The sequence below is a fragment of the Sphingomonas sp. TX0543 genome (assembly GCF_048565505.1).
In the GTDB taxonomy this organism is placed as follows: domain Bacteria; phylum Pseudomonadota; class Alphaproteobacteria; order Sphingomonadales; family Sphingomonadaceae; genus Sphingomonas.
Map to the genome: position 1 here is coordinate 222,847 of NZ_JBLZUS010000002.1, position 54,398 is coordinate 277,244.

Here is a 54,398-nt window from a genome sequence, read left to right on the forward strand (position 1 = left end):
CCGGCGCGATCATCCTCCGCCACGTCACGCGCGATATTGGCGAGCTGAAAGGCGAGGCCGAGGTCGCACGCCCGGTCAAGCGTGTCGTCATCCCCGGGCGGCACGCCCATCACCGCCGCCATCATGCACCCCACGGCGCCCGCGACATGATAGCAATATTGGAAGAGATCGTCCTCGCCGCGCGGCCGCCAGTCCTCGGCATCGAGCCGGAAGCCCGCGACCAGATCATGCGCGAAACGCGGCGGCATCGCGGTTTCCGCCGCGACGACGCCCAACGCGTCGAATGCCGCATCGCCCGTCACCTCGCCGGCGAGCGCGGCGTCGGTCAGCCGTTCGACCATCGCCACCTGCGCCAGCGGATCGGCAACCCGCGTCATCTCATGCCCGTGATCCTGCCCGTCGATCAGATCGTCGCAGCGCCGACACCACGAATAAAGCAGCCACGCCCGCTCGCGCGTGGGCGGATCGAACAGGCGGCTTGCCAGCGCGAAGCTTTTCGAGCCGCGCACGATCGATTCGCGCGCCGTCGCGACGAGCGCGTCGCGGTCTGGCGCTGCGCGGCTCAGAGGTCCGCCGCCTTCATCCGCACGATCGGCTGGGTCGGCACGTGCGCCGCCATGCGATCGAGCAGTTCGTCCAGGGTTTCCGCCACGATCAACAGGTCGCGATGCTGCGGCCGCAGGAAGCCGACGGTCGCCATCTTCGCCCAGAAAGCGACGAGATCGTCATAATAGCCCATCGTGTTGAGCAGCCCGACGGGATCGCTGTGATAGCCAAGCTGCGCCCAGGAGAGCGCCTCCCACAACTCATCCATCGTGCCGGTGCCGCCGGGGATGGTGACGAAGCCGTCGGCGATATCGGTAAACGCCTTCTTGCGCTCGTGCATCCCGGGGACGACGTGAAGCTCGGTCAGCCCGCGATGCGCCACTTCGGCATCGACCAGCGCCTGCGGAATCACGCCAATCACCTCGCCGCCCGCCGCCAGCGCCGAATCGGCGAGCGCGCCCATCAGCCCCAGCCGCCCGCCGCCATAGACCACGCCGATCCCGCGCGCCGCCAGCCCGCGCCCCACGGCGCGCGCGGTCTCGAGATAGACGGGATCGGCCGGCGTGGCCGAGCCGCAATAGACGGCGAGACGCTTCATCTGTTCACCCTGCTGGAAAGTCCGGCGGCGCTACCGAAACGGGCGCGCGCGGGCAAGATGCCGCCCCTCAACCGCGTCCCAGCATCAGCCCGGCGGTCGCCTTCGCGCTGCCGACGACACCGGGGATGCCCGCCCCCGGATGCGTCCCGGCGCCGACGAAATACAGGTTGGATATCGCATCGTCGCGATTGTGGACGCGGAAATAGGCGCTCTGCGTCAGCACCGGCTCCAGGCTGAAGGCGCTGCCGAGATGCGCGTTTAGATCGTGCTGGAAATCGGCCGGCGTATAGCTGAATTTCGTCACGATCCGCTCGTGGATATCCGGTATCAGCCGTCGGCCGATCTCGTCGAGGATCCGCTTCTCCATGATCGGCGCGACGCGGCCCCAGTCTTCCGTGAATTTGCCGGTGTGCGGCACCGGCGCAAGCGCATAGAAGGTGGAGCAGCCCTCCGGTGCCAGCGACGGATCGGTGACGGTCGGGTGGTGCAGATAGAGCGAGAAATCGGACGAGAGCACGCCGTGATCGTAGATGTCGGCGAGCAATTCGCGATAGCGCGGGCCGAACAGGATCATGTGGTGCGGGATGCCCGGCCAAGTTCCCTTGATCCCGAAATGCACCACGAACAGCGATGGCGAATATTTCTTCTTCTCGAGCTTGTCCGCGCTCCGCCGCGCCGAGGCCGACCCCGCGAGCAGATCGCGATAGGTGTGAACGATATCGCTGTTCGCGGCGAGCATGTCGCATTCACCGCGCCATCCGCTCGCCGTCTCCACCGCCGTCACGCGATCGCCCATCGTCTCGATCCGCGCCACCGGATCGCCCAGCCGGATCGTGCCGCCGATCCGCTCGAACAACGCGACCAGCCCGGCAACGAGCCGGTTCGTCCCGCCGCTGGCGAACCACACGCCGCCATCCCGCTCGAGCTTGTGGATCAGCGCGTAGATCGCGCTGGTCGTCATCGGATTGCCGCCGACCAGCAGGGTGTGAAAGGACAGCGCCTGCCGCAGCTTCTCGCTGCGCACGAAGCGCGAAACCATCGAATAGACCGATCGCCATGCCTGATATTTCGCCAGCGCCGGCGCCGCCTTCACCATCGATGCGAAATCCAGAAAGGCAACGTGCCCGAGTTTCTCGTAGCCTTCGTGAAACACGCCGGCCGAATATTCGAGAAACTTCGCATAACCGGCGATATCGGCCGGATCGAGCTTGCCGATTTCCGCGCGCAGCACGGTATCGTCGTTGGTATAGTCGAAGTTCGTCCCGTCCGGCCAGTTGAGGCGATAGAACGGGCTGACCGGCTGAAGCGTCACATCCGCCGCCATGTCGTGCCCGCTCAGCGCCCACAGCTCTTTCAGACAGCTGGGATCGGTGATGACGGTCGGGCCGGCGTCGAACGTGAATCCTTCGCGCTCCCAGAAATAGGCGCGCCCGCCCGGCTTGTCGCGCGCCTCGACGATCGTCGTCGCGATCCCTGCCGATTGCAGCCGGATCGCGAGCGCCAGCCCGCCGAACCCCGCACCGATCACCACCGCCGTTGTCATGCCATTCGCCTCGCGACCCTCACCGCGCGCCAGAACGGCACGGGCGGCTTGCCACTTAGCACGCGCGCCTTGTCGGGAAAGGTGGAACGCGCGGCATAGAAGCGCGCGATCAGCCCGGCGCGCAGCCGGTAGAAGCGTTCGAGCACGCGATAGCGCGCATCGGGATCAGCGGCCCGGAAAAGCATCGCAGCGAGCAGACGATAGAAACCCCGGTCATCCCAGGTGGCGCGGGCATGATCGTGCGTCAGCGTGTGCAGCGCATCGCCGGACAGATCATCCGCTGCCGCAATCCTCACGGCGAGGCGCACCGCATCTGGCAGCGAATAGCCGGTCATCGGGTGGAAGAGTCCGGCCCGCATTCCCGCCTTGGCCACGCGCGCGCCGCCCGCGCGCCAGAAAGCCTCGAAATCGCCGCCCATCGCCACCGGCAGCGCGCCGCGTTCCTCGCGACCGCTCTCCGTCACCTGCCAGCCGCGGCTTTCGGCATAGACCTCGATCCGCCGGCCAAGCGCGCCCGCGTTCACATTGGCGCCGTCGCTGTAATAGGTATCCTCGACGAACACGCGCGTGGGAGAAAGCGGCAGGCAATAGACGAAGCGATAGCCGTCGTGCTGCGCCACGGTGGCGTCCATCACGACCGGCCGCTCCAGCCCGTGCCCGCCGGCCACCTCCAGCTCGCGCCCGACAAATTTCTGCCAGCCCAGATCGAGCGCCGAAAGATCGCCCGCACCGCGCGCGTCGATCACCCCTTTCGCCTCGATTCGGTCACCATCGGCGAACGAAACGCCGGTCGCGGCGACGCTGTGCACCTTGCGACCCATCATCAACGCATGCGCAGGAAGCCGCGCGCGCACGACTTCGTCGAGCCGCTCGGAGGCGATCGAATAATAAGGCTGGCGCAGGATGCGCGCGTGCGCCGGAAACGCCACATCATAATCGGGCCAGGCATGGCAGACGAGCGGCGCCAACAGCCACCGGTCCTCCTTCGCCACATCGGCGTCGAAGAACGACCAGAGGTGGTTGCCGCCGATCGTTTCGCCCGCCTCGATCAGCAGAAGCGAAAGATCAGGGCGTTTTTCGGCAAGCGCCAGCGCGATCAGCGACCCCGCGAGGCCGCCGCCGACGATCGCCACGTCGCAGCCGTGGATTTCCGCCATGAGCGCGGCCCTAGCCGATCCCCGCGGCGCGCGAAAGAGCAGGAGAATCACGCCAGCCCCGGATCGGGACGGTTCCCGGCACCGCCCATCAACGCTGTCATCGTTCGGAGACGGGCGCTAGAAGCGCATCGATGCTGATCGCGATCCTCCTCTCCGCGCTCGCCATGACGGCGATCGTCGGCATACGATATCTGCTGACGAGCGGTGGCTTCGCGCTGGCGACACGGCTGCGCCATCCAGGCCTGTATCGCGGGCTCGATCCGCAGATTCGCGCCGAGATATGGTGGAGCCTGGTGTCGGCGGCGATTTATGGCGCTCCGGCCGGCATTATCGCCTGGGGCTGGCAGAACCGCGGCTGGACGCAGATCTACACCGACATCCATGCCCGGCCTATCTGGTATCTGCCGCTTTCGGTGCTGCTGTATCTCGCGCTGCACGACACCTGGTTTTACTGGACCCATCGCTGGATGCACTGGCCAAAGCCCTTCCGAATCGCGCATGCCGTCCACCACGCCAGCCGCCCGCCGACCGCATGGGCGGCGATGGCGTTCCACCCGATCGAAGCGCTGACCGGCGCTGTGATAATTCCGCTACTGGTGTTCCTCATTCCGATCCATGTCGCGGCGCTCGGGGTGGTGCTCACGGTGATGACGGTTATGGGGGTCACCAATCACATGGGGTGGGAGATTTTCCCCCGGTTCATGTGGCGAGGGTATCTGGGGGCCTGGCTCATCACCGCGAGCCATCATCAGCGTCACCACGAGCGTTACGGGTGCAATTATGGCCTCTACTTCCGGTTTTGGGATCGGCTTTGCGGCACCGATGACGGGCTCGGCGATTTCACCCGCGCGCATCGTGCCGCGGCTCGTCTTGGCGGCGGCGGGAACGATGCTGATCGGCGCAAGCCCGGTCGCACGGCTTGATCTCGATTTCGTGAACGTCCGATCGGCGAAAGGGATGCTGCGCATCTGCATCGCCAACACCGCGAAGAATTTCCCCGCCTGCAAGGATGAGCATCACGGCATCGCCCGATCGATGCCGGCCAGCGCGCGCGAACTGCTGCTCGAAGGGCTGCCGCCAGGCGACTATGCCGTCGCGGTGATCCACGACGAGAACGGCAACGGCAAGCTCGATACGTTCGCCGGCATTCCGCGTGAGGGCTTTGGCTTTTCGCGCAATCCCTCGATCCGCTTCGGGCCGCCGAGTTTTGCCGCCGCGCGCTTTCCGATTGACGGGGACGGCGCGCGGCAGACGATCAGGATACGCTATCTGTTGTGACGCGCGACGGACCCGATCGCCGCCCCGGCAGTTTCAACCGGAACGACAAAAGGGGAATCGCCTGTGCGTAGCTTGTATCTGATCGGGGCCGCCTGTTTCCTCGTTTCCGGCCCTGCGCTGGCGCAGCAGAACCCCGGCCCGGGATCGAGCCGCCCGACACCCGAGGATCTGGCGCGCGACAGCGTGACGGTGGGCATCGGCGCAGGCTATATGAGCGATTACGAGGGATCGAACCATTATTCGCTTTTCCCGATTCCGGGCGCGATCGGCACGGTCAGCGGATACAGCTTCACCGTCATCGGCAATCGCGCCAGCGTCGATCTGATCCGCAACCAGCCGGGCCCGACATGGGATATTCAGCTCGGCCCGGTCGCCGTCCTGAACTTCAACCGCTCCACGCGCGGCGGGATCGACAATCCGCAGGTCCGCGCCCTGCCCAAACGCGGGCTGGCCGTGGAGCTTGGCGGCTATGTCGGCATCGGCAAGACCGGCGTCATCACCAGCGACTACGATAATCTCTCCGTGTCGCTCAGCTACCGCCGCGATGTCGCCGGCGTTCATGACAGCGCGATCATTTCGCCATCGATAACCTATATGACGCCGCTGAGCCGCAAGGTCGCCGTCGGCCTCTACGCGTCGGCGGAGCATGTCCAGCGCCGGTACATGACGGCATATTATGATGTGAGCGCCGCCGACAGCGCGGTGAGCGGCCTGCCCGTTTTCAACGGCAACGGCGGGTGGAAGAACTGGACGGTCGGCGCGCTCGGCACCGTTTCCGTTTCCGGCGATCTGCTGCGCGGCTGGAAACTGGTTGGCGGCGTGACCTATGAGCGGGTGCTCGGCGATACCGCAGCCAGCCCGCTAGTCAGCGTCGCTGGCTCGCCCAACCAATGGCTCGGCGCGCTCGGCGTGGCCTATACCTTCTAGGGCCTGAGCATGTATGGCCATTTCCGGTCGCGATTCTGTCGATTCGTTCAGCTTGGCGACAGCGAAATACTTTACGCCGCGTTTTTGCCCGGCAACGAACGGGCGAGTTCAGGAAGGAAGGCAGCATGACGCAGGACGAGCGACTTGTCGTGGCACCCGAGGTGTCAGAGGAACGGCGTGACGACCGCCGCGCCTTCTTTGCCGCGGCGGCGGGCGCGCTCGCGATCGGCACGGGCGCGTTTCTGTTCGCCGATCCGCTTTCCGCGCAGACGCTCGTCGATGCCGACGTCCTGAATTTCGCGCTTAACATCGAATATCTGCAGGCGAATTTCTACGGCTATGCGTCCGCAGGCGCGGGGCTTGCGACAGCGGATACCCAGAGCGGCGCCGCGACCCCGGTTGCAGGCGGCACCGTGATTCCTGGCGCAAAGGTTACGTTCGCCGATCCGATCGTTGCCGCCTACGCCAATGAAATGGCCGCCGTTAACCTCAATCAGGTTCGCTTCCTGCGCACCTCGCTCGCCACCTCTGCGGTGGCGCAACCGGCGATCGACCTGGGCAATGCGGCGACCAGCGCGTTCAGCGAGATGGCGCAGAATGCCGGGCTCGTCGCACAGGGCGCTCCGTTCGATCCATATGCATCGGACACCAACTTCCTGCTTGCCGCATTCTTCCTCCAGGATGTCGCTGTCAGCGCCTATCAGGGCATGTTCGCGTTACTTTCCAGCAAGACCTATCAGGAAGCGTTCGGCGGCCTGATGGCGACCGAGGCGCATCATGCGGCGCTCGTGCGCACCACGCTGTACCAGAAGAGCGTCGCCACCCCTGCGTTGCTCGATCAGGTCGACCTCATTTCCAATTATCGCGACAGCATCGACGGTGGTACGGATGACGATCAGGGCATCCGCCCGGTCAGCTCCGGCAACGGCCTGGTCGCCAATATCGCACCCGTGGACAGCAACGCCAACACCTTCCCCCGCACCAGCGGCACGGTGCTCAACGAGCTGTTCCTGACGCGAACCTCGACGACGAAGGGCGGCTTCTTCCCGGGCGGCATCAACGGCAACATCACGACGAGCGCGGCAAGCTGAGGGCGGACCGACGCCCCCTCCCAGCCTCTCCCGATTCACAGGATTACCGTCATGATCGACCAGGAAAAGATCGCCACCGTCCTCGACGCCGCCGCGCTGCGCAACGCGGAACGCCGCCGTTTCCTCAGTATCGCTGGCCGCACCGGCGCGGCCGCCGGCGGCCTCGCGCTGCTTTCGGCCTGCGGCGGCAGCAGTTCGGGTAGCGCGACGCCCACCCCCACGCCCACCTCGACAGCAACCAGCAGTGTCGAAGCGGCGGACATCTCGATCCTCAACCTAGCGCTCAACCTCGAATATCTTTCCGCGCAATACTTTTCGTACGCGGCGCTCGGCACCGGGCTGCCCGCGTCTGACCTGACCGGCACGGGCACGCCGGGCACGGTGACGGGCGGCGCGCAGGTCGCGTTCGCCGACCCGGTCGTCGCTGCCTGCGCACGCGAGATCGCACGGGACGATCGGGCGCATGTCGAATATCTCCGATCGCTGGCAGCGTCGCTGACCGGCTCGTCGCCGGTGGCCATGCCGGCGATCAACATCGACGGCACCAGCGCGACCGGCGCGTTTTCCACGTTCGCGCAGCTTGCTACCGTGGTGGCCGCGGGCGCGCCGTTCAATCCGTACGCTTCGGACGAGAATTTCCTGTATGGCGCGTTCATCCTCAAGGATGCGATAGTCACAGTGTACAAAGGCCTCGCGCCGCTGATCGGAACCGCTGCCTTCGCGGCCGGCGCGGTGGGCGTTCTCGGCGCCGAAAGCTATCACGCCGGCCTGATCCGTACGTTGTTGTATTCGAAGGGCCTTACCGCCAACCCCGCGCTGTTCAGCAATGCGCGGAACAGCCTGAACCCGGGCAAGAACCTCGACGAGGGCATCGCGGGCGCCAACTCTTCTATTTCGAACATCGCGCCTGTCGATGGCAATGGCATCGTATTCAGCCGAAACACCGGGCAAGGGCTGAACATCTTCTTCCAGAACAAGGCGGCGGTCACCTCCGGCGGCTTCTTCCCGTCCGGCGTCAACGGAACGGTCAACACCAGCGCCGCGAGCGGATGATCCCGTGGGCCGGCGCTGGACGCCGGCTGACGATCCGCCTACAACGACCGTATCCCCGGGGGACCGCTTTCGTCGCGGTTGAGAGGAGGGCCGCAGCCCTCGACCCGCTGAACCTGATCCGGCTGACACCGGCGTAGGGAGGGAGCGGCGCTTCATCCCGGCCGTGCCCCTCCCCGCGACAAGCGAGGAATGCGACACATGGCCGATATCCCAGCACGTACCGAAATCGGTGTCACCACCGGCCCGATCCGCGGCAGCCGCAAGATTCACGTCGGCCCGCGCAAGGTTGCGATGCGGGCGATCGATCTGGAGCCCTCGTCCGGCGAACCGCCGCTCAACGTCTACGACACCTCTGGCCCTTACACCGATCCCGACGCACGGATCGATATCATGGCCGGCCTGCCCGCGCTGCGCCGCGACTGGATCGTGGGGCGCGGCGATGTCGAAAGCTATGACGCGCGCGAGATCAGGCCCGAGGACAACGGCCTCAAGGGGCCGGATCGCTCGGCCGGCGTCGCGCAGTTTCCCAATGTCGTCCGCCGCCCGCTGCGCGCCAAGCCCGGCGCCAACGTCAGCCAGATGCATTACGCCCGGCGCGGCATCATCACGGCGGAGATGGAATATGTCGCCACCCGCGAGAACCTGGGACGCGAAATGCTGCGCGACTACATCCGTGACGGCGAGAGCTTCGGCGCGGCGATCCCCGATTACGTAACCCCCGAATTCGTCCGCGACGAAGTGGCACGCGGGCGGGCGATCATCCCGAACAATATCAACCACCCCGAATCCGAGCCAATGGCGATCGGGCGGAATTTCCTCGTCAAGATCAATGCCAATATCGGCAACTCGGCCGTCGCGTCCGACGTGGCGAGCGAGGTGGACAAGATGGTCTGGTCGATCCGCTGGGGCGCGGACACGGTGATGGACCTGTCGACGGGCCGCAACATCCACGACACGCGTGAATGGATCATCCGCAATTCGCCGGTGCCGATCGGCACGGTGCCGATCTATCAGGCGCTGGAGAAGGTGGGCGGGATTGCCGAGGATCTGACGTGGGAAATCTTCCGCGACACGCTGATCGAGCAGGCGGAGCAGGGCGTCGACTATTTCACCATCCACGCCGGCGTCCGCCTGCCCTACGTGCCGCTGACGGCCAAGCGCGTCACGGGGATCGTCTCGCGCGGCGGCTCGATCATGGCGAAATGGTGCCTTGCGCATCACAAGGAGAGCTTCCTTTACGAGCGCTTCGACGAGATCACCGAGATCATGAAGGCGTATGACATCGCCTATAGCCTCGGCGACGGGCTGCGCCCGGGGTCGATCGCGGACGCCAACGACGAGGCGCAGTTCGCCGAACTCTACACGCTCGGCGAACTCACCAAGCGCGCCTGGGAACAGGACGTGCAGGTGATGATCGAAGGCCCCGGCCACGTGCCGATGCACAAGATCAAGGAGAACATGGACAAGCAGCTGGAGGCGTGCGGCGAAGCCCCCTTCTACACACTCGGGCCGCTGACGACCGATATCGCGCCGGGATATGACCATATAACCAGCGGCATCGGCGCGGCGATGATCGGCTGGTATGGCACGGCAATGCTCTGCTACGTCACGCCGAAAGAGCATCTCGGCCTGCCGGACCGCAATGACGTGAAGGTCGGCGTGGTGACATACAAGCTGGCCGCCCATGCCGCCGATCTCGCCAAGGGCCATCCTGCCGCGCGGCTGCGCGACGACGCGCTAAGCCGTGCCCGCTTCGAATTCCGCTGGCGCGATCAGTTCAACCTGTCGCTCGATCCCGACACGGCCGAAGCGTATCACGACCAGACGCTTCCGGCGGAGGGCGCTAAGACCGCGCATTTCTGCTCGATGTGCGGTCCGAAATTCTGCTCGATGAAGATCACGCAGGAGGTGCGCGAGTTCGCCCGGCTGCAAAACCAGCCCGCCGATGCCTTTGTAGCGGCGGACGCGGCGGAAGCCGGCATGAAGCAGATGAGCAAGGTGTATGACGAAACCGGCCGCGAATTGTACATGGGCGCCGGCGGCAGGGAGCATGATTGAGGGATATGGCGGCGGGCTGGCGGGCTCGCCGCTTACGGGCGGTCACGAACCACGGTCGGACCGCCCGCATACTTTCGGTCGATCGATAGCGGGCCTTCTGGAAGCGTGGTCTCGCGCGGGCGACCGGATCAACCGCCGCCGTGGAGGTTGATCTTCTGCCCGGTGACGTAATCGGCGTCGGCAGAAACGAAGAAGGAGACCGCCGCCGCGACATCCTCCGGCGTCGAGACGCGCCCGAACGGCGATTGCGCGTCGAGATCATGAATGCTCGCTACCCCGCGCGTGGCCTTGGCGAGGCGCTCGCCCATGTCGGTGACGGTGAGCCCCGGCGCAACGATGTTCACCCGGATACCGTTCGCGCGCTCCTCCTTCGCCAGCGTTTCCGCCAGCGCCTCAGCGGCGGCCTTGCCCATATTATACGGCGCGCCGTTGGGCGAATTGTAGAGCGTGGCGACGCTGGAGATCATGACGATGTCGCCGCGCGGGCGGGTGCGCATCGAGGGCAGCACCAGCTTGGACATGTAATGGGGGGCGAGCGCATGGGTGCGTACCACGCGCTCCAGCTCGCCCGGATCGGTATCCGCGACCGACTGGCCGCGGCTGGCGATGCCGGCATTGTTGACCAGAATGTCCACCACCGGGAAATCGGCCAGCACGGCCGCGACCAGCGCCTCGCATTCCTCGAAACGATCGACCGACGCGGCATAGGCCTTCGCGCGACGCCCGACCGCCTCGATCTCGCGCACGACGTCGGCGGCGGCGTCCGCATCGCGGCGATAGTTCACCGCGACATCGGCGCCGTCCCTCGCCAGCCGCAGCGCGATCGCACGGCCGATCCCGCGGCCGCCCCCGGTTACGAGCGCGACGCGCCCCTGAAGTCCGCTCATGCCCCTTGCTCCTTCCTGGTGTAGTCCGGCCGACGTTTCTCGAAAAACGCGGCGATCGCCTCGTTGAAATCCGGACCGGAGGCGCAGAGGATCTGGTTGCGATCCTCCATCGCCACTGCCGCCTCGAGGCTGGGCGCGTCGATCGACATGCGCAGGCACTCTTTGGTTAGGCGGAGACCGAGCGGCGCGGTAGTCAGCATCGAATCGATCAGCGGCGCGGCCGCCTGCGCCATCGCCTCGTCGGCAACGACACGGCTGACGAGGCCGGTGGACAGCGCACGCTCGGCCGTGATGAAATCGCCGGTCAGCATGAATTCCGCCGCCACGCTTGCCCCGACCAGCCGGGGCAGGAAATAGCTGACCCCGATATCGCACGCGGAAAGTCCGATGCGGATGAAGGCGGCGTTCATTCGCGCCGATTCGCCCGCGATGCGGATATCGCTCGCCAGCGCCATCGCGAACCCGCCTCCACAGGCAGGACCGTGTACCAGGCTGATGACGGGCTGCGGGCAATAGCGCATCTTCATCACGATTTCCGCGATGCTGCGCTGATGCGCGAGCCGATCGATCGTATCGCGATCGCCGCCGGCGCGCGGTGCCGCAAGGTCCAGCCCGGCGCAGAAGGCGCGACCGGCGCCGCGGAGCACGATGACGCGACAGTCGCGGTCTTTCGCGACTGCGCCGAAATAGTCGGAGAGCGCGCCGATCAGCGCATCGTCGAGCGCATTGAGCCGGTCCGGCCGGTTCATCGTCACCCAGTCGACGCCGTCCCGGCGCTCCACCAGCAGCGTCGCTTCGCCCACGCATTCTCTCCCACAGTTCTGTTGACGCATCTTTCTACATAACTAATGTTATCCCGCAACAGCCGGCGCGAACCGGCGTGGGTTACAGGAGAGCGATGCGTGAAGCTGGGGCCGGATATTGCGGCGATCATCACCGGCGGGGCCTCTGGCCTTGGCCACGCGACCGCAAGCGCATTGCGCGCGGCGGGGGTGAAGGTCGCGTTGTTCGACAAGAATGAGGAGATCGGCCCAGAGGCCGCTGCCGCGATCGGCGCGACCTTCTGTGCGGTCGATGTGATGCAGCAAGCTTCCGTCGATGCCGGCTTCGCAAAGGCGCGGGCCGCGAACGGGCAGGAGCGCATCCTCGTCAATTGCGCCGGGGGAGGCTTCGGCGCGCACAAGACGGTCGCGCGCTCGAAGGAAACCGGCGAGATCGAACCCTATCCGCTCGACAAATATATCAAGACGATCGAGCTGAACCTGATCGGCAGTTTTCGCTGCATCGTGGGCGCGGCGGCCGGGATGATGACGCTCGATCCGCTGCCGGACGGGGATCGCGGCGCGATCGTCAACACCGCCAGCGTCGCGGGCGAGGAAGGGCAGATGGGTCAGGTCGCCTATGCCTCCGCCAAGGCGGGAGTGATCGGCATGACGCTGCCGATCGCCCGCGATCTGATGAGCGAAGGCATCCGTATCAACACGATCCTGCCCGGCATCTTCGACACGCCCCTGCTCGCGCGGGCCAAGCCGCAAGTGAAGGCGGCGCTCGCTGCATCGGTGCCATTCCCGAAGCGTCTCGGCGCGGCGCAGGAATATGCGGCGCTGGCGGTGGAGATGATCCGCAACGGCTATTTCAATGGCGAGGACGTGCGCCTCGACGGCGCGATCAGGATGCAACCGCGCTGACGGCGTAAGGGGACAGGCGATGAACTTCGATTATTCCGACGACCAGAAGATGCTCAAGGAGGAAGCGCGCCGCTTCCTCGCCGCGAAATGCGACGCCAGGGCGGTGCGCGCGGTACTTGACGATGCCGGCCAGAGCCATGACGCCGGGCTGTGGCGCGCGGTAGCCGAACAGGGCTGGCTCGGCACCGCGATACCGGAGGCCTATGGCGGGCTGGGGCTGGGCCATGTCGAATTGTGCGCGCTGGCCGAAGAACTCGGCCGCGCCTGTGCGCCGATTCCGTTCGCCTCGACCGTCTATTTCGTGGCGGAGGCGCTTATGCTGTTCGGCTCCGAGGCGCAGAAAGCGAAATGGCTACCGCGGATCGCCGCCGGCGAGGTGATCGGCGCATTCGCCACGAGCGAAGGCAAGGGCCCGGTGACGCGGCGTTCGATCCGCACCACCGTGAGCGGCGGCAAGCTCACCGGCGAGAAGATTCCCGTGACCGACGGTGACGTGGCGGACCTGATCGTCGTGCTGGCGAAGGACGGCCTCTATCTGGTCGAAAAAGGCGCGGGTGTATCGCCGGAAGTGCTTACCACGCTCGATCCGACGCGCTCGGCGGCGAAGCTCGTGCTGAGCGGTGCACCCGCCGAGCGGCTTGGCGACGAGGACGGGATCGACGCAATGCAGGCGGTGTTCGATCGTGCGGCGGTGCTGCTTGCGTTCGAACAGATCGGCGGCGCGGATCGCAGCCTCGAAATGGCGAAGGGCTATGCGCTCGAACGCTTCGCCTTCGGCCGGGCGATTGCCGGCTATCAGGCGATCAAGCACAAGCTCGCGGACATCTATGTGAAAAACGAGATCGCGCGCTCGAACGCATATTACGGAGCCTGGGCGCTCAACACCTCCGCTGCGGAACTGCCGCTCGCCGCCGCCACCGCGCGCGTCGCGGCGAGCGAGGCGTTCTGGTTCGCGTCGAAGGAGAATATCCAGACGCATGGCGGCATCGGCTTCACCTGGGAGGCCGATCCGCAGCTTCTCTATCGCCGGTCCCGGCAATTGAGCCTTGTCGCAGGCGCGCCGTCTACATGGCGCGAGCGGCTGGTCAGCCAGCTCGAAGCACGCAACGCGGCCTGATTGGAGAGAGATGATGGACTTCAACGACACCCCGGAAGAGGCCGAATATCGCGCCAGGGCGCGCGCGTGGCTGGAAACGAATGCAGCCGAGCACAAGGCGATCGCCCACGCCGACGATATGGCAGCCGCACGCAGCTGGCAGGCGCGCAAGGCCGGCGCGGGCTATGCCCAGATCACATGGCCCAAGGAATGGGGCGGCGGCGGCGGCACACCGATCCAGAGCGTGATCTTCGGCCAGGAGGAATCGCGATTCCCGGTCCAGTACGGTTATTTCACCATCGGGCTGGGCATGTGCGTGCCGACCGTGATGGCCTTTGCCAATGACGAAACAAAAAAGCGCTTTGTCGGGCCGGCGCTGCGCGGCGAGGAAATCTGGTCGCAACTCTTCTCCGAGCCGGCTGGCGGTTCGGACGTGGCGGCGATTCGCACCCGCGCGGTGCGCGATGGCGACGACTGGGTCGTCAATGGCCAGAAAGTGTGGACGTCCGGCGCGCATTATTCGGATTACGGCATCGTCCTCGTCCGCACCAATACCGAGGTGCCCAAGCACAAGGGGCTGACGATGGTCTGGCTCGATCTGCGGTCACCGGGGATCGAGATCCGGCCGATCCACCAGATGTCGGGCGGGTCTAACTTCAACGAAGTGTATTTCACCGATGTCCGTATCCCGGATGCGCAGCGCTTGGGCGCGGTGGACGATGGCTGGAAGGTCGCGCTCGTCACGCTGATGAACGAGCGGCTCGCCGTCGGCGGCGGCACAGGCGCCGGACCGAAGGAGATCCTCGCGCTGGCAAAGGAACTCGACGCGATCGAGGGACCGCTGATCCGCGATCCGGCGTTCCGTCAGCGGCTTGCCGACTGGTATGTCCAGTCCGAAGGGCTGCGCAACACGCGGATGCGCACGATAACCGCGCTGAGCCGGGGACAGACGCCGGGGCCGGAGAGTTCGATCGGAAAGATAATTGCCGCCAATCAGCTTCAGGAACTGGGCAATGCCGCCGTGGAGGCGGAGGATCAGTAGGGGATCATCAACGATCCCGCGCTGCTGCCGCTGAAGGGGCTGTTCCAGACGGCGGTGATGAATGCGCCGGGCCTGCGCATCGCCGGAGGAACGGACGAAATCCTGAAGAACATCATCGCGGAGCGTGTGCTCGGCCTGCCCGGCGAAATCCGCGTCGACAAGGACGCAGCGTTCAAGGATCTGCCTGCCGGGCGTTAAGCTGGCGGCGCGACCCCTTCGCGCCGCCGCCGGCAATCAGGCGATGACGCTCACGGCGTTGACGTAGACCAGCAGGGCGGCGGTTGCGAAGGAAGCGAGGCCAAGGGCGAAAGGGCGGTACATGTCTGTCTCTCCGGGTGCGATTGCGACGACGGCGATCAGGCGATCGGCATCACGGGAACGGCGGCGCTGACCATCAGCGCGGCGACGAACAGGGCGCCGACGAGGCTGAACGCATAGTGGCGAGCGGTGATGAAACGGTCGGTCATGGCATCGGCTTTCTGCTGTGCCACCAGACTATCCGGTGGCGATGCTTGATACCTTGCAGAGGCCGTGCCAGTTTTATAACTGATTATTTATCAATGCCTTAGCTTGCGGGCCAGGCACAATCAGCCAAATACGCCACGAGATGTTGGCACTACGCACCAGCTTCCGGTGCGATTTCCACCCGATTTCGCCCGGCGCGCTTGGCGGCGTAGAGCGCCGCATCGGCGCGGCCGATCCCCGCCTCCTGCCGTTCGGACGCGAACACCCGCGCCACGCCTGCCGAGATCGTGATCGTGCCGATGAATGCGTCGGTCGATCGCAGCCGCAGCCGGCGCGCGCCGATCGCACTGCGCGCCCGCTCGACCAGCACGCGCGCCTCGTTCAGCTCAAGGCCGACGAACAATATCGCAAACTCTTCCCCGCCGAGCCGCGCGACCAGATGGCCCTCGCATTCGGTCGCCAGCGTATTCCCGATCGATTTCAGCACGCGATCACCGACTGCGTGGCCGAATTCGTCGTTGACCCGCTTGAAATGATCGACGTCACACACCGCGACAATCGCCGAGGTGCCGGGCGTCAGATTGGCATAGGCCTCATCGAAGGCGCGACGATTGGCCAGTTCGGTGAGCGGATCGCTGCGGGCATTGCCGCGCGCCACATCGAGCGCAGCACGCAATTCCTCGGTTTCGCGCGTCGCCACCGCCAGCCGGGCCTCGACCTGGCGAACGCGCTCGAGCATCGCGCCGGTCAGCCGCGCGATCTCGTCGATCCCGTCAGCCAGCGTGTCCTTGCGCATCGCCGCGGCGCTAGCGGCAATATCACGGCCGAAATCGACCGCCTCGCCGTGAATGGCGCGGACCGTATCGGCGAATCCATCCACCTGTTGCTGCGTGCGCGCGATGAGCGCATCGGCATCGGGCCCGGTCGCTGGCGGCGGCGACGCGACTCGCGGGGTATCGTGCACGAGTTCGACCGCGGGCCCGGTCACGGCCTCTCCGCCCAGCGAAACGATATCGTCCCGCGACAGCCGCACGCCGCCATCGGTCAACGCGGCGACGGCCCTTGCAAGAGCGCCGTTCGGATCGCTAAGCACGTGATAGGAAAAGGTATAATGCGCCGGCTCGGGACTTAGCCGGTGATCGGCCAGGAACAATCCGATCCGCTCAAACAGACCAAGCGGCGCACTGCCATCCTGCATCTGTCGCGCAGCAATGAACTCCACCGTCGACATCCCCCTGGATGGGCCACGGCTCGGCGATCACCGCGTGGCTTGCGTTGTTCAGAGGGGAGATATCCGCAAAGCGCTAAGAACTGGTGACCAGATATATTAGCGCGCGTTAAGTTTCCGCACCGCTTCCAGTGTGGAAGAGATGTGATCCGCCGGGTTCATATCACTATGGACGAAGGCGATCTTGCCGGTGCGATCGATAACGTAGCTGGTTCGATTGGTAACCTGCCGTCCGTTCACGCTTCGCGGCAGCGACACATCATATCCTTGAACGACGCGGGGCCCGGCACTGGCGACCGCAAACTTGCCCGCACATTCGGCGGACGAGAACTTCTGCAGGTCTTCCACCGTATCAGCCGACATGCCGATCACGGTCGCACCCGCCTTCTGGAAGGCGCCGATATTCTCAGCGAATGCCTTCGCTTCCGCGTTGCAACCGGGGGTGAAAGCGGCGGGGAAGAAATAGAGCACAACCGGGCCATGCCGCAGCTTTTCGGCGAGGCTGATCTGCACGACCTTGCCCGCGACGGCGCCGCGCGTGGTGAAATCGGGCGCCTTGGCGCCGGGTGCGAGGGTTGCGCCAGCCGTGGTTGCGAAGGCGGCGGTCGCGACGAACAACGGGAACAGGCGCATCGAAAGTCTCCTGATGGTCGCGCCATCCTAGCGCGATCGCGCGCGGTGCGATAGGCGGCTGTGCCATGCCTATCCGCCAAGCCGACATCGATCTCGCGCTTCGCCTCGCCGATGCGGCGGGCGAGGCGATCCGCCCGTATTTCCGCACCGAGCATGGCGTGGAGATCAAGGCCGATCACTCCCCCGTCACGCTTGCCGATCGCGCGGCGGAGGCGGCGATGCGCCGCATCCTCGACGCGGAGCGATCGGGCGACGGCATTGTCGGCGAGGAATATGGCATCAAGGAAGGCGTCACCACGCGCCAGTGGGTGCTTGATCCGATCGACGGGACGCGCAGCTTCACCGCCGGGCGCGCGATCTTCGGCACGCTGATCGCACTGGTCGAAGACGGGTGGCCGGTGCTGGGCATTATCGATCAGCCGGTGCAGCGCGAACGCTGGCTGGGCGCGGCCGGGCGGCCGACGACGCTGAACGGCCGCGAGATTCGCACGCGTTCCTGCGCCGCGCTGGAAGGCGCGCTGCTGGCGACCACCAGCCCGCACGCCTTCGGGGGGGAAGAGGCGGACGGTTTCCTCGCGCTCGTCGCTGCAGTTTCCGGCGGTCATGCCCGGCAGGGCCCGGTCTATGGCGGCGACTGCTACAATTACGGGCTGGTCGCCGCGGGGCATCTCGATCTGGTGTGCGAGGCGGGGCTGGCGCTCTACGATTTCGCCGCGCTGGTGCCGGTGGTGGAAGGCGCGGGCGGCCGCATGTGTGACTGGCATGGCGATCCCTTGACCGCCGCAAGCGGTGGGCAGGTGCTGGCGATTGGCGATCCGGCGCGGACTGACGATGTGCTGGAAGCGCTGCACGGCGAGGCGCATGGAGCGGCTCACGCACATTAGCGCGCGAGCCTGCCGGTCGGCCGCGCGCCCATCGCCCTGAAATTTTTGCATTATCGGCTGGTCATCCCCCCCGCGGGGGATTTCGCGACCGGGAACGGGTGATAGCGCCCCGACGACCGCAGGGGAGCGGTCTGAGTTTCCGGGAGTTGTATAAATGCGGTTTGCAATCATTTCTCTGGGCGTCGCCCTGGCCGCGGCGGCGTCGCCGGCGCTGGCGCAGGACGGCGACAACAAGGGCGTCTATCTCTCGCTCAACGCAGGCGTCGCCACGGTGTCCGATGTCCGCCTCACCTATTTCGATCAGGGCGGCACGTTCGGCGGCACCGGCGCGCAAGACACGATCGACTTCACCGGCGACGTGTCCAGCGCCTTCGCGTTCGGCGGCACGATCGGCTATGATTTCGGCCTGATCCGCACCGATCTTCAGATCGATTACAGCCGCAGCAAGGTGAAGAGCCTCACGTTGCGCCAGGTCAACGGGCAGAATGTGACGCTGACACCCGCCGACGGCGCCGATATCTGCGACTATCTCGAAACGGAGAATTGCACGGTCAATGGCAATACGATCGGCGGCGATGGCATGAAGCTGCGCCAGCTCAGCGCGCTGGCAAACATCTGGGTGGATATTCCCACCGGCGGCCGCGTCACGCCCTATGTCGGCGGTGGCGCCGGCATTGGCGGGTATGAGGTCGGCGGCGAGGGCAAGGCGCGCTTCGCGTGGCAGCTTGGCGCGGGCCTGGCGGTAGATCTGTCGCGCAATATCGCGCTGACCATCGATTATCGTCATCGCCAGATCAGCGGCGCCCGCATCGTGGATGAGGATTTCCCGAGCGCCGGCCTCAACATCGGCAAGGTGAAGACCAACACCTTCTCGGCGGGGCTCCGCTTCAACCTGTAATCCAGCCATCGGCGGCCGGGTGCACGGGCATGCGGCCGCCCCGGTCGGGGCCGCTTCAGTGAACGCGCCGGTCAGTCGCTTCCAGCATAGCGACGATATCCTCCGGATAGATCGTTTCGGGCCAGCCCGCGATCTCATCGCGCGCGAACCAGCGCCACTCGGTCATCACGCGCCGTTCCAGCGCGGTGTGGCGAGACGAATCGATCTCGCCGCCGTCGATCTCGACGCGGAACCAGCGCTCGTCGGCCACCACCTCGATGCGCTCGATCGTGAGGAATTCCACCGTGCGCTGCGCCACCTCCGGCCCGGGATCGGCATGGATACCGGTCTCCTCCAGCAGTTCGCGGCGCGCAGCCGCGGCGTAGCTTTCGCCGGGATCGACCGCGCCGCCGGGAGTGCACCAGAACGGCGGCCGCTCATCGCCCGTGTCGAACCGGAACAGCAGTACGCGCCGCCGAGCATCGACCAGCAGGATGCGCGCCGCCGGCCGTTGCGCTCTCACACCGCCTCGCCGGGCGCGATCGTGCGAAGGGCGAGCGCATGGACCCGATCGCGCAGCAGATCGGCGAGCGCCTGATTGACCAGCCGCTGCCGCGCGACGCGGGACTGGCCGGTGAACACGGCGCTTTCGATGACGACGCGGAAATGGCTCTCGCCCGAGCCGTCATCGCCGGCATGGCCGCGATGCTGAGCACTCTCGTTGATGGCCTCAAGCTGCGTCGGGGTGAGCGCTTCGGTGAGGCGGGCGGTGATTTCCCGGGCGACGGGGCCGGTGGCGATACTGGTCATCGTTCCTATATAGCCGGCTTTTTCGGGAAAGGCTCTGGGCAAGGTGCACGAACGAAAGGATCGGCCAAGTGCACGTTTTCACGGCCGGATCGCCGGAGACCGCCCCTGTGCCGCGCCGGGCTGCCCCGAGCCGGGCGAGTTTCGCGCGCCACCGCCGGAAGGCGCGCGCGGAGATCACGAAGGGCCGCCCGCCTTTCGCTGGTTCTGCCTCGATCACATCCGCGAGTTCAACGCGGGCTATAACTATTTCGATGGGATGAGCGCAGACGAGATACATGCCGCGCAACGCCCTATGGCGGGATGGGAGCGCGAGACGCGGGCGTTCGCGCATGCCGGCGCGGATCATCCGCCGCGCTGGGCCGATTTCGCCGATCCGCTCGATGCGATCAGCGCACGTTTCCGCCGCGAGAACATCGCCGGTCGCAAGGACGGCAAGCCGCTGTCAGGGCAGGATCGCGCCAGCCTGAAGGTGCTCGGGCTGGAGCCGGACGCGGACCGCCACGCGCTGCGAAGCCGCTATTCGGAGCTGGTGCGACGCTATCACCCAGACCGCAACGGCGGCGATCGCAGCCATGAGGAAAGGCTCACCAAGGTCATCGCGGCCTATCAGCACCTTCGCCGGGCGCCCGCCTTCGCCTGACCCGCGCGCGCCGTCGCATTGTCAGCCAGGCACAGCCGCGGGAGCGCCAATCGATCGAGGCCGTTTCGGTCCGCCAAAGTGCGTGCAGCGCTAATCCGCGATGTCGTGGGCAATCGCGCACTACGCTTCATCGCGCGGCGCGGCGTTGTTCGGATCGCAACATCGCGGGCGACGACACTTATGGCGATGCCCGCTACCCGCGGCGTGCCCGCTCGATGGTGGCGATATCGATCTTCGTCATCGTCATCATCGCCTCGAACACCCGCTTCGCGGCAGCCGGATCGCTGTCGCTCATCCCTTCCGTCAGCGCGCGGGGCGTGATCTGCCACGCATAACCCCATCGATCACGGCACCAGCCGCACCGGCTCTCCGCTCCGCCGTTGCTTGTGATCGCGTGCCAGTAACGATCGGTCTCTTCCTGAGTATCGGTGCAGACCTGGAAGCTGACGGCTTCGTTCGGCCTGAAGTTCGGGCCGCCGTTCAGCGCCATGAACGGCTGGCCCAGCAGCGTGAAGAGCACCGTGATCTCATTGCCCGCGCTGCCGCCGGGAAAATCCGACGGAGCCTTGTTCGCGTCGTCGAGATGGGTGTCAGGAAAGGTGTCGGCGTAGAATTCCGCCGCCTTCCGGCCCTCGCCATGATCGAACCACAAGCAGGTGCGCATCGTCGTCATGACTGGCTCCTTGGCGTGCGCGGCCCGACAAGGCCGATCTCAAAGCCATGCGAATCCGTGATCTTGGCCGAAAAATCACCGCCGGGTATCGGGTCCGGGCCTTGCAGCAATGCGCCACCGCGAGCCGTTGCGGCGGCGATCGCGGCATCGATAGCGGGGACATGGACATACCAAGTCCACCGCGCGGGAGCGCCGCTTCCGCTGCTCGACATCACCGCGCCGGGGCGGAAATCATCGCCTTTGCCGATGAAGGCATAGTCGCCCATATCGCCCATCGGCATCGCGCCCGCCTTCTCCCAGCCGAAGAGCTTGCCGTAAAAGGCGAATGCACCATCGGGATCAGGCGTGGCCAGTTCGATCCACACGCCATGGCCAATGCCCCCGGGCGCGCGGGCGAACGCGCGCGATTCCTCCGGGCTGGAGCCGGTCATCAGACTGAACGCAACGCCCTGCGGATCGGCGACGACGGCGAAGCGGCCCACGTGCGGTATATCCATCGGGCCGAAATGCACGGCGCCGCCCAGCTCCTTCACCCGCGCCGCCGCCGCATCGACATCGCCGGTGCCTAGATAGAGCGCCCAGCCGGGCATTCCTTCCGTGCCCGGCGGCGGTGTCATCATACCGGCGACCTGCTCGCCATCTGGCGCGGTCGCCAGGCGATAGCCGCCATGTTCGGCCAGCGGGGACGCGGCGATCGTCCAGCCCGCGACAGCGGCGTAGAACTCCTGCGATCCATCCTGATCCGGGGTGGTCAGTTCAAACCAGACGGGTGTGCCATCGGCATTGCTCATTGTCGCTATCCTCTCGAAATGTCGGTTCAGGCGAGTGTCGGCGCCACGACCTCATAGACCGGTCGGCGCTCCTCAGGCCGCCGCGGGGCGATCGAATGTGGCGAAATGATCGGCTATCGCCTTGCGGTGCGCTGGTCGCGCCTCGCCGCGCGCGACGTAAGACGCAAGGCGCGGGAAGCGCTCGAGCGTGGCGGTGTTGCGCAGGCCGCCCAGCACCGAAACCATCATCAGGTCGCCAACGGTGAAGACGTCCCCCTCAAGCCACCGCCGGTCGCCAAGCGCTTCTTCCAGATCGCGCAACCGGCCATCGAGATCGGCGACGACCTTGCCGTGGCGCATCTCCGACCACGGCTGGTCGGCCTCGAACAGATCGTTGACCGCAAGCGCCATCACCCATGGTTCGACGGAATTGAGCGCCGCGGTAAGCCATTGGATCGCGCGCGCACGGGCTACCGGATCGGTGGGGACCAGCTTCCCGGCCTTCTCGCAGATGTGCAGCACGATCGCACCGGATTCGAACATCTCCAGCGCGCCATCGCGATAGGCAGGCACCTGCCCGAACGGCTGGAGCCGCCGATGCTCGGGCGATTTGGCGTCGGCGATCAACACCGCCTCATACGGCTGGCCCACCTCCTCGCACGCCCAGCGCGGGCGAATATCGCGGACGAAGCCGCGCGCGAACTCCGGCACCCAGCCGAAGGTGATGATCTGTGGTATCCCAGCCATGTCCTCGCCCCCTGCAGTTGTGCCCTCGCCTCAGGCGTTCGCGTGCGTCGCCTGCTCGAAAGCCGCCATGTCCATGTACATCGGCTCGAAGGTGTGGCCGTCGAGATCCTCGATCGGGCGCGCATACATGAAGCCGAGATCCTGCTTTTCCCGTGCCTCACGCCCGCCGGCGGCGAGCGCGGCCTCGGCGAGCGCATCGACCTGCGCCCGACTGTCGAGCGACAAGGCGATCAGCGCGCCGCTCTGCGTTTTGGCATCGATGATCGTCTTGGTGGTGAAGGTGGAATAGAAGCCGTGATCGAGCAGCATGAACACGATCGTGTCGGACCATTCCATCGACGAAGCATGCTCGTTCGAGAACATCTCGTTCTTCCGCATGCCGATCGCCTCGTAGAAGGCGGTCGATTCCGCGACATTGGCAACCGGCAGATTGACGAAGATCATCTTTGTCATGGCAAACCATTCCTCTCCCGAATCGATGCTTGAGACTGTTGCGCGCGATAGTTATAAAAAACAACCATGAAGTTAGAAAAAGTGACTGATAGAGGTCGCGCCGCGACGAAGCGTTGGTATGACGATGCCTGCGGAACCGCGCTGGCGATGGAACTGATCGGGGAACGCTGGGCGCTGCTGATCGTGCGCGAACTGATATTCGGGCCGCGCCGGTTCGGTGAGCTTAAAGCGGCGCTGTCAGGGATCAGCGCCAACGTCCTGACGCAGCGGCTGGAGGGGCTGGAGAGCAGCCATGTGCTGAAGCGGCGCCGGTTGGCGCCACCGGTGAACGTGCAGGTCTATGAGCTCACCGAATGGGGATATGAGGCGGAGGCGGCGATCAAGGTGCTTGGCGCCTGGGCGGCACGATCGCCCGATCACGATCCGACGCTGCCGCTGTCGCCGGCATCAATGATGTCGTCGCTGCGCGCGATGATCGATGTGAAAAAGGCGCTGGCGCTGCCCGCCATGACGATCGGCTTCACCTTCGGCGCCGAATCGTTCATCGCGCGACTCGCCGGTGGCGATCTCCCGATCGCGCGCGGCGAGGCGGCGAGCGACGCGCATTTCGCCACCACGGCGCGGCTGATGGCCAATATCGTCTATGGCAAGTGGCCGATCGAGGAGGCGGAAGCGGAAGGCGCGCTGATCTTCACCGGGGATCGCGCTAAAGCGCGCGCTTTTATCGATCTCTTCGCGTTGCCGCCCAAGGCAAAGGTTGAATAAGCGCCACGCCCGCGACTAAGGCATGTGTGTTACTTCGCGAGGCGCGCATGACCGATATTCCGAACACCCAGCCAGACAGCCGCGAGACGACGATCCTCGACGCTCCCGACAAGATGGCCAGCGTCCGCGATCTGTTCGGCATCGACAGCGACATGCAATGCCCCGCCTTCAGCGAGGCGGATGAGCGGGTGCCGGATCTCGACCCCGCCTATGTCTTCGATCCCGATACGACGCTGGCGATCGTGGCGGGGTTCGCGCACAATCGGCGCGTGATGGTGCAAGGCTATCATGGCACCGGCAAGTCCAGCCATATCGAGCAGGTCGCCGCGCGACTGAAATGGCCGTGCATCCGCATCAATCTGGACGCGCACATCAGCCGCATCGATCTGGTCGGTCGCGATGCGATCGTGCTTCGCGACGGCCAGCAGGTGACGGAATTCCGCGAGGGGCTGTTGCCGTGGGCGCTACAGACGCCGACCGCGCTGGTGTTCGACGAATATGACGCCGGCCGCCCGGACGTGATGTTCGTGATCCAGCGCGTGCTGGAAACCGAGGGCAAGCTGACGCTGCTCGACCAGAACCGCGTGATCCGGCCAAATGCGTGGTTCCGCCTGTTCGCCACCGCCAATACCGTGGGGCTCGGCGATACCAGCGGCCTCTATCACGGCACCCAGCAGATCAATCAGGGGCAGATGGATCGCTGGAACATCGTGGTCACGCTGAACTATCTGCCCGCCGCGACCGAGGCGCAGATCGTGCTCGCCAAATCAGGTGAATATGACAAGCCAGAGGGCAAGAAGCTGGTCGAGAACATGGTCCGCGTCGCGGATCTGACGCGCAAGGGCTTCATCAACGGCGATATCTCGACGGTGATGAGCCCGCGCACCGTCATCACCTGGGCGCAGAACACGCTGATCTTCGGCGATGTCGGCTTCGCGTTCCGGCTGTCGTTCCTGAACAAGTGCGACGAGGCGGAACGGCCGCTGGTGGCGGAATATTATCAGCGCGTGTTCGGCAAGGACCTGCCCGAAAGCGTGGTGGGCAAGGCCTGACCGGCGCGCACGCGCATCCCGGCTGATAAAAGAAGGGGCGGTGCGCATGGCACCGCCCCTTCGTTCTTCGCGCTAACTGGACCGGTCAGGCGAAACGCACGCTCGTGTTGACGCGCTTGCGACGCATCGTCGCGCCGACTGCGCCAAAGCCCATGATCATCATGGCCCAGGTAGCAGGCTCCGGCACGGACGGATTAACCTGATTGCCCACATAGCCGATCAGGTTACGGGTCAGCGCCTGCGACTCCGCGTTCGCAGTGGTTTGCATGAAATTGACGTCGAAGATCGTCGTCAGCGCGCCCTTTTGCGCATTTGCCAGCGTGCCCACGCCAAAAGCGATGCCCGATCCGGCTGTGCCGGCCGCATTGGACGTGATCCACTGCCCGGTGCCCTTGCCGTCAAAGCCGCCAGCAGCCGAATATTGAATGGAGCTGACGGGATCCGGGCCGGTAAAGGGCGAAACCACGGTCTGGCCATCGCCCGGCGTCGTGAAGCCGATCGAGCCGCCGCCAGCAGCCGCTATCAGCGCCAGCACCGAGTCATTGCGCGTCATGAAGTAGGAATTCTCGCCCATGACGAACATGCCGCCCCCACCTTGCAGATAGGAGAGATATTCAGCCTGATCCGCGGAGGTCAGCGCCAGATTGTTCGAAAAGCGCAGATCCCACACCTGCGCATAGCCGGACAGCGAGACAGGGACGAGATCGGACACCGTCACCGTATTGCCGACAGCCGTCTGCAGCTGAGAAATCTGCTGGGTGATCGAGGCAGTGGTGCCGGTTTCGGAGGTTCCGCTTGAACCGTTGATGATGAGAATATTGCCGGCAAGGGCCGGCGTGGCGAGCGCTGTCGAGCATAACGCCAGCAGGATTTTCATTCCCAGTTTCATTATCGTGGTCCTCTGTTTTGAGATGTTGATCTAGCGAATCGAGGGCGACCTTTTATTTTTGCTGTTCATAAACGCTTCATTAACGAGTCGCAACGCGCGTATCCTGTTATTGAACGCCGGTTTCGGCCTGAATCAGGCTTAATCGTCCCAAAACGGCACCGCGTGCGGGCCAACGCATAGGGCCACGGTCCGGCGGCGGCCCGAGGCGTTTGAGGATTGCTGGCCTTTTGGGGTTGCGCGCCGGCCCTTTGTCGCCACAAAGACGAGCGATGACGCAGCAGACGCCGCTCGACCGGTTCAAGGAAGTGCTCGGCGGTACCGCGCGGGCGCTGGCGGACGAACCCGAAATCGAACTCGCCTTCACCGCCGACGCGCCAACACAATCGGGCAAGCACCTGAAGGTGCCGATGCCGGCCCGTGCTCTCCCCGCCGATCAGGTGGCCGAAGCGCGCGGCTTCGCGGATGGCTTCGCGCTGCGCCTGAAGCATCACGACGCGGCGCTGCATCTGCGCGCCGCGCCGCACGAGGCGGTGGCGCGCGGGGTGTTCGACGCGATCGAGACGGCGCGGGTCGAGGCGCTAGGCAGCCGCGGATATGCCGGGATCGCCGACAATCTTGCGGTCGCGCTCGATGTGCGGCTGCGCGCCGATCCGATCACCCGCGCGCGCACGCGAGAGGAAGTGCCGCTGTCCACCGCACTCGGCCTGCTGGTGCGCGAGAAACTCAGCGGGCGCGAATCGCCCGCAATTGCGGCGCCCGGCCTCGCGCTCGTGCGCGACTGGATCGACGAAAAGGCTGGAACAGATCTCGATTCGCTCGCGCTCGCGCTGGACGATCAACGGGCGTTTCAGGCAATCGTGCGCAAATTGCTCGAAGACCTCGAACTCGTCCAGGGCGACGAGCTGCCCGAGGATACTGAAGACGGCGAATCGGAAGAAGACGGCACCGACGACGAGCAAGGCGACGACGGCGAGGACGAGGAAGGCGAGAGCGGCCAGGGCGAAGCGCAGGTCGAAGCGCGCGGCGAGCAGCGCGATGCCGAGAATGAGGACGGCGAAGGCCAGGAAATGGGCGACGACGTTCAGGACATGGACGGCGAGCCGGGCGATGACGGTGAGGATGGGATGCAGCCGGTGCGCCCCAACCGGCCGTTTGCCGATCTCTCCCCGCAATTCGATTATCGGGTGTGGAGCACCGATTTCGACGAGGTGATCGCCGCAACCGATCTTTGCGATGCTGACGAACTGGTGCGGCTGCGCTCCTATCTCGACCAGCAGCTTGTCCATCTGCAATCGGTCGTGTCTAAGCTCGCCAACCGGCTCCAGCGCCGGCTGATGGCGCAGCAGAGCCGCTCGTGGGACTTCGACCAGGAGGAAGGGCTGCTCGATGCCGCCCGGCTGGCGCGCGTGGTGGTCAGCCCGGACATGTCGCTTTCATACAAGATCGAGCGCGACACCGAATTCCGCGATACGGTGGTTACGCTGCTGATCGACAATTCCGGATCGATGCGCGGCCGGCCGATCTCGATCGCCGCGATCTCCGCCGATATTCTCGCGCGCACGCTCGAACGATGCGGGGTGAAGACCGAGATACTGGGCTTTACGACGCGTGCCTGGAAGGGCGGGCAAAGTCGCGAGACGTGGCTCGCCGCCGGGCGACCGCCGCAGCCGGGGCGGCTCAACGATATCCGGCATATCGTCTACAAGAAGGCGGACGAGCCGTGGCGGCGCGCGCGCACCTCGCTCGGGCTGATGATGCGCGAGGGGCTGCTGAAGGAGAATATCGACGGCGAGGCGCTGATGTGGGCGCATGCGCGCCTGATCGCGCGACCGGAGGAACGGCGCATCCTGATGGTGATATCGGACGGCGCGCCCGTGGATGATTCGACCCTCAGCGTCAATTCCGGTTCCTATCTCGAGCGGCATCTTCGGCAGGTGATCGACTGGATAGAGAAGAAGTCATCGGTCGAGCTAGTGGCGATCGGCATCGGCCATGACGTGACCCGTTATTACAGCCGCGCCGTGACGATCATGGATGTCGACCAGCTCGGCGGCACGATCATCGAGCAGCTCGCCGCGCTGTTCGATACGCCGTGATCGCCCCGCCCCCCGGCGGCTTCGTTGGTCCGGTCAAGCGCTCGATCACCATTGCCGGGCATCAAACGTCTGTCAGTCTCGAACCACCGTTCTGGCGCGCGCTTGAGGCGGCGGCGGCAGCGCGTGCCCTGCCGCTGAGCGCGCTGGTGGCCCAGATCGATGCGTTGCGCATTGCGCAGGCCGATCCGCCCAATCTTGCGAGTGCCGTGCGCACATGGCTGTTCGGGACAGCTTGCGACAATAGTGAGAATATTTCGCAATAGCATTGACTATGCGAACTAGTCGCAATAGCGGTTTCTCCGAAGGGGAAGACCGTGGCTAACAAATCTGTTTCGTTTCTCGCGCTCTCATGCGTCGGTTTCATCGCCAGCGCGCCGTTGCCGGCCCATGCGGCCACACTCGCCAACAGCGCCGACGCGCCGGAGGCTGAAGGGGACGGCGCGAGCGTCCATCACACCGATGTGGTCGTCACCGGCGAGCGCGAACGCCGCGACGCCAATCCGAAGTTCGTCGCCCCGCCGGTCGATACGCCACGCTCGATAGTCGTGCTGCCGGCCGAGACGATCCAGCAGACCGGATCAGCAACGCTGGCCGATGCGCTCCGCACCGTGCCCGGCATCACCTTCGGCGCGGCGGAGGGCGGCAACCCGATCGGCGACCGGCCGTTCATCCGCGGCTTCGACAGCCAGGGCTCGACCTATGTCGATGGCGTGCGTGATTTCGCCGCGCAAAGCCGGGAGGTGTTCGCGGTTGATTCGATCCAGATCGTGCGCGGATCGGACACCACGCTCGGCGGTCGCGGGAACGCGGGCGGCACGATCAACATCATCTCCAAGACGCCGCAGAAGGAAAGCTTCGTGGCAGCCGCGGCGAGCTATGGCACTGCCGATTACAAGCGCTTCACCGCCGACGTGAACCAGCGCGTGACCGATCAGATCGCGGTGCGCGTTGAGGGTGTGTTCCACGATCAGGATGTCGCCGGCCGCGATGCCATCTGGCAACGGCGCTGGGGTGTCGCGCCCTCGATCACGATCGGCATCGATTCCCCGACGCGCCTCACCGTCGGCTATTATCACATGGAGAGCGAGGAACTGCCCGATGCGGGCATTCCGTATCTCTACACGATCGGGAACACGCCCAACCTTGGCTATTCCTATTCGGAGCCGGCGATCGGCCGCGTCACCACCGCCTCCGGCCAGACTGGCACCGTCGGCCGCGCGACATTCTACGGGCTGAAGGACCGCGACTTCCGCGACACCAGCATCGATCAGGCGACGATCCGCGCCGAGCATGATTTCGGCGGCATCACGCTGCGCAACACATCGCGCTTCACGCACAACTCGCAGGCGTACATCTACACCCAGCCGGATGACTCGCAGGGGAATGTTTATAACAGTGGGCAGGTGTGGCGTCGCGCCAACTCGCGCTACGGTTATGCGAATTCGGTGGTCAACCAGACCGACCTTTTCGGCAAGTTCGAAACCGGCGCCCTCAAGCACAGTTTCGCGATCGGCGCAGAGCTGGCGTGGGAGAAGGCACGGCGCGGCAGCTACGTGACGCGCGGACTGGTCAACGGATCGGGCAACGAAATATTCTCGAACGGCTCGACGATATCGCCACGCTGCGACGCCACGGCGGTGGCACGATACAATTGCACGAGCCTGTTCAGCCCGAACCCGAACGATCCGTGGGTGAACTACGCCAGCGACACATCGACCACACCGGCGGCGATCTCGCGCACATTGCCGATCGCGGAGACGCAGAACGACGCCAATACGATCGGCATCTACGGCTTCGATTCGATCCAGCTTGCCGACCCGCTGATCCTCAACGTCGGCCTGCGTTACGATCGTTTCCACTCCCGTATCCGCCCCGGCCAGCCAATCGCGGCGACGCGCGTGATCGAGTTCGAGCGCACCGACGAATTGTTCAACTGGCAGGCCGGGCTGGTGCTCAAGCCCACGAGAAACACCAGCATCTACGCCAGCTATGCCACCGCCGCGACACCGCCGAACAGTCTGCTGGGGGAAGGATCGGAAGGCAATGCGCTGCCGACCACGACGGCCACGGCGAATGTCCTCGCGGCACTCAAGCCGGAAAAGACCAGATCCTATGAGGTGGGCGCCAAGGCGGACGTGCTGGACGGCCGCCTGAGCCTGGCGGTCGCCGCGTTTCAGACGGACACGGACAATGCCCGCGTCACGGGCGACAACAACACCGTACAGTTCATCGGCAAACGACGCATTCGCGGCATCGAGCTGAGCGTCAATGGCACCATCCTGCCGGGCTGGACGATCTTCGGCGGCTACACTCATCTTGACCCGAAGATCATCGATGGCGGTTTCTCCGCGCTTACCGCGGCGGCCGTGGGCCCCCAGGCGGCCCGGACGGTGCTCGTGCCGTCCGTCAACAACGGGCGACAGGCACCGCAAACCGCGCGCGACAGCGTGTCGCTCTGGACCAATGTGACGCTGTTCGAGCGGCTCCAGATCGGCGGCGGCGCCTTCTATGTCAGCCGCGTCTTCGGCGGCTACGCCGATAACCGGATCGCCACGCAGGACGCGGCCGGCAATGTAACGATCACCCCGGCCACCAAGGTGATCGCGCGTACCATCCCCGCCTACACGCGGTTCGACGCGCGACTGGGATATGACATAACCGACAAGGTGAATCTCAGCGTCAACGTGCAGAATCTGACCGACAAGACCTATTTCACCCAGGCGTTTGCCTCGCATTATGCGACGATAGCGCCCGGGCGGTCGGCGTTCGCCACTCTATCGGTGCGTTACTGACCGGGTGGCCGAAGCACCCGATCTGACGCGCGAGCAAACAGCCGCCCGCCTTTCCGGCCCCCCGGAACAGCGGGCGGCGTTCCTGCGCGAAATCGCCGACGCCGGCATCGCGGAAGCGCAGGCGCTGCTGGGCCAGTTGCTGCTCGACGGCAACGGCGTTGCGCAGGACGCGTCGGCCGCATTCGGGTGGTTCGAGCGCGCCGCGCGGCAGCATCACGCGATGGCGCTCAACATGGTAGGCCGCTGTTACGATCTTGGCTGGGGCGTGGCGGTGGACAAGACCCGGGCGGCGGAATGCTTCCGCGTCGCCGCCGCCCGGGGATTGCCCGAGGCGCAGTATAATTACGGGACGGCGCTGGCGCTGGGCGATGGCGTGCCGGAGGACAAGGCTGCGGCGCTGGCCCTGTTCGAGCGCGCGGCCGCGACGGGTTACGCCAAGGCGATCAACCATGTCGGCAGCTTTGCCGAGGATGGCTGGGCCGGACCGCGCGACATGGGCAAGGCGGCGGATTGCTACGCGCGGGCGGCAGAAGGCGGCGATTTCCGCGGCTGCTTCAACCACGCTCGGATGCTGGGCAACGCCGGTCGCGTGGGCGACGCGCTGCTTTGGCTCAAACGGGCGGGTGAACTCGGCAATGCGCGCTTTGTCAGCCAGGCGCTGGCGTGGCTTGCCGATAGTGAGATACCCGGTTTCGCCGACCGCGGTATCGCGGCGCTGAAAGAAGGTGCAGGATGCTGATCGCGATCCCCGACGTGCTCGATCCAGCGGCGGTGACGCGGCTGCGCGCGCTGATCGATGCGGCCGAATGGAGCGATGGCAACGCCACCTCCGGCCCGCAATCTGCGCTGGCCAAACGCAACCGGCAGTTGCCGGAGGACAGTGCCGCAGCACGCGAGGCGGGCAGTCTGGTGCTTGATGCGCTCGGCAATTCGCCGTTGTTCGTCGCGGCCGCGCTGCCGCTCAGGGTGTTTCCGCCGCTGTTCAACCGCTACGAAGGCGGGGACGCATTCGGCCTGCATGTCGACAATGCGATACGCATCCGGCGCGGCAGCGATTTTCGCATCCGCAGCGACCTTTCCGCCACGTTGTTTCTTTCCGACGCGGACAGTTATGATGGCGGCGAGCTGGTAATCGATGGACAGTTCGGCGAACAGCGCGTGAAATTGCCCGCGGGGCATATGGTGCTTTATCCCGCATCCAGTCTGCACCGCGTAACGCCAGTGACGCGTGGCGTGCGCGTCGCATCATTCTTCTGGATCCAGTCAATGGTTCGCGACGAAGGTGCCAGACGGATCCTGTTCGAGCTGGATCAATCCGTTCAGACGTTGGGGCACGAGCGCGGGCAAGCAGATGCCGAAGTGATCCACCTCACCGGGGTTTACCACAATCTTCTGCGTCGGTTGGCGGAGATGTAGGCCGCGCCGCGCGCGACAGACCTACGCCTGCTGGATATAGTCGCGCATCGCCGCCGCATCGGCCTCGATCTTCTCGATCCGGTGTTTCACCAGATCGCCGATCGAAACGATGCCGATGACACGGCCATCCTCGATCACCGGCAGATGGCGGATCCGCCGCCGCGTCATTAGCGAGAGCGCGGCGAGCACCGGCTCGGACGGGGTGACGGTGAGCGCCGGAGCTGTCATGGTTTCCGCGACGGGCCGATGAAGCGTCGCGGTGTCGCCAGCGCTCAGCCCGTGGATCACGTCTCGCTCGGAAAACACGCCGACCACCTTGCCACCATCGATCACCGGCACGGCGCCGATACGATGCTTAGCAAGCAGGGCGATCGCCTCCGCCACCGTTTGCGTGGGGCTGACATGGACCACATCCCGCCCCTTGTTGCCCAGGATCGCCGCGATCGTCATCGTCCCTCTCCGTTTCTGATTGGGGTAGCAGCGTCTCACTTTTCCCGGCTAATGGCAAAGGATGAACGACCATCACAGCGGCCTTTCCGATCCCGAATATGCGCGCTTCGCCTGGCGGCGCTTCCGGCGGATTCTGGGATGGGTCGGCGTGGTTGGGGTGGCCAGCGCACTCATGTCAGTGTGGGCGCTGGGCCGGATCTACGGCCCGCTCGGCTGGGTGGCGACGCTCGCGACGATCGGCGGCGTGGTCGGCACCGTCCTGATGGCGGGGGCGTTGATGGGGCTGACCTTCCTCAGCTCCGGGACCGGCCACGACGAGTCGATCGATGACCATCATCCGCACAGCGACTGAATTTCGCGGAAACCGGCTCGAAAAGAAAAAGCCGGCGTCTCCCTGGGAGCGCCGGCTGATCCTTTACCTGCAGTCTTGGTTCAGCCTGCGTTCGCTTCCACATCCGCGGTGCGCCGACGACGGGCACGCGGCTTTGGCGCCTCCACCGGCTCGCCCTCGCTGGCGATAACACCCTCGGCCGGGGCGACGCCGAGCGACGGCGGCAAACGATCGGCCTCGATCGCCTGCGCACCTTCGCTTTCGCTCGTCACGCGGCGCGGGCGGCCACGGCGGGGGCGTGGAGCCTCGACCTCGGCATCACCACGCTGCTCGGCGACAACGGGAGCCGGCTCGGTTCCCTCGGGCGCGCTTTCCGCGTCAGCGCGCAGCGCTTCCTCGTTACGGTTAAAGCCACGATCGCGGCCATTGCGCTCGTCGCGGCGACCCTCGCCACGGCGGCTGTCCTCCCGACGCGCATCATCGCGGCGCCCTTCCTCGGCGCGCTGCTGCTGATGGTGCTGCTGCTGCTGTTGCTGCTCGTCGCCGCGGAAATCGCCCTCGTCCCCGAAATCCTCGTCGATATCGAAATCGTCGCGCCCGCGACGATCGCGGTTCTGCTCCTCGAAACGACCGCGCTGATCCGCCAGAACGCGAAAATAGTGATCGGCGAACTGAAGATAATATTCGGTGTTGACGCGATCGCCAGAGAGCTGCGCGTCACGCGCCATGTTCTTGTATTTCTCTAGAAGCTGCGCTGCATTGCCACGCGCGCGGCTGTCGATCCGGTTGCCGCCGTCCCGCTGACCATGCCCGCCGCCACCGGGCGTACGCTGCCCGCCACCGCGACCCCGCCGGCGACCATTCTGACGATTGTTGATCAAATTACTGTCCTCGTCCTCGAACCCAAACCGGACCCATTTCCGAACGCACCCATCCCGGACTTCACGGTGCAACCTCCCCCGGCCCATGCCGGCGCGAACAAATCGCGGGCCTGGGCCTGCCACGGGCCACCGGACTGCAGCGGCTTATGACGAGGGATGGGCAACTTCCCCAATTTCAACTACTTGAGTTGATCTGGTGCGCCCCTGCTGGCCTCTTAGCCGTTCGCGGGGCTTTCTCAAAGCAAAATGTTGGTTGCGCATTCGCCGGTTTCAAGGCGTGATGACAAGGCAACGGTCGTGACCGGCCAGATCGCGGCGCAGCGCGACCCGCAACCCGGCGTCGCGGAATAGCGGCGCGGCGCTTTCGGCCTGGTCATGCCCGATCTCGATACAGGCGACGCCGCCGGTCGCGATCTGGCCTGCGAGGTACGGCGCGATGAGGCGATAATCGTCGAGACCGTCCTCACCAGCAAACAGTGCGGACGCCGGCTCGAAGGCCGCGACCTCGCGTGGCAGCGGCGTATCCGTGGCGATATAGGGCGGGTTGCACAGGATCAGGTCAAACGGCTCGCCCGTCCCGTTCCATCCGCCCTCCGCAATGCACGCGCGGCCCGGCGCGACACGGGCGGCATTCGCGCGGGCGATGGCGAGCGCAGCGGGTGACGCATCCAGCCCGATGCCGCTGGCGTCCGGCCACTGATCGAGCGCGGCGAGCAGCAGCGCGCCGGAGCCGGTGCCGAGATCGAGCACCCGTCGCGGCCCGGGGGTGCCGGCGAAATGCGCCACCGCCGCCTCGATCAGCGTCTCGCTGTCGGCACGCGGGATGAGCACGCCCGGCGCGACGTCAAGCTCGATCGTCCAGAACGCGCGCGTTCGGGTGATATAGGCGATCGGCTCGTGCCGTGCGCGCCGTTCCACTAGGTCGGCAAAGGCTGGCGGGACGGGCCAGTCGGCCAGCGTCAGCAGCAGCCGTTCGCGCGTGATCCCCAGCGCATGGGCAAGCAGCAGCTCGGCATCAAGACGCGCGGTGGCGGAGAAGGCGAAGCGTGCGGCCGCCACCGCGAGCGCGCCGCTGGCCGGCGAGCGTGACACCTCAGGCAGCGTCGAGCGTCGCCAGCCGCTCCGCCTCATCTTCCGCGATCAGTGCGCCGACCAGCTCACCCATCTCGCCCGCTAGGATTTCGGGCAGGCGATGCAGCGTCAGGTTGATGCGATGATCGGTCACACGGCCCTGCGGGAAATTATAGGTGCGGATACGCTCGGAGCGATCGCCGGACCCGACCATCGATTTGCGCGCGCCCGCCCGCTCGGCATGAAGCCGTTCGCGTTCAAGCTCATACAATCGCGTGCGCAACACCTTGAGCGCCTTGGCCTTGTTCTTGTGCTGCGATTTCTCGTCCTGCTGGATTACCGTCAGCCCGGTGGGAATATGGACGATGCGCACCGCCGAATCGGTCGTGTTGACCGACTGGCCGCCGGGGCCCGACGAGCGATAGATATCGATGCGCAGATCCTTGTCGTCGATCTGCACGTCCACCTCTTCCGCCTCGGGCAGCACCGCGACGGTGGCGGCCGAGGTGTGGATGCGGCCGCCGCTTTCGGTGACGGGCACGCGCTGAACGCGGTGGACGCCGCTTTCGAATTTGAGCTTGGCGAACACGCCCTGCCCCGTGACGGAAGCGACGACTTCCTTGAACCCGCCGACCTCGCTTTCTGACGCAGAGATCAGCTCGACCCGCCAGCCCTGCGTCTCCGCATAGCGCTGGTACATGCGGAACAGATCGCCCGCGAACAGCGCCGCCTCATCACCGCCGGTGCCGGCGCGCACCTCCAGCATCGCGGAACGCTCGTCGGCGGCGTCGCGCGGGAGGAGCGCGAGCGCGAGCCTGCGGTCCGCCTGTTCGAGCGCCGCCTTGTTCTCTCGCAGTTCGTCCTCGGCCATCGAGCGCAGCTCGGCATCGGCGTCCTCGGTCATGAACGAGAGGCTTTCCGCCTCCTGCCGCAGCCGCCGCACCTCCGCCGCCGCAACCGCGACCGGCTCAAGCTCGGCATATTCCTTCGATACCGCGACGAAGCGTTCGCCGGAAAGATCGCCGGTCGCCATCATCGCCGCGAGTTCATCCCGCCGCGCCTCGATCTGCCGGATGCGTTCGAGCGAGATGGTGGTCATGCGTTCGCAAGCTCACCCAGGCGATGTATAAGTGGATCGATTATTGATCGCACCTTGTTCGCATCGACCGCATCGGGCTGCAAAATGCGTTGCCCGACATGCTCGCGCTGAAGGGAAACGACGTAAGAGGGGTTGGCTTTGAGCGCCTTGTCGTAGCGCTTCTTCGGGCTGCCTGAGGCAAACATTTCGGAAGATATTCCGGCCGCGCGAAGCGCCGCGACAAATGCGAACGATGCCGTTTCCAATTCCCTTGCTTCGGCGACGATTGCGACCGCGAGCGGCTCCGCCGCCGGCTCCTCGATCAGCATCGCCAGCCGCTCGACGCCCGCCGCCCAGCCGACACCCGCCGTCGCCGGGCCGCCGAGGCTCTCCACCAGCCCGTCATAGCGCCCGCCGGCCAGCACCGTGCCCTGCGCGCCGAGCCGGTCGGTGACGAACTCGAACGCGGTGTGACGGTAATAATCCAGTCCGCGCACCAGTCGCTCGTTGCGCGTCCACTTCACGCCGGCCGCGTCCAGCCCGCTGGTCACACTTTCGAAGAACACGCCCGCCTCGGCGGTCATGAACTCGTCGATCCCCGGCGCGGCCTCGGCGATTGCGCGGTCGCGCGGATCCTTGCTGTCGAGGATGCGGAGCGGGTTCTTGTCGAGCCGCGTCAGGCTGTCCTCGCTCAAATCGCCGCGATGAAGCCCGAAATGCGCGACCAGCGCATCGCGCCACGCATCGCGGGTCGCCGCGTCGCCGAGCGTGTTGAGCTGGAGCGTCACGCCGTCGGCGATGCCGAGGTCGCGGAGCAGCTGGTCGGCGAGGCACAGCAATTCCACGTCCGCCGCCGGCTCCGGCGCGCCGAGAATCTCCGCGTCGATCTGGTGGAACTGGCGGTAGCGCCCCTTTTGCGGGCGCTCGTAGCGGAACACCGCGCCGGAGGTGGCAAGCTTGAGCGGCGCGAACTGTTGCCACCCCTCGGTGATATAGGCGCGTGCGATCCCGGCGGTGAACTCCGGCCGCAGCGTCAGCGAATCGCCGCCCTTGTCGGGAAAGGTGTACATCTCCTTGGAGACGACGTCGGTGGTCTCGCCGATCGAGCGGGCGAAAACCTGCGTGTCCTCGAACACCGGCAGGTCGACGCGACCGAAGCAATAGAGCCTGCGGACGCGATCGAACTTGTCGAGCACATGGGCGAAGCGGCGCTGTTCGGCGCCGAAAATGTCCTGCGTGCCGCGGACGCGATTTGGGGTCTGGATACGGGCCATGATGAAGCGCGGCTATCTATGCGAGGATGCGCGCCGACGCTAGGGTTTGCCGCGCCGGGAGAGAGACGGGAGAGCAGATGACGCAAAGCGTTCAACGCTGGCAGGTGGGGCGGCACGTCGCGCCGCTGCGTTTTATAGCCTTCATGGCGATCATGGCGGCGGTGGGTGTCGGTTCCGGCATGGTCTGGGGCTTCGCCTGGGGACGGGCGCTGATGATCGGCTTCGATGCAGGCGCGGCGTTCTTCCTGGTCTCGCTGTGGCCGCTGCTGGGGGACGAGACGAGCGACGTGCGGGCGCGAGCCAAAGCGAACGACGCCAATCGCGCCGGGCTGCGCGCCATCACCGGGCTGGTGATGATCGTGATTCTGGTCGTGGTGGCCAACGAGCTGCGGGGGCCGCCGTCGGGACGCTCGATCGTGCTGCTCGTGGCCACGCTGGCGCTTGCGTGGCTGTTCTCCAACGTCGTCTATGCGCTGCATTACGCGCACCTTTATTATAGCGACAACGCCGGCAAGGATTCGGGCGGGCTCGATTTCCCCGAATGCGACGAGCCGAATTACTGGGATTTCATCTATTTCAGCTTCACGCTGGGGATGACGTTCCAAACCTCTGACGTGGACATGACAACGCGGCGGATGCGGCGCGTGTCGATCGGCCAGTGCCTGGCGGCGTTCGTGTTCAACATCGGGGTGCTGGCGTTCACCATCAACGTGCTGGGCAGCAGCGGCGGGCATTGAGCGGCTGGACGGGAACGTGCGCAGGCAGTTAGCGTGACCGTTCGTGTATGTGTTGTTGTGAAAGTTTGCTTGATGCTTCGTGCCATTGCCGCCGTGCTTCTGTTGTCCACCGCCCCGATCGCTGCGACCGCCCAGGTTCCCGCAGGTAACTCCGCGCCGCAGCCAACGCCGTTTACCGACACGATTCCTCAACCACGCGATGAGGCCTATCCGGGCACGATGGTGATCAATGTCGACGCGACCGATACGGTGCGCGGCATCCTGCGCGTGAAGCAGGCGATCCCCGTCGCGAGCGCGGGCCATATGGCGTTGCTCTATCCCAAGTGGCTGCCAGGTGCGCATTCTCCGCGCGGGGAGATCGAGAAGCTCGCCGGCCTCGTCATCCGCGCCAACGGCAAGCAGGTGCCGTGGACGCGCGATCCGGTCGATGTGTTCGCGTTCCACATCGACGTGCCGGCTGGCGCGAAGCAGCTCGATGTGGAATTTCAGTTCCTTTCCGCCACGCGCGCCGATCAGGGGCGCATCGTTGTGACCCCGACGATGATTAGCCTGCAACCAAATCAGGTGAGCCTCTACCCGGCGGGGTATTTCACGCGGCGCATCCCCGTGCGGATGAACGTTGCCTGGCCGGCGGGCTGGACGGCGGCGGGCGCGCTGCGCGGCAAGGCGACAGGCATCGCCAACACCTGGGCCTATCAGCAGACCAATTACGAAATCCTCGTCGATTCGCCGATGCTCGCCGGTCGCTATGGCCGCGTGATCCCGCTCAGCGATCGTGTGTCATTAAACGTTTTCGCCGACGATCCGGCGGAACTGGTGGCGACACCGGCACAGATTGACGCCCACAAAAGGCTGGTCGATCAGGCGGTGAAGACCTTCGGCGCGCAGCACTACGACCATTATGATTTTCTGCTTTCGATCACCGACAGGCTCGGCGGGATCGGGCTGGAGCATCATCGCAGCTCCGAAAACGGCGTGACCCCCGGCTATTTCACGAAGTGGGAGGAGGGACCGGGCCGTCGCAATCTGCTGCCACACGAGTTCACGCATAGCTGGAACGGCAAGTTCCGGCGTGGCGCCGATCTGTGGACCCCCGATTTCCGCGCGCCGATGCGCGGTTCGCTGCTGTGGGTGTACGAGGGGCAGACGCAATTCTGGGGTTTCGTGCTCCAGGCGCGGTCGGGCCTGGTTTCGAAGCAGGATACGCTCGATCAGTATGCCGCGATCATGGCGAATTACGATTCGCAGCCCGCGCGGCACTGGCGCGATCTGGTCGACACCACCAACGATCCCGTCATCGCCCAGCGCAAGCCCAAGGGCTGGACGAGCTGGCAGCGCAGCGAGGACTATTACAACGAGGGCCTGCTCGTCTGGATGGATGTCGATTCGCTGCTGCGCGAGAAATCGGGCGGCAGGAAATCGATCGACGATTTCGCGCGCGCCTTTTTCGGGGTGCGCGACGGCGACTGGGGCGAGCTTACCTATACGATCGACGATGTGGCGCAGACGCTCAATGCGATCCAGCCGTGGGACTGGAAAGCCTATCTGAACAAGCGGCTAACCGAGCACGCCGCCGGCGCGCCGATCGAGGGGTTCGAGCGCAATGGCTATCGCCTGATCTACACCGATACCGCGCCGCCATCGTTCCGCAACGGCGAGAAGACCCGCAAGATTACCGATCTCACCTATTCGGGCGGGATGATAATCGGCGAGGGTGGCGTAGTGAGCGGCGTTACGTGGGACAGCCCCGCATTCGCCGCCGGGCTGAAGGTCGGCACCACGATCACCGCGATCAACGGCGAGAGCTATTCAGCCGAACGGTTGAAGGCCGCGATCGCGGCGGCGAAGGATACGAAAGCCCCGGTGGCGCTGCTCATCAGAAATGCCGAAGAATATCGCACGGTATCGCTCGACTGGCACGGCGGGCTGCGCTACCGCGCCTCCAAAAGATCGGCACCGGAGAGAATGGCCTCGACAGGCTGCTGGCGCCGCGCTGACGCGCGGATACCGGCGTCTCTCCGTTCGAGCGAAGTGAAGGATACCATGCGCATCGACCTTATCCCCGTGGGCAAGAACCCACCCGAGGAACTCAACGTCGTCATCGAGGTGCCCACCGGCGGTGAGCCCGTGAAATACGAGTTTGACAAGGAATCCGGCGCGCTGTTCGTCGATCGGATCCTGCACACACCGATGCGCTATCCGGCGAACTACGGCTTCGTGCCACATACGCTGTCGCCCGATGGCGATCCGCTCGACGCACTCGTCATCGCACGCTCGCCATTCATTCCCGGTTGCGTCGTGCGCGTGCGCCCGATCGGCGTGCTCAATCTCGAGGACGAGCATGGCGGTGACGAGAAGCTGATCTGCGTGCCGGTCGACACGACCTTCCCTTATTATTCCGACGTCGGCGAGCGTCAGGATCTGCCCTCGATCGTGCTGCAGCAGATCGAGCATTTCTTCACCCACTATAAAGATCTCGAATCCGAAAAGTGGGTGCGCGTCGGCAATTGGGGCGATGCCGCCGAGGCACGGCAGATCGTGGTCGAGGCGATCGAGCGCGCCAAGCAGGCCAAGGCGGCCTGACCGCATTTCTTTAGAAGCGGGGATCGCGCCGCCCGTTCCGCACCGGGGCGGGCGGCGTTTCCCTAGTTGCGCATGCGTGGCGCGCGCCGCCCGGCCGCGATTGCGGGGGCGGCCCATTTCTGCATCGCTTCGGCGTCATCGTAAACTTCGTCGGGGGCGCGGCGATAGTTGATCATCGCGATGGTGCCATCCCGTTCATAGGCGAAGCGCGCGCAGCCGGCGCCATCCCAGAAGGCGTCGCTTGCGGCATCAGCCTTGAACCATAGCGCGTCGTCGCGGTCGACAATCGCGAACACGGCGCCATCCAGATAGAGCGTCACGCCGCCCATCATCCGCCGGCGAGAAAGCGTGCCAAGTGGCTCCAGCGCCTCGGCTATCCAGGTGATCAGGCCGGTATCGATCGTCACGCTGTCGCCTTAAGCCCGGCGATACAGGCGACCACCCCGAAGATCAGCAGACCCCGGATCGCCGTCAGCGGCTCACCGTAGAGCGTTACGCCCACCACCACCGTGCCGAGCGCGCCGATCCCGGTCCACACGGCGTAGGCGGTGCCCATCGGGATCGAGCGCGCGGCAAGTTCCAGCAGACCCATAGAAAGCGTGACGGAGGCCAGAAAAGCGAGCGTCCATGGCAGATTGCGGAAGCCATCGGCATTGCGCAGGCAGGTGGTGAAGCCGACTTCAAAAAGCCCTCCCAAAATCAGCCATGCCCACGCCATCACGCCCGTCCCGCCAGGCGGACGAGTGCGTCACCGGTGACGCGCTGGACGGTCCATTCCTCCATGCCGGTCGCACCCATCGAGCGATAGAAATCGATCGCCGGCGTGTTCCAGTCGAGCACCGACCATTCGAACCGCGCGCAGCCGCGATCGAGCGCCAGGCCCGCGAGGTGAACGAGCAACGCCCTGCCCGCGCCGGATCCGCGCGCGGCCGGCGTAACATAGAGATCCTCGAGGTAGATTCCGCGCTTGCCCGTCCAGGTGGAGAAATTGTGGAAGAACAGGGCAAAACCGATCGGCTCGCCTCGCTGCTCCGCGATCAGCGCCTCGGCCGCGGGGGGCGTGGCAAAAAGCGCGGCGGCGAGCATCTCCTCGCTCGCCTCGACGGCGTCCGGCTCGCGCTCATATTCCGCCAGTTCGCGTACGAAGCGCAGGATGATGCCGCAATCTGTCGGCGTGGCGGGGCGAATGACAATGCTCATGCCGCACCCTCTATCGCAGCCTGTGCGATATCGCGACGGCGCGCGCCATAAAGACAGGCGGCGACGATGATCGCCGCGCCGGCGAGCGTGTGGAGCGAAAGCTGCTCCCCGAACACGATATAGCCGAGCGTCGCGGCATAGAGGAAAGACGTATATTCGGAGGTCGCGAGATAGCCCGCCTCGCCATGCGCATAGGCCCAGCCCAGCAGGAACAGCGAGCTGGTCGCCAGCAACCCGCCGACGGCGATCTTCCACCATTGCCCCGCCTCCGGCACCGCGAGCAGCCAAGGCGCGCCAAGCGCGAGGAACAGCGTGACGAGCGCGGATTGGAAAAAGGCGATCTCGGATGGTCCGGCCGCCTGGCTCTGCACCCGGGCGACCACCAGATTTACCGCGTAGAGCAGCGCCGAGGCCAGCACCGCGATCGTCCCTTCCATCCCCTGCCGGCCCAGCGCGAGGCTCGATTGCCCCGCGAGCACCACAAGCACCCCTGCGAATGCCGCAACGGAAGCGGCGATCACCCGCCGCCCGACCCGCTCCTGCAGGAACAGGGCGCCGAACAGCAGCGCCAGCAACGGCGCAATATATGCCAGCGTGATCGCCTGCGCCATCGGAATGCGCGCGAGGCCCCAGAAGAACAGCAGCGCCATCGCCGCCGTTATCGCCCCACGCACCATATGCAGACGCATCCCGCGCCGGCTGGGTCGCGGGGCGCCCCCCGCAATCCAGCCCGCCAGCCCGAACGCGGTGGACGCACCTGTGCGCCAGATCAGCGCGTTATAAACGCCGAGCGCAAGCGTCAGCGATTTCATGAACGCGTCCATGATCGAGAACAGGCCGATCCCCGCCGCCGCGACGGCGAAGGCCAGCGCGGGGGAAAGCGGCCGATTCATCCATCTCGCTTAGCCGGGTGTGCGCCAGCGCGCTACTTGAGGCGCATCTCATTGTTGCTGATCGATACGCTGCCGATCTGGCGCAGATAGGATTGGCCGAGCAGCGATACCCGCAGGTCCGGCAGCACCACCGCCCGCACCGCGCCCACGGCTTTTCCGTCCAGCTCGATCCGATCGAGCGTCACCGGCTGTCCACGCACTTCGCCGCCCGCGCCATAACCAACCGGCACGAACTGCGACGGGTCGACGCTGACATGCGCACGCCGCGCATCTTCCGCCGTCAGCGCGACCGTTGTCGCGCCGGTGTCGACCACGAAGCGGACCGGTTCGTTGTTGACAGTGGCGAAGGCGTAGAAATGGCCGCTGTCGTCGCGCTGGATCACCGTTTCGCGCGGCCGCTGGTAATTGGGCGCAGCGCCGGACGAGGCGACTGCCGCGATATCCACTTTCGCCCGCGCAGTGCCGCCGGGCCGCGCGCCGGGCAGCGCGAGGCCGATCACCGTACCGGCAGCGATCATCAGGAGCATCGCGGTGCGCATCGGCATGCCCTACCGCGCCGCGCTTAGGGAATGGTTACGCCGCCGCCTTTTCGTTCGCCGCGTCGATTTCGGCCGCCTTGGCTTCGACCAGCTTGACGATGTGCTCGATCATGTCGGCATCCTGCACATGGTGATCGGTGACGCCGGACAGATACACCATGTGCTTGCCGTTGCCGCCGCCGGTGATGCCGATATCGGTCTCGCGCGCCTCGCCCGGCCCGTTGACGACGCACCCGAGCACGGAGAGCGACATCGGCGTGCGGATATGCTGGAGCCGCTCCTCCAGCGCCTGCACGGTGCGGATCACGTCGAACCCCTGCCGCGCGCAACTCGGACAACTCACCACGCGCACGCCCCGGTTGCGGATACCAAGGCTCTTCAGAATCTCGAAGCCGACGCGCACTTCTTCTTCCGGCTCAGCCGAGAGCGATACGCGGATCGTGTCGCCGATACCGTACCAAAGGAGCGAGCCGATCCCGATCGCGGATTTGACCGTGCCGCCCACGAAGCCGCCTGCCTCGGTGATGCCCAGATGCAGAGGGCAATCCACCGCCTCGGCAAGCTGCTGGTAGGCGGCGACCGCGAGAAAGATATCGGATGCCTTCACCGCAACCTTGAACTCGTGGAAGTCGCGATCCTGGAGCAGCTTGATATGATCGAGCGCGCTTTCGACCAGCGCCTCCGGGCAAGGTTCACCGTATTTTTCCAGCAGGTCTTTCTCGAGGCTGCCCGCGTTCACGCCGATACGGATCGCGCAGCCATTCGCCTTGGCGGCGTTGACCACTTCATTGACACGTTCCGCCGAGCCGATGTTGCCGGGGTTGATGCGCAGGCACGCCGCGCCGGCATCCGCCGCCTCCAGCGCGCGCTTGTAGTGAAAATGGATGTCGGCGACGATCGGCACGCGTGCGGCGCGAACGATCTGCCGGAAGGCGGCGGTGCTCTCGACATCGGGGCAGCTCACGCGGATGATATCCACCCCGGCGTCCTCGCAGCGGCGGATCTGGTCGATCGTCGCGCGCGCGTCGCTGGTCGGGGTGTTGGTCATCGTCTGAACGGTGACGGGGGCATCCCCACCGACCGGCACATTGCCGACCATGATCTGGCGGCTCTTGCGGCGGTGGATATCGCGCCAGGGGCGAACGGACATGGACAAGCTTCCTATCGGGGTTCACCGCGATATAGCGGCTTGGGACGCGGAGTGAAACGCCACGTTACCGAAAAGGAGCAGGATCGATGACGCTTTCCCTTTATGATGCGACCATTCCGTCGAACATTCAGATTCTCGCCGCGCTGGAGGGCCTGATCGTCAAGGCGGAGACGTTCTGCGCCGAACAGGGGATCGCCCCGTCCGATCTGATCGGTGCGCGGCTCGCGCCGGACATGCTGCCGTTCGGCTATCAGGTGAAGGCTGCCGTCGAACATGCGCTTGGATCAATCGAGGGCGTCCGCGCGGGGAGCTATTCGCCCAACCTGGATGCGTGGCCCACCGATTTTGCGGGGCTGCGCGCCAAGCTGCAGCAGGCGATCGCCACGTTGAAGGCGCTCGTCCCGGCCGAGATCGATGCTCTGGGCGATCGCGACACCGAATTCCGTTTCGGCGAGACGGCGATGCCGTTTACGGGCGCATCCTTCCTGCTCAGTTTTTCGCAGCCTAATTTCTATTTCCACGCTTCGATCGCCTATGCGATCCTGCGCGCCAAAGGCGTTCAGATCGGCAAGCGCGATTTCATGGGGATGCCGCGCTTCAAGCGTTGAGGCTCCGCCGGGCGGCCTGGCGCGATCGGGCGTCACGCCGCCGTATGCGATTGTTATGGCCGGGTTTGCGCCTTACAGCCGATCGGATGGCGCGACATTACGGGATGGACTGGCTGCGGATCGGCGCATTCGGGCTGCTCATCCTCTATCATATCGGCATGGTCTTCGTGCCGTGGAACTTCCACGTGAAGTCCACCAACGGCGAGGACTGGACGACGCTGCCGATGATGGCGACCAACGCGTGGCGTCTGCCGCTGCTGTTCGTCGTTTCGGGCTATGCCAGCCGCGCGTTGATCCGGCGGTCGGCCGGACTGGTGCCGTTCATCGCCAATCGCAGCTGGCGGCTGCTCGTGCCGCTCGCATTCGGCATCGCGGTGATCGTGCCGCCGCAGCCGTGGGTCGAGCTGGTGACCAAGCTGGGATACGCCCATGGCTTTCCCTATTTCTGGCTGCACGATTATTTCCGCTTCGGGAAGCTTGGCGGAATCCTGCTGCCGACATGGAACCATCTGTGGTTCATCGGCTATCTGTGGGTCTATACGCTTGCGCTCGCGCTGCTGGTGGCGCTGGTGCGCAGCGATGCGCCGCAACGCTGGTTCGACCGGGTATTCGGCGGCTGGGGCGTGATCGTGATCCCGACGGCGTGGGCGCTGGCCGTTCACGCATGGTGGTTCCCGATGGTCGGCGAGACGCACATGCTGATCGACGATACGATGGCGCATTTCATGTACGTGCCTGATTTCCTGTTCGGCTTCGGGCTGGCCCGCTCGGTCGCGGCGATGGCTGCGCTGCGGCGGCTGTGGCCGGTCGCGGCAGTGATCGCGCTGGCGGCATTCGGCACGGTGCTGGCGATCGAATATACCTGGCCGCCTTCGGTGCGGACGCCCCGCTGGGTGCTGCGTCCCTATGGCGCGGTGCATGCGTTGCAGCAATGGGGCGCGATCGCCGCACTGCTCGGTGTCGCGGATCGCTGGTGGAACCATGACACGCCCGCGCGCAGGATCCTGACGGAAGCGGTATTCCCCTTCTATATCATTCACCAGACGATCATCGTGCTCGTGATGTTCTGGCTGTTGCCGCTGCGTCTTTCCGGCCCGGCCGAATTCGCGATCCTGGTCGCCGCGACGGTAACGGGGTGCTGGGCCTTTTACCTCGGCGGCCGGGCAGTTCCGCTCATCCGCCCGCTGATCGGGCTGCGGCTCAGAGGATAGCGACATGGCCGAGCCGAAGATGCATCCGACATGGCTGGAGCCGCTGCGTGCCGAATTCGCCAGCGATTATATGGCAGCGCTGCGTGACTTTCTCCGTGCGGAGAAGGCGGCGGGCAAGCAGATCTTCCCCCATTCCGCCGACTGGTTCCGCGCGCTGGTGCTGACTGCGCTGCCCGACGTGCGGGTGGTGATCTTGGGGCAAGACCCCTATCACGGGCCGGGACAGGCCCATGGACTGTGCTTTTCCGTGCCGCCCGGGGTTCGTCCGCCGCCGAGCCTCGTCAACATCTACAAGGAGCTGGAAGCCGATTGCGGCATCGCGCGGCCGGCGCACGGATTCCTCGAAAGCTGGGCGCGGCAGGGCGTGCTGCTGCTCAACAGCGTGCTGACCGTGGTGAGCGGGCAGGCCGCCGCGCACCGCGACCGCGGCTGGGAAAAGTTCACCGACGCGATCATCCGTCTGCTCGCCGCGCGGCCGGAGCCGATCGTGTTCATGCTGTGGGGCAGCTACGCCCAGAAGAAGGCGGGGTTCGTGCGGGGCGTGGAGCAGGGCGGGCACCATCTCGTGTTGAAGGCGCCGCATCCTTCGCCGCTTTCCGCGCACAGTGGATGGTTCGGCAGCGGGCATTTCAGCAAGGCGAACGCGTTCCTTGACGGCAACGGGCGGGGAACGATCGATTGGGCCTTGCCGTCGGCCGCCGAATAGCCAGAGGCGCGCCTTCGCGGTGGCAACGCGCCGCCACCGCCCCTGCCCGTCAGACCCGCATCGGCATCAGCACATACAGCGAGGGCGATTTGTCATTCTCGCGTATCAGCGTCGGCGCGGCGGCATCGGCAAGGTGGACTTCCACGACGTCGCCATCGATCTGCCCCAGGATATCGAGCAGGTAGCGGCTGTTGAAACCGATCTCGAACGGCGCGGACACATATTCGCCCGGCACCTCCTCCGCCGCCGTGCCGTTCTCCGGGCTGGTGACGGAGAGCGTCACCTTGTCGCGATCAAGCCCGACCTTCACCGCCCGCGTCTTTTCCGTGGCGATGGTGGAGACGCGATCGACACCTTCCATGAAGCTTTTCGGGTCGATCTTGAGGATCTTGTCGTTGCCGGTCGGGATCACGCGCGAATAATCGGGAAACGTGCCGTCGATCAGCTTCGATGTGAGCACCGCCTGGCCGAGATCGAAGCGAATTTTCGTGCCGGACAGCGATACGCCGACCGATCCGTCGACCTCATCGAGCAGCTTGCGCAGCTCGGCGACGCATTTGCGCGGCACGATCACGTCGGGCATGCCCTCCGCGCCTTCCGGGCGGGGAATGGTTACGCGCGCCAGGCGGTGGCCGTCGGTCGCCGCCGCCTTCAACACCGGCTGCGCGCCCTCATCGGCGACGTGCAGGAATATGCCGTTGAGATAGTAACGCGTCTCCTCGGTGGAGATGGCGAAGCGCGTCTTGTCGATGATCTGCTTCAGCGCCTCGGCGGGCATCTCGAACTGGGTCGGCAGCTCGCCCTCGGCGATCACCGGAAAATCGTCGCGCGGCAGCGTGCCGAGCGAGAAGCGCGCCCGCCCGGCCACGATCGCCATCCGGCCGTCGGCGGCGGAAAGCGACACCTGCGCCCCCTCCGGCAGCTTGCGTGCGATATCGAACAATGTGTGCGCGGAAACCGTGGTCGCGCCCGGCTGATCCACCGCCGCCGGCACGCTTTCGTTGATCTGGAGATCGAGATCCGTTGCCATCAGCCGCAGCGCCCCCTCCGCCGTCGCCTCGATCAGGACATTGGACAGGATCGGGATGGTATTCCGGCGCTCCACCACGGATTGCACATGGCTAAGCCCCTTGAGGAGCGTCGCGCGTTCGATCGTCGCCTTCATTCTGTCATCCCCCAGCCCTGCGGCAAAGGCCGGGGCAGTTAGCGCGCCACCCTAGCCAATGAAAAAGGGCCGGAGCAAGCGCCCCGACCCTTCTTTTCGTCAGATCGCGAAGCTGCGCTCAGAAGCGCATGCCCACGCCCGCCATGATCTGATGGCGATCGAGGTTCGGATCATAATTGTCGACGCCGTCGATGTGGCCATAATGCGAGTAGCGATACTCGCCCTTGATGTAGGCGGTCGGCGTCACGTTATATTCCACGCCCGCGCCAAGACGATAGCCGCCGAGGTTCTGGCTGTCCTCGAACGTCGTCGCGGTGCCGTCGAAATAGCGCGCGTTGAAGCGGGCATTGGTGTAGCCCGCCTTGGCATAGATCATCGCACGCGGTGAGACGACGTAGCCGAGGCGACCACCGACATAGAGGTCGCGGCCCGCCTTCAGGCGCGCGGCGTCGCCGGTGTTGACGATGTCATAGAAGTGTGCCTTGGTCGTCGAACCGTCGATCTCGCCTTCGATGCCGAGGATCGTGCTGCCACCCAGGTTCGCGTCATAGCCGATCGCGCCGCCATAGGTGAGGCCATCACGCCCGCTGCCGTTGCCGTCATGGGCGTTCAGATGATCCCATCCGGCCAGCACCTCGACACGCGGACCCGAAAACGGTGCCTGACTCTGCGCCAGCGCCGGGGTGGCGAGGGCGGCGCCCATCGCGGCGGCGGCAGTGGCGATAACGAGCTTACGCATAACAAACTCCATTCGATAACCGTCCCCTGAAACTGGGGGCGCGGAGCCTATCTGGGCGTTCTCGCAGCACTTTGCATGAACCTCAGATAAACGCGGAAATCCGTTGTTTTTCGGCCACAGGGGGTTGAAATCGCGGGGTGCGGCTCCGATCGCCCACGTCAAGAATAAGTCGTTGCGCGGGCATGCCGTAGCGGTCCAAAGGTCACCTCATGACCACCTCGGCACCCGCCCGCCTCGGCCGTGATTTCATCGCACGGCATGGCGAAACCGTGTTCAACGCCGCGCGCCGGCTGCAGGGCGATGCGCCCCACACCCCGCTCACCCGCGCCGGCTTCGCGCAGGCGGAGGAAATGGGGCTGGCGCTGCGCGACCTGCTCGGGCCGCGGCCGCCGCTCACCCTGTGGGCATCGAACGCGGGCCGAGCGCTGCAGACGCTGGCGATCGTGGCGGAGCATCTCGAGCTCGACTGGCACGAGGCGAACGTCGATCCCCGATTGGCCGAGATCGGCATGGGAAGCTGGGGCGGCCGCTATTACGCCGACGTCATCGGCGAAGTCGGGCCGGTGATCGACGCGGAGGGCCTGTTGCGCCCCGCACCGGACGGCGAGGATTACCCCTCGATCGCCCGACGCGTTTCCGGATGGCTTGCCGACACCGCGCGCGATCCCGGCGACCGGCTGGTCATCATGCACGGCATCTCCAGCCGCGTGATGCGGGGGGTGATGACCGGAACGCCGGTTGGACGTTACGGTTCGCCAGTTCTGCCCGGCCATCCGCAGGGGACCGTCACTCTGATCGAAGGTGGGCGCGAATCGGTCGCGCATCTCGGCACGGGCCACGCCCCGGCATGATCGCGGCCGCGCTCCTGTTGCTGGCCGGAGCGGCCGAGGGGCGCGCAACCATCGGCGTCTATCAAAGCTGGGGCGCGTTTCGCGATGCCGCACCCGCGCGCTGCTTCGCGATCGCCGCGCCGATGCGCGCCGGCGCCGCCTCACGCTGGCGACCGTTCGCCAGCGTGGTCAGTCGTTTCGGCACGGAACGGCGCGGCGCACTGTTCGTCCGCCTGAGCGCCGCGGCCCGCCCCGGCGCGACCGTGACGCTGGCGGTGGGGGACCGCCGCTTCAATCTTTCCGCGCGCGATTCCGCCGCCTGGTCTCCCGACGCGGCCACCGATCGTGCCGTGATCGCCGCGATGCGCGGCGGACGAAGCATGAGCGTGTCGACGATAGCCGCGAGCGGTCGCCCCTTCGCCGATACCTATGGCCTGTCCGGCGCCGCCACCGCGATCGACGCCGCCGCGCTGGGCTGCGCCGGGCGCTGAATCGTTGCTTCTGGAAAAACCGCGCGACTTCGCCTATGTGCGCGGTCATGCAGACAGCGCCGGCAGCCCTCATGCCCATTCCGGGGCACATCGATCCCGTGCCCGTGGCGCGCGCCCTTGCGCCGCGCAGCGACGGGCGCATCGACCTGCTCGGGTTGTCGAAAGACGATCTGCGCATGGCGCTCGAGACATCGCAGCTTGAGCCGAAACAGGCCAAGCTGCGCGCCAAGCAGCTCTGGCACTGGATCTACAATCGTGGCGTCACCGATTTCGATCTGATGACCGATATCTCGAAGACCTTGCGCCCGTGGCTCGCCCAGCGCTTCGTCATCAGTCGGCCGCAGGTGATCGAGGCACAGGTCTCCACCGACGGCACGCGCAAATGGCTGCTCCGGTCGGACGACGGGCAGGATTACGAAATGGTGTTCATCCCCGATGCCGATCGGGGCACGCTGTGCGTATCCAGCCAGGTCGGCTGCACGCTCAACTGCCGCTTCTGCCATACCGGCACGATGCGCCTCGTCCGCAATCTCACCGCTGCCGAGATCGTCGGGCAGGTGATGCTCGCGCGCGATTCGCTCGGTGAATGGCCGAGCCAGCCCGAGGGGCGGATGCTCACCAACATCGTGATGATGGGCATGGGCGAGCCGCTGTATAATTTCGACAGCGTGCGCGATGCGCTCAAGCTCGTCATGGACGGCGATGGCCTGGCGCTCTCGAAGCGGCGGATCACGCTCTCCACCTCGGGCGTGGTGCCGATGATGGCGCGCGCGGGCGAGGAGATCGGGGTAAACCTCGCCGTATCGCTCCACGCCGTCACCAAGGAGGTGCGCGACGAGATCGTGCCGCTGAACCGCAAATACGGCATCGAGGAACTGCTGCAGGCATGCGCCGACTATCCCGGCGCGAACAACGCGCGGCGCATCACGTTCGAATATGTGATGCTGAAGGACAAGAACGATTCGGACGATGACGCGCGCGAACTGGTGCGGTTGATCCGCCATTATCGCCTGCCCGCGAAGGTGAACCTTATCCCGTTCAACCCATGGCCCGGCGCGCCCTATGAATGCTCCACGCCCGAGCGGATCAAGGCGTTCTCGACGCTGATCTTCGAAGCCGGCATCTCCGCGCCCACCCGCACGCCGCGCGGGCGCGATATCGATGCCGCGTGTGGGCAGCTCAAGACCGCGTCCGAGCGCAAGACGCGCGCGGAGCTGGACCGGCTCGCGGAGGAGAAGCTGGCCGCTCTGGGGTGAGGCTGAGGGAATTTTGACCGCTTTCGCGCAGTTGCCGACACTGCTTGGGCGTGAGAATAGTTGAGCGATGGTCGAACTCATCTATTTGGCTCCCGGTGAACAAATGCCGCTACTGTCCGAGCGAGAGACTTGGATCGTCGTTGAGGCAAGCGATGACGGGCAGTTCTTTGGCACCGGCTATGGCAAGAAAGCGGGTGGAGAGGACGCGTTCTACATATCCCTGGCGGAGAACGACGTGAGCCTGGAGGTGGCGATAGCCGCCGCGACGAGGTGGGCAGAGCAGCGGGGTGTGTCGCGCATTTGGGTTCAGACAACGGCTGACTAGCTAATGGCAGCTTCCCAACAATCCCCGCCCCTCACCTCCGCGACCAGCGCGCCCAGATCGCTGTCGGCAGCACCAGCCCGCGCGATTCCTCGCGCACGCCGAGTTCGCCCGCCTCCACCTTCCCCGGCAGGTCCGCGAACGCCTGTCGCAGCATCTCGCCGATCGCCAGCGCGGACATGCGGACGGCGTACACCGTCAGGAAAAGATAGCGTGAATCGCCATCGAGCAACCGGCGGCAATCGGCGATCAGCGCGGGCAGGTTCTCCTCCAGCCGCCACACCTCGCCGGTCGGCCCGCGACCGTATTTGGGCGGATCTAGCAGGATGCCGTCATAGCGCCGCCCGCGCCGCACCTCGCGCGCGACGAACTTCGCCGCATCGTCGATCATCCAGCGCACCGGCGCGTCCGCCAGCCCGGAAAGCACGGCATTGCCGCGCGCCGCTTCCACCGATTTCTTCGAGGCATCGACATGCACCATCCGCGCGCCGATCGCGGAGAGCGCCAGCGTGCCCACACCGGTATAGCCAAACAGGTTGAGGCATTCCGGCTCGCTTCGGCCGGCGAGCTGCTCGCGCATCCACCCCCACACCGGCGCCATATCGGGAAAGAAGCCGAGGTGGCGGAAGGGCGTGGTCTGTGCGGTGAAACGCACCTCGCGCCACGACAAGGGCCACCCCTCGTGCGGCACCGGCTCGGCGAAGTGCCACTGGCCGCCGCCATCCTCGTCGCTGCCGGGCACGAATTCGCCATGCGCCCGCCAGTCCGCCTTTGCCGGCGCCCACAATGCCTGCGGTTCCGGGCGGATGAACCGAAAGCGGCCATAGCGCTCCAGCTTTCGGCCATGGCCCGAATCGATCAGGCCATAATCCGCCCATGGGTCGCCGATGAGAGTGTCAAGGATCACGCCGCCCTCACCTGCGCGGAGAGGCCAGCCCGGCGATATAGCCGCTCACCGCCTCGAACGTCGCATCGAGCGTGACATAGCGCTCTTCGCGGTCGAACAGGTCTCCGACGCGCGCAGGAAGCGTGGGGCGAACGCCCGTCGCGCGTTCCACCGCGTCGCGGAATTTCGCCGGATGCGCGGTAGCCAGCGTCACTACCGGCGCCTCCCCGGCTTGGCGGCGCGCCGCGGCGAGGCCGATCGCGCTGTGCGGATCGATCACCTGCCCGGCGCGCTCGAACGCCCAGCGCATCGCCAGCGACATGTCATCGATATCGACCCGCTCGCTCGCGAACAGCGCCGCCGCGCCCTCCTGTTGCGCGTTGCTCAGCCGCATCGCGCGCGTCGCCTCGAACCCGCGCATCTGTTCTGCCAGCGCGTTGCCGTCCCGCCCGCCGAGATCGAACAGCAAGCGCTCGAAATTCGAGGAAACCTGGATGTCCATCGAGGGTGTCGGCGTCGGCACGACCGTGCGGCACGAATAATCGCCGCTCGCCAGCGCGCGCGCGAGGATGTCGTTGACGTTGGTGGCCACGATCAGCTTCGCCACCGGCAAGCCCATCTTCACGGCGACATAGCCTGCGAACACGTCGCCGAAATTGCCGGTCGGCACGCTGAACGAGATCGCTCGCTCCGGCGCGCCGAGCCGTACGGCGGCGTAGAAATAATAGACCACCTGCGCCATCAGCCGCGCCCAGTTGATCGAATTGACTGCCGACAGGCTGAACCGCCCGGAAAAACCCGGATCGTTGAACATCGCCTTCACCAGCGCCTGCGCGGAATCGAAATCGCCGCGAATCGCAATATTGTGGACGTTTGGCGCGCCGACCGTGGTCATCTGGCGGCGCTGCACGTCGCTCACCCGGCCTTCCGGATGAAGCATGAAGATATCGACGCCCGCGCGCCCCGCCACCGCGTCGATCGCGGCGGAGCCGGTGTCTCCCGAGGTCGCGCCCACGATGGTGAGGTGGCGATCGCTGCCGGCAAGAAATTTTTCGAACAGAAGGCCGAGCAATTGGAGCGCGACATCCTTGAACGCCAGCGTCGGGCCGTGGAACAGTTCCAGCAGCCATCGATCATGATCGAGCTGGACGAGCGGCGTGACGGCGGCATGATCGAACCTGCCGTAAGCCGTGCTGCACAGCGACTTGAGTTCGTCGTTCGTCAGGCTGTCTCCCACGAACGGCGCCATCACCGCCACCGCCGTATCGACATAGGAAAGGCCCGCCAGTCCGGCGATCGCGTCCCGGCTCAGCGTCGGCCAGCGTTCCGGGAGATACAGGCCGCCATCGGCAGCGAGGCCCGCAAGCGTGACGTCGCGGAAATCCAGAGCCGGCGCGGCCCCGCGGGTGGAAATATAGCGCATGAACGACGCGCCTAACGCGCGTCGTTCATGCGGGCAATCCTCCGCCGCACCGCCAGCACGTAGATCACCCCCGCAACGGCCGCGAAGAAGAACCATTGCACGGCATAGGCGAAGTGGTTGTTGGGCACGATCGTGATATCCGGCCGCGTGTTCCGCGCAAGGCCCGGAGGCGGCGCATCCGCCACGAGCAGAAGTTCGCGCGGCATATGATCGAACAGGCCGGCGATCAGCGGTCGTGCGTCCGGCGCGTGGCTTACCCAGCCCGAAACCTTGCCGCCGCTCCATTGCACCTTCGCATCGGGATCGCGCGTGGTGCCAAGTTGCACTTTCATCCCCGGGCCCTCCGCCCCGGTGCGACAATGGGCGATCAGGCGGTAGCCGGAATTCCCCGCCCCGGCGCGCTCGATGCTTGCGACCGAC

General features: G+C 65.7%; 60 protein-coding genes, 2 pseudogenes and 1 riboswitch (2 of these 63 only partly in view). Of the genes and pseudogenes, 30 read left to right on the forward strand and 32 right to left on the reverse strand.

The window, feature by feature from the left end; translation table 11 throughout:
• The 4 genes from ACM61V_RS01565 to crtY all read right to left on the reverse strand — a co-directional run.
• A protein-coding gene (locus tag ACM61V_RS01565) for a phytoene/squalene synthase family protein (RefSeq protein WP_419713763.1) crosses the window boundary here: on the reverse strand, window positions 1-509 show its 5' portion. It extends 373 nt beyond the left edge of the window; 509 of the gene's 882 nt are visible here — the first part of the coding sequence; it begins with the start codon at window positions 507-509; its stop codon lies beyond the left edge, outside the window.
• Between the two features lie 53 nt (window positions 510-562).
• Complete coding sequence (locus tag ACM61V_RS01570) at window positions 563-1,144, reverse strand: TIGR00730 family Rossman fold protein (RefSeq protein ID WP_137785340.1); 582 nt, start codon at window positions 1,142-1,144, stop codon at window positions 563-565.
• Between the two features lie 67 nt (window positions 1,145-1,211).
• On the reverse strand, window positions 1,212-2,687 hold the full coding sequence (locus tag ACM61V_RS01575; protein WP_137785341.1) for a phytoene desaturase: 1,476 nt from the start codon (window positions 2,685-2,687) through the stop codon (window positions 1,212-1,214).
• Window positions 2,684-3,844, reverse strand: a complete 1,161-nt coding sequence (gene crtY, locus ACM61V_RS01580) for a lycopene beta-cyclase CrtY (protein ID WP_137785342.1) — start codon at window positions 3,842-3,844, stop codon at window positions 2,684-2,686. Before crtY ends, ACM61V_RS01575 begins: the two co-directional genes overlap by 4 nt.
• Before the next feature lie 131 nt (window positions 3,845-3,975).
• Here crtY and ACM61V_RS01585 point away from each other — a divergent pair, with 131 nt between their 5' ends.
• From ACM61V_RS01585 to thiC, 6 genes are all read left to right on the forward strand, one after another.
• Window positions 3,976-4,767, forward strand: coding sequence for a sterol desaturase family protein (locus ACM61V_RS01585; protein ID WP_137785343.1), 792 nt, complete (start codon window positions 3,976-3,978; stop codon window positions 4,765-4,767).
• Window positions 4,733-5,122 (forward strand): DUF2141 domain-containing protein, encoded by a 390-nt coding sequence (locus ACM61V_RS01590; protein WP_137785344.1) that lies wholly within the window; start codon window positions 4,733-4,735, stop codon window positions 5,120-5,122. Before ACM61V_RS01585 ends, ACM61V_RS01590 begins: the two co-directional genes overlap by 35 nt.
• A 63-nt stretch (window positions 5,123-5,185) precedes the next feature.
• On the forward strand, window positions 5,186-6,049 hold the full coding sequence (locus ACM61V_RS01595) for a MipA/OmpV family protein (RefSeq protein WP_137785345.1): 864 nt from the start codon (window positions 5,186-5,188) through the stop codon (window positions 6,047-6,049).
• A gap of 125 nt (window positions 6,050-6,174) precedes the next feature.
• Entirely contained in the window at window positions 6,175-7,140 is a 966-nt protein-coding gene (locus ACM61V_RS01600; RefSeq protein WP_419713764.1) for a ferritin-like domain-containing protein, read from the forward strand.
• A 51-nt stretch (window positions 7,141-7,191) separates the two neighbouring features.
• Window positions 7,192-8,193, forward strand: coding sequence for a ferritin-like domain-containing protein (locus tag ACM61V_RS01605; RefSeq protein WP_137785347.1), 1,002 nt, complete (start codon window positions 7,192-7,194; stop codon window positions 8,191-8,193).
• Between the two features lie 46 nt (window positions 8,194-8,239).
• A riboswitch (TPP riboswitch) is annotated at window positions 8,240-8,350 on the forward strand.
• 41 nt (window positions 8,351-8,391) lie between these two features.
• Window positions 8,392-10,251, forward strand: coding sequence for a phosphomethylpyrimidine synthase ThiC (gene thiC, locus ACM61V_RS01610; RefSeq protein WP_137785348.1), 1,860 nt, complete (start codon window positions 8,392-8,394; stop codon window positions 10,249-10,251).
• 128 nt (window positions 10,252-10,379) lie between these two features.
• Here the strand turns inward: thiC and ACM61V_RS01615 are convergent, their stop codons facing one another.
• Window positions 10,380-11,138, reverse strand: a complete 759-nt coding sequence (locus ACM61V_RS01615; protein WP_137785349.1) for an SDR family NAD(P)-dependent oxidoreductase — start codon at window positions 11,136-11,138, stop codon at window positions 10,380-10,382.
• Window positions 11,135-11,941, reverse strand: coding sequence for an enoyl-CoA hydratase/isomerase family protein (locus ACM61V_RS01620; protein WP_283214502.1), 807 nt, complete (start codon window positions 11,939-11,941; stop codon window positions 11,135-11,137). The genes ACM61V_RS01615 and ACM61V_RS01620 overlap by 4 nt, the downstream gene beginning before the upstream one ends.
• Window positions 11,942-12,040: 99 nt before the next feature.
• Between ACM61V_RS01620 and ACM61V_RS01625 the strand changes: the two genes are divergently transcribed.
• The 3 genes and pseudogenes from ACM61V_RS01625 (at window position 12,041) to ACM61V_RS01635 (ending at window position 15,162) form a co-directional block, all read left to right on the forward strand.
• Window positions 12,041-12,826: an SDR family NAD(P)-dependent oxidoreductase gene (locus ACM61V_RS01625; RefSeq protein ID WP_137785351.1), complete on the forward strand. Its 786-nt coding sequence runs from the start codon at window positions 12,041-12,043 to the stop codon at window positions 12,824-12,826.
• Between the two features lie 19 nt (window positions 12,827-12,845).
• Window positions 12,846-13,943 carry an acyl-CoA dehydrogenase family protein gene (locus tag ACM61V_RS01630; protein ID WP_137785352.1) on the forward strand — a complete coding sequence of 366 codons (1,098 nt, stop codon included), beginning with the start codon at window positions 12,846-12,848 and terminating at the stop codon, window positions 13,941-13,943.
• 13 nt (window positions 13,944-13,956) lie between these two features.
• Window positions 13,957-15,162, forward strand: a pseudogene (locus ACM61V_RS01635) (acyl-CoA dehydrogenase family protein).
• A gap of 158 nt (window positions 15,163-15,320) precedes the next feature.
• Here ACM61V_RS01635 and ACM61V_RS01640 read toward each other — a convergent pair.
• The 3 genes from ACM61V_RS01640 to ACM61V_RS01650 all read right to left on the reverse strand — a co-directional run bounded on the left by ACM61V_RS01640 (window position 15,321) and on the right by ACM61V_RS01650 (window position 17,290).
• Window positions 15,321-15,455 (reverse strand): hypothetical protein, encoded by a 135-nt coding sequence (locus ACM61V_RS01640; RefSeq protein WP_283214503.1) that lies wholly within the window; start codon window positions 15,453-15,455, stop codon window positions 15,321-15,323.
• Between the two features lie 125 nt (window positions 15,456-15,580).
• On the reverse strand, window positions 15,581-16,651 hold the full coding sequence (locus ACM61V_RS01645) for a GGDEF domain-containing protein (RefSeq protein WP_249341386.1): 1,071 nt from the start codon (window positions 16,649-16,651) through the stop codon (window positions 15,581-15,583).
• A gap of 105 nt (window positions 16,652-16,756) precedes the next feature.
• Window positions 16,757-17,290 carry a peroxiredoxin gene (locus ACM61V_RS01650; protein ID WP_137785354.1) on the reverse strand — a complete coding sequence of 178 codons (534 nt, stop codon included), beginning with the start codon at window positions 17,288-17,290 and terminating at the stop codon, window positions 16,757-16,759.
• A gap of 65 nt (window positions 17,291-17,355) precedes the next feature.
• Between ACM61V_RS01650 and ACM61V_RS01655 the strand changes: the two genes are divergently transcribed.
• Together ACM61V_RS01655 and ACM61V_RS01660 are read left to right on the forward strand one after the other, a co-directional pair.
• Entirely contained in the window at window positions 17,356-18,174 is an 819-nt protein-coding gene (locus tag ACM61V_RS01655) for an inositol monophosphatase family protein (RefSeq protein WP_137785355.1), read from the forward strand.
• Window positions 18,175-18,328: 154 nt separating this feature from the next.
• Window positions 18,329-19,072 (forward strand): outer membrane protein, encoded by a 744-nt coding sequence (locus tag ACM61V_RS01660; RefSeq protein ID WP_137785356.1) that lies wholly within the window; start codon window positions 18,329-18,331, stop codon window positions 19,070-19,072.
• A 55-nt stretch (window positions 19,073-19,127) separates the two neighbouring features.
• Here the strand turns inward: ACM61V_RS01660 and ACM61V_RS01665 are convergent, their stop codons facing one another.
• Window positions 19,128-19,574: an NUDIX hydrolase gene (locus ACM61V_RS01665; RefSeq protein ID WP_137785357.1), complete on the reverse strand. Its 447-nt coding sequence runs from the start codon at window positions 19,572-19,574 to the stop codon at window positions 19,128-19,130.
• The gene (locus tag ACM61V_RS01670; protein ID WP_419713765.1) at window positions 19,571-19,861 is read right to left on the reverse strand and encodes a BolA family protein; all 291 of its coding nucleotides are present in this window, start codon (window positions 19,859-19,861) and stop codon (window positions 19,571-19,573) included. Before ACM61V_RS01670 ends, ACM61V_RS01665 begins: the two co-directional genes overlap by 4 nt.
• Before the next feature lie 34 nt (window positions 19,862-19,895).
• Here ACM61V_RS01670 and ACM61V_RS01675 point away from each other — a divergent pair, with 34 nt between their 5' ends.
• Window positions 19,896-20,501, forward strand: coding sequence for a J domain-containing protein (locus ACM61V_RS01675; RefSeq protein WP_137785359.1), 606 nt, complete (start codon window positions 19,896-19,898; stop codon window positions 20,499-20,501).
• A 193-nt stretch (window positions 20,502-20,694) separates the two neighbouring features.
• Here the strand turns inward: ACM61V_RS01675 and ACM61V_RS01680 are convergent, their stop codons facing one another.
• From ACM61V_RS01680 to ACM61V_RS01695, 4 genes are all read right to left on the reverse strand, one after another.
• The gene (locus ACM61V_RS01680; RefSeq protein WP_137785360.1) at window positions 20,695-21,174 is read right to left on the reverse strand and encodes a VOC family protein; all 480 of its coding nucleotides are present in this window, start codon (window positions 21,172-21,174) and stop codon (window positions 20,695-20,697) included.
• A complete protein-coding gene (locus tag ACM61V_RS01685; protein ID WP_137785361.1) occupies window positions 21,171-21,965 on the reverse strand; it encodes a VOC family protein in 795 nt (264 codons plus the stop codon). Before ACM61V_RS01685 ends, ACM61V_RS01680 begins: the two co-directional genes overlap by 4 nt.
• A gap of 72 nt (window positions 21,966-22,037) precedes the next feature.
• The gene (locus ACM61V_RS01690) at window positions 22,038-22,691 is read right to left on the reverse strand and encodes a glutathione S-transferase family protein (RefSeq protein WP_137785362.1); all 654 of its coding nucleotides are present in this window, start codon (window positions 22,689-22,691) and stop codon (window positions 22,038-22,040) included.
• A 30-nt stretch (window positions 22,692-22,721) separates the two neighbouring features.
• A complete protein-coding gene (locus ACM61V_RS01695) occupies window positions 22,722-23,144 on the reverse strand; it encodes a VOC family protein (RefSeq protein ID WP_137785363.1) in 423 nt (140 codons plus the stop codon).
• A gap of 81 nt (window positions 23,145-23,225) precedes the next feature.
• Between ACM61V_RS01695 and ACM61V_RS01700 the strand changes: the two genes are divergently transcribed.
• A complete protein-coding gene (locus ACM61V_RS01700) occupies window positions 23,226-23,909 on the forward strand; it encodes a winged helix-turn-helix transcriptional regulator (protein ID WP_249341388.1) in 684 nt (227 codons plus the stop codon).
• Between the two features lie 47 nt (window positions 23,910-23,956).
• Window positions 23,957-24,961: a cobaltochelatase subunit CobS gene (gene cobS / locus ACM61V_RS01705; protein WP_137785365.1), complete on the forward strand. Its 1,005-nt coding sequence runs from the start codon at window positions 23,957-23,959 to the stop codon at window positions 24,959-24,961.
• An 85-nt stretch (window positions 24,962-25,046) separates the two neighbouring features.
• Here the strand turns inward: cobS and ACM61V_RS01710 are convergent, their stop codons facing one another.
• The gene (locus ACM61V_RS01710) at window positions 25,047-25,838 is read right to left on the reverse strand and encodes a PEPxxWA-CTERM sorting domain-containing protein (protein ID WP_137785560.1); all 792 of its coding nucleotides are present in this window, start codon (window positions 25,836-25,838) and stop codon (window positions 25,047-25,049) included.
• Window positions 25,839-26,119: 281 nt separating this feature from the next.
• Here ACM61V_RS01710 and cobT point away from each other — a divergent pair, with 281 nt between their 5' ends.
• The 5 genes from cobT to ACM61V_RS01735 are packed head-to-tail and all read left to right on the forward strand — an operon-like array spanning window position 26,120 to window position 32,154.
• Window positions 26,120-27,946 (forward strand): cobaltochelatase subunit CobT, encoded by a 1,827-nt coding sequence (cobT, locus tag ACM61V_RS01715; RefSeq protein ID WP_137785366.1) that lies wholly within the window; start codon window positions 26,120-26,122, stop codon window positions 27,944-27,946.
• On the forward strand, window positions 27,943-28,209 hold the full coding sequence (locus tag ACM61V_RS01720; protein WP_137785367.1) for a ribbon-helix-helix domain-containing protein: 267 nt from the start codon (window positions 27,943-27,945) through the stop codon (window positions 28,207-28,209). Before cobT ends, ACM61V_RS01720 begins: the two co-directional genes overlap by 4 nt.
• A gap of 51 nt (window positions 28,210-28,260) precedes the next feature.
• A complete protein-coding gene (locus ACM61V_RS01725) occupies window positions 28,261-30,738 on the forward strand; it encodes a TonB-dependent receptor (protein ID WP_137785368.1) in 2,478 nt (825 codons plus the stop codon).
• A 4-nt stretch (window positions 30,739-30,742) separates the two neighbouring features.
• Window positions 30,743-31,477 carry a tetratricopeptide repeat protein gene (locus ACM61V_RS01730; protein WP_137785369.1) on the forward strand — a complete coding sequence of 245 codons (735 nt, stop codon included), beginning with the start codon at window positions 30,743-30,745 and terminating at the stop codon, window positions 31,475-31,477.
• Window positions 31,471-32,154, forward strand: a complete 684-nt coding sequence (locus ACM61V_RS01735; RefSeq protein ID WP_419713766.1) for a Fe2+-dependent dioxygenase — start codon at window positions 31,471-31,473, stop codon at window positions 32,152-32,154. Before ACM61V_RS01730 ends, ACM61V_RS01735 begins: the two co-directional genes overlap by 7 nt.
• 21 nt (window positions 32,155-32,175) lie before the next feature.
• On the opposite strand, the gene ACM61V_RS01740 is transcribed toward ACM61V_RS01735, so the two are convergent.
• Complete coding sequence (locus ACM61V_RS01740) at window positions 32,176-32,604, reverse strand: CBS domain-containing protein (protein ID WP_137785371.1); 429 nt, start codon at window positions 32,602-32,604, stop codon at window positions 32,176-32,178.
• A 61-nt stretch (window positions 32,605-32,665) separates the two neighbouring features.
• On the opposite strand from ACM61V_RS01740, the gene ACM61V_RS01745 reads away from it, so the two are divergent.
• Window positions 32,666-32,956 (forward strand): hypothetical protein, encoded by a 291-nt coding sequence (locus ACM61V_RS01745; protein WP_137785372.1) that lies wholly within the window; start codon window positions 32,666-32,668, stop codon window positions 32,954-32,956.
• Window positions 32,957-33,036: 80 nt separating this feature from the next.
• On the opposite strand, the gene ACM61V_RS01750 is transcribed toward ACM61V_RS01745, so the two are convergent.
• The 4 genes from ACM61V_RS01750 to hisS form a co-directional block, all read right to left on the reverse strand.
• Window positions 33,037-33,816 (reverse strand): DUF4167 domain-containing protein, encoded by a 780-nt coding sequence (locus tag ACM61V_RS01750; protein WP_419713767.1) that lies wholly within the window; start codon window positions 33,814-33,816, stop codon window positions 33,037-33,039.
• 270 nt (window positions 33,817-34,086) lie between these two features.
• Complete coding sequence (prmC, locus tag ACM61V_RS01755) at window positions 34,087-34,947, reverse strand: peptide chain release factor N(5)-glutamine methyltransferase (RefSeq protein ID WP_137785374.1); 861 nt, start codon at window positions 34,945-34,947, stop codon at window positions 34,087-34,089.
• Complete coding sequence (gene prfA, locus ACM61V_RS01760; RefSeq protein WP_137785375.1) at window positions 34,910-35,986, reverse strand: peptide chain release factor 1; 1,077 nt, start codon at window positions 35,984-35,986, stop codon at window positions 34,910-34,912. The genes prmC and prfA overlap by 38 nt, the downstream gene beginning before the upstream one ends.
• The gene (hisS, locus tag ACM61V_RS01765) at window positions 35,983-37,239 is read right to left on the reverse strand and encodes a histidine--tRNA ligase (protein ID WP_137785376.1); all 1,257 of its coding nucleotides are present in this window, start codon (window positions 37,237-37,239) and stop codon (window positions 35,983-35,985) included. The genes prfA and hisS overlap by 4 nt, the downstream gene beginning before the upstream one ends.
• A gap of 77 nt (window positions 37,240-37,316) precedes the next feature.
• On the opposite strand from hisS, the gene ACM61V_RS01770 reads away from it, so the two are divergent.
• The 3 genes and pseudogenes from ACM61V_RS01770 (at window position 37,317) to ppa (ending at window position 40,559) form a co-directional block, all read left to right on the forward strand.
• On the forward strand, window positions 37,317-37,976 hold the full coding sequence (locus ACM61V_RS01770; protein ID WP_419713768.1) for a DUF1345 domain-containing protein: 660 nt from the start codon (window positions 37,317-37,319) through the stop codon (window positions 37,974-37,976).
• A gap of 72 nt (window positions 37,977-38,048) precedes the next feature.
• Window positions 38,049-39,973 (forward strand): annotated as a pseudogene (locus ACM61V_RS01775) (M61 family metallopeptidase).
• A gap of 46 nt (window positions 39,974-40,019) precedes the next feature.
• On the forward strand, window positions 40,020-40,559 hold the full coding sequence (gene ppa, locus ACM61V_RS01780; RefSeq protein WP_137785379.1) for an inorganic diphosphatase: 540 nt from the start codon (window positions 40,020-40,022) through the stop codon (window positions 40,557-40,559).
• 62 nt (window positions 40,560-40,621) lie between these two features.
• Here ppa and ACM61V_RS01785 read toward each other — a convergent pair whose 3' ends face one another.
• The 6 genes from ACM61V_RS01785 to ispG are packed head-to-tail and all read right to left on the reverse strand — an operon-like array spanning window position 40,622 to window position 44,341.
• Window positions 40,622-40,966, reverse strand: a complete 345-nt coding sequence (locus tag ACM61V_RS01785) for a TfoX/Sxy family protein (RefSeq protein ID WP_137785380.1) — start codon at window positions 40,964-40,966, stop codon at window positions 40,622-40,624.
• Window positions 40,963-41,277, reverse strand: a complete 315-nt coding sequence (locus tag ACM61V_RS01790) for a DMT family transporter (RefSeq protein WP_137785561.1) — start codon at window positions 41,275-41,277, stop codon at window positions 40,963-40,965. Before ACM61V_RS01790 ends, ACM61V_RS01785 begins: the two co-directional genes overlap by 4 nt.
• A complete protein-coding gene (locus ACM61V_RS01795) occupies window positions 41,277-41,759 on the reverse strand; it encodes a GNAT family N-acetyltransferase (RefSeq protein ID WP_137785381.1) in 483 nt (160 codons plus the stop codon). The genes ACM61V_RS01790 and ACM61V_RS01795 overlap by 1 nt, the downstream gene beginning before the upstream one ends.
• Window positions 41,756-42,652 (reverse strand): DMT family transporter, encoded by an 897-nt coding sequence (locus ACM61V_RS01800; protein ID WP_137785382.1) that lies wholly within the window; start codon window positions 42,650-42,652, stop codon window positions 41,756-41,758. Before ACM61V_RS01800 ends, ACM61V_RS01795 begins: the two co-directional genes overlap by 4 nt.
• A 32-nt stretch (window positions 42,653-42,684) precedes the next feature.
• The gene (locus ACM61V_RS01805; protein ID WP_419713769.1) at window positions 42,685-43,197 is read right to left on the reverse strand and encodes a retropepsin-like aspartic protease family protein; all 513 of its coding nucleotides are present in this window, start codon (window positions 43,195-43,197) and stop codon (window positions 42,685-42,687) included.
• 28 nt (window positions 43,198-43,225) lie between these two features.
• Entirely contained in the window at window positions 43,226-44,341 is a 1,116-nt protein-coding gene (gene ispG / locus ACM61V_RS01810) for a flavodoxin-dependent (E)-4-hydroxy-3-methylbut-2-enyl-diphosphate synthase (RefSeq protein WP_137785384.1), read from the reverse strand.
• 86 nt (window positions 44,342-44,427) lie between these two features.
• On the opposite strand from ispG, the gene ACM61V_RS01815 reads away from it, so the two are divergent.
• The 3 genes from ACM61V_RS01815 (at window position 44,428) to ung (ending at window position 46,866) form a co-directional block, all read left to right on the forward strand.
• Window positions 44,428-44,949 (forward strand): DUF1993 domain-containing protein, encoded by a 522-nt coding sequence (locus ACM61V_RS01815; RefSeq protein ID WP_137785385.1) that lies wholly within the window; start codon window positions 44,428-44,430, stop codon window positions 44,947-44,949.
• 86 nt (window positions 44,950-45,035) lie between these two features.
• Complete coding sequence (locus tag ACM61V_RS01820) at window positions 45,036-46,160, forward strand: acyltransferase family protein (RefSeq protein ID WP_137785386.1); 1,125 nt, start codon at window positions 45,036-45,038, stop codon at window positions 46,158-46,160.
• Between the two features lie 4 nt (window positions 46,161-46,164).
• Window positions 46,165-46,866 carry a uracil-DNA glycosylase gene (ung, locus tag ACM61V_RS01825; RefSeq protein ID WP_137785387.1) on the forward strand — a complete coding sequence of 234 codons (702 nt, stop codon included), beginning with the start codon at window positions 46,165-46,167 and terminating at the stop codon, window positions 46,864-46,866.
• 49 nt (window positions 46,867-46,915) lie between these two features.
• Here ung and dnaN read toward each other — a convergent pair whose 3' ends face one another.
• Entirely contained in the window at window positions 46,916-48,031 is a 1,116-nt protein-coding gene (gene dnaN / locus ACM61V_RS01830; RefSeq protein ID WP_137785388.1) for a DNA polymerase III subunit beta, read from the reverse strand.
• 118 nt (window positions 48,032-48,149) lie between these two features.
• Complete coding sequence (locus ACM61V_RS01835; RefSeq protein WP_419713770.1) at window positions 48,150-48,770, reverse strand: outer membrane protein; 621 nt, start codon at window positions 48,768-48,770, stop codon at window positions 48,150-48,152.
• Between the two features lie 209 nt (window positions 48,771-48,979).
• Here ACM61V_RS01835 and ACM61V_RS01840 point away from each other — a divergent pair, with 209 nt between their 5' ends.
• From ACM61V_RS01840 to ACM61V_RS01855, 4 genes are all read left to right on the forward strand, one after another.
• Complete coding sequence (locus ACM61V_RS01840; RefSeq protein WP_137785390.1) at window positions 48,980-49,621, forward strand: histidine phosphatase family protein; 642 nt, start codon at window positions 48,980-48,982, stop codon at window positions 49,619-49,621.
• On the forward strand, window positions 49,618-50,091 hold the full coding sequence (locus tag ACM61V_RS01845; RefSeq protein WP_137785391.1) for a hypothetical protein: 474 nt from the start codon (window positions 49,618-49,620) through the stop codon (window positions 50,089-50,091). The genes ACM61V_RS01840 and ACM61V_RS01845 overlap by 4 nt, the downstream gene beginning before the upstream one ends.
• A gap of 47 nt (window positions 50,092-50,138) precedes the next feature.
• On the forward strand, window positions 50,139-51,347 hold the full coding sequence (rlmN, locus tag ACM61V_RS01850) for a 23S rRNA (adenine(2503)-C(2))-methyltransferase RlmN (protein ID WP_419713771.1): 1,209 nt from the start codon (window positions 50,139-50,141) through the stop codon (window positions 51,345-51,347).
• Between the two features lie 67 nt (window positions 51,348-51,414).
• Window positions 51,415-51,672: a hypothetical protein gene (locus ACM61V_RS01855; protein ID WP_137785393.1), complete on the forward strand. Its 258-nt coding sequence runs from the start codon at window positions 51,415-51,417 to the stop codon at window positions 51,670-51,672.
• Between the two features lie 31 nt (window positions 51,673-51,703).
• Here ACM61V_RS01855 and ACM61V_RS01860 read toward each other — a convergent pair whose 3' ends face one another.
• The 3 genes in view from ACM61V_RS01860 to ACM61V_RS01870 are tightly spaced (at most 11 nt apart) and all read right to left on the reverse strand, a layout consistent with a single transcriptional unit that may run on beyond the window.
• On the reverse strand, window positions 51,704-52,576 hold the full coding sequence (locus ACM61V_RS01860; protein WP_137785394.1) for a class I SAM-dependent methyltransferase: 873 nt from the start codon (window positions 52,574-52,576) through the stop codon (window positions 51,704-51,706).
• A 7-nt stretch (window positions 52,577-52,583) separates the two neighbouring features.
• Window positions 52,584-53,978 (reverse strand): threonine synthase, encoded by a 1,395-nt coding sequence (gene thrC / locus ACM61V_RS01865; protein WP_137785395.1) that lies wholly within the window; start codon window positions 53,976-53,978, stop codon window positions 52,584-52,586.
• A gap of 11 nt (window positions 53,979-53,989) precedes the next feature.
• Window positions 53,990-54,398, reverse strand: the 3' portion of a protein-coding gene (locus ACM61V_RS01870; protein ID WP_137785396.1) for an SURF1 family cytochrome oxidase biogenesis protein. 209 nt of this gene lie beyond the right edge of the window; 409 of the gene's 618 nt are visible here — the last part of the coding sequence; its start codon lies beyond the right edge, outside the window; the stop codon is at window positions 53,990-53,992.

What these genes read in the sequence shown, in the direction of transcription:
- ACM61V_RS01685 (WP_137785361.1), bottom strand. Translation starts at nt 21,965, where the DNA reads ATGAGCAATGCCGATGGCACACCCGTCTGGTTTGAACTGACCACCCCG.
- ACM61V_RS01585 (WP_137785343.1), top strand. Translation starts at nt 3,976, where the DNA reads ATGCTGATCGCGATCCTCCTCTCCGCGCTCGCCATGACGGCGATCGTC.
- dnaN (WP_137785388.1), bottom strand. Translation starts at nt 48,031, where the DNA reads ATGAAGGCGACGATCGAACGCGCGACGCTCCTCAAGGGGCTTAGCCAT.
- ACM61V_RS01680 (WP_137785360.1), bottom strand. Translation starts at nt 21,174, where the DNA reads ATGACGACGATGCGCACCTGCTTGTGGTTCGATCATGGCGAGGGCCGG.
- ACM61V_RS01615 (WP_137785349.1), bottom strand. Translation starts at nt 11,138, where the DNA reads ATGAGCGGACTTCAGGGGCGCGTCGCGCTCGTAACCGGGGGCGGCCGC.
- ACM61V_RS01790 (WP_137785561.1), bottom strand. Translation starts at nt 41,277, where the DNA reads ATGGCGTGGGCATGGCTGATTTTGGGAGGGCTTTTTGAAGTCGGCTTC.
- ACM61V_RS01600 (WP_419713764.1), top strand. Translation starts at nt 6,175, where the DNA reads ATGACGCAGGACGAGCGACTTGTCGTGGCACCCGAGGTGTCAGAGGAA.
- ACM61V_RS01840 (WP_137785390.1), top strand. Translation starts at nt 48,980, where the DNA reads ATGACCACCTCGGCACCCGCCCGCCTCGGCCGTGATTTCATCGCACGG.
- ACM61V_RS01735 (WP_419713766.1), top strand. Translation starts at nt 31,471, where the DNA reads ATGCTGATCGCGATCCCCGACGTGCTCGATCCAGCGGCGGTGACGCGG.
- ACM61V_RS01710 (WP_137785560.1), bottom strand. Translation starts at nt 25,838, where the DNA reads ATGAAAATCCTGCTGGCGTTATGCTCGACAGCGCTCGCCACGCCGGCC.
- ACM61V_RS01590 (WP_137785344.1), top strand. Translation starts at nt 4,733, where the DNA reads ATGCTGATCGGCGCAAGCCCGGTCGCACGGCTTGATCTCGATTTCGTG.
- ACM61V_RS01655 (WP_137785355.1), top strand. Translation starts at nt 17,356, where the DNA reads ATGCCTATCCGCCAAGCCGACATCGATCTCGCGCTTCGCCTCGCCGAT.
- ACM61V_RS01745 (WP_137785372.1), top strand. Translation starts at nt 32,666, where the DNA reads ATGAACGACCATCACAGCGGCCTTTCCGATCCCGAATATGCGCGCTTC.
- ispG (WP_137785384.1), bottom strand. Translation starts at nt 44,341, where the DNA reads ATGTCCGTTCGCCCCTGGCGCGATATCCACCGCCGCAAGAGCCGCCAG.
- ACM61V_RS01660 (WP_137785356.1), top strand. Translation starts at nt 18,329, where the DNA reads ATGCGGTTTGCAATCATTTCTCTGGGCGTCGCCCTGGCCGCGGCGGCG.
- ACM61V_RS01800 (WP_137785382.1), bottom strand. Translation starts at nt 42,652, where the DNA reads ATGAATCGGCCGCTTTCCCCCGCGCTGGCCTTCGCCGTCGCGGCGGCG.
- ACM61V_RS01605 (WP_137785347.1), top strand. Translation starts at nt 7,192, where the DNA reads ATGATCGACCAGGAAAAGATCGCCACCGTCCTCGACGCCGCCGCGCTG.
- prmC (WP_137785374.1), bottom strand. Translation starts at nt 34,947, where the DNA reads ATGAGGCGGAGCGGCTGGCGACGCTCGACGCTGCCTGAGGTGTCACGC.
- ACM61V_RS01630 (WP_137785352.1), top strand. Translation starts at nt 12,846, where the DNA reads ATGAACTTCGATTATTCCGACGACCAGAAGATGCTCAAGGAGGAAGCG.
- thrC (WP_137785395.1), bottom strand. Translation starts at nt 53,978, where the DNA reads ATGCGCTATATTTCCACCCGCGGGGCCGCGCCGGCTCTGGATTTCCGC.
- hisS (WP_137785376.1), bottom strand. Translation starts at nt 37,239, where the DNA reads ATGGCCCGTATCCAGACCCCAAATCGCGTCCGCGGCACGCAGGACATT.
- crtY (WP_137785342.1), bottom strand. Translation starts at nt 3,844, where the DNA reads ATGGCGGAAATCCACGGCTGCGACGTGGCGATCGTCGGCGGCGGCCTC.
- ACM61V_RS01855 (WP_137785393.1), top strand. Translation starts at nt 51,415, where the DNA reads ATGGTCGAACTCATCTATTTGGCTCCCGGTGAACAAATGCCGCTACTG.
- ACM61V_RS01695 (WP_137785363.1), bottom strand. Translation starts at nt 23,144, where the DNA reads ATGACAAAGATGATCTTCGTCAATCTGCCGGTTGCCAATGTCGCGGAA.
- ACM61V_RS01570 (WP_137785340.1), bottom strand. Translation starts at nt 1,144, where the DNA reads ATGAAGCGTCTCGCCGTCTATTGCGGCTCGGCCACGCCGGCCGATCCC.
- ppa (WP_137785379.1), top strand. Translation starts at nt 40,020, where the DNA reads ATGCGCATCGACCTTATCCCCGTGGGCAAGAACCCACCCGAGGAACTC.
- rlmN (WP_419713771.1), top strand. Translation starts at nt 50,139, where the DNA reads ATGCAGACAGCGCCGGCAGCCCTCATGCCCATTCCGGGGCACATCGAT.
- cobT (WP_137785366.1), top strand. Translation starts at nt 26,120, where the DNA reads ATGACGCAGCAGACGCCGCTCGACCGGTTCAAGGAAGTGCTCGGCGGT.
- ACM61V_RS01820 (WP_137785386.1), top strand. Translation starts at nt 45,036, where the DNA reads ATGGCGCGACATTACGGGATGGACTGGCTGCGGATCGGCGCATTCGGG.
- cobS (WP_137785365.1), top strand. Translation starts at nt 23,957, where the DNA reads ATGACCGATATTCCGAACACCCAGCCAGACAGCCGCGAGACGACGATC.
- prfA (WP_137785375.1), bottom strand. Translation starts at nt 35,986, where the DNA reads ATGACCACCATCTCGCTCGAACGCATCCGGCAGATCGAGGCGCGGCGG.
- ACM61V_RS01795 (WP_137785381.1), bottom strand. Translation starts at nt 41,759, where the DNA reads ATGAGCATTGTCATTCGCCCCGCCACGCCGACAGATTGCGGCATCATC.
- ACM61V_RS01670 (WP_419713765.1), bottom strand. Translation starts at nt 19,861, where the DNA reads ATGACCAGTATCGCCACCGGCCCCGTCGCCCGGGAAATCACCGCCCGC.
- ACM61V_RS01650 (WP_137785354.1), bottom strand. Translation starts at nt 17,290, where the DNA reads ATGCGCCTGTTCCCGTTGTTCGTCGCGACCGCCGCCTTCGCAACCACG.
- ACM61V_RS01835 (WP_419713770.1), bottom strand. Translation starts at nt 48,770, where the DNA reads ATGCGTAAGCTCGTTATCGCCACTGCCGCCGCCGCGATGGGCGCCGCC.
- ACM61V_RS01740 (WP_137785371.1), bottom strand. Translation starts at nt 32,604, where the DNA reads ATGACGATCGCGGCGATCCTGGGCAACAAGGGGCGGGATGTGGTCCAT.
- thiC (WP_137785348.1), top strand. Translation starts at nt 8,392, where the DNA reads ATGGCCGATATCCCAGCACGTACCGAAATCGGTGTCACCACCGGCCCG.
- ACM61V_RS01805 (WP_419713769.1), bottom strand. Translation starts at nt 43,197, where the DNA reads ATGCCGATGCGCACCGCGATGCTCCTGATGATCGCTGCCGGTACGGTG.
- ACM61V_RS01690 (WP_137785362.1), bottom strand. Translation starts at nt 22,691, where the DNA reads ATGGCTGGGATACCACAGATCATCACCTTCGGCTGGGTGCCGGAGTTC.
- ACM61V_RS01815 (WP_137785385.1), top strand. Translation starts at nt 44,428, where the DNA reads ATGACGCTTTCCCTTTATGATGCGACCATTCCGTCGAACATTCAGATT.
- ACM61V_RS01575 (WP_137785341.1), bottom strand. Translation starts at nt 2,687, where the DNA reads ATGACAACGGCGGTGGTGATCGGTGCGGGGTTCGGCGGGCTGGCGCTC.
- ACM61V_RS01770 (WP_419713768.1), top strand. Translation starts at nt 37,317, where the DNA reads ATGACGCAAAGCGTTCAACGCTGGCAGGTGGGGCGGCACGTCGCGCCG.
- ACM61V_RS01845 (WP_137785391.1), top strand. Translation starts at nt 49,618, where the DNA reads ATGATCGCGGCCGCGCTCCTGTTGCTGGCCGGAGCGGCCGAGGGGCGC.
- ung (WP_137785387.1), top strand. Translation starts at nt 46,165, where the DNA reads ATGGCCGAGCCGAAGATGCATCCGACATGGCTGGAGCCGCTGCGTGCC.